We start from the raw sequence: 56,630 nt of genomic DNA on the forward strand, positions 1-56,630 counted from the left end.
CTGATCCCGGTACTCACCGACACCCCGTTGGTCAGTCTCCCGGAACTGATGCCCGAGGGGACCCACGTTCTCGCCTGCGCTCCAGAGAAGATCCGTACCCGCATCGACGACCTGATCACTACCGACGACGAGTTCCTCGCGGCAGGCTGGGAGGCCGCAGCGATGGGCGCGACCGGTCCCGTCGCAGCCGAGGGCCTCGACCTATCCGCCGGGTCCTACCGCTCCTGGGAGTCCCTCAAGGCCTCCACCCGCACCGTCGGATCACCGTGGTGGACGTTCGGACCCGCCGGGATGCTCGGTGACGCCACCGAGGCGGAGACACTCCCGCTCGAGTTCGCCGCCGGACCGACTCCCCGGGGTGACCTGAAGGAGATCGACGCCATGATGGCGCTGCTCCTCGAACACACCCGGGCGGGCGGACGTGCGGCGTTCATCGCGCCGGGCACCGGACCGATCAAACGCATGACCGAGAGGTTCCGGGAGAACGGGATCCCCACCCACGTGGCGACACCGGGCTGGGAGCCGTCCCCAGGCGAGGTCACGCTCTACCAAGCCCTGAGCCATGCCGGGCTCGTATTCCCGAAGGTCCGCAAACTGAAGGACGCGGCTGCACTCCCACTGGTCGTGATCACCGAGACCGACCTGACCGGTAACCGCGTCGGCGACATCGCCGGCGCGAAGCGGCGGCCCGCCAAGCGCCGGAACAAGGTTGATCCGCTGGCACTGAAACCCGGTGACCTCGTCGTTCATGAATCCCACGGCATCGGCCGTTTCGTGGAGATGACCGAACGGACGATCACCACCGGCGACGGCACATCGCGCCGGGAGTATCTCGTCATCGAGTACGCGCCGTCCAGACGCGGCGGCCCGTGCGATCAACTCTATGTCCCGATGGATTCTCTCGACCTGCTGTCTCGCTACGTCGGTGGGGAGAAGCCTGCCCTGTCGAAGATGGGGGGTTCGGACTGGAAGAACACCAAGAAGAAGGCCCGGTCCGCCGTCCGGGAGATCGCCGGCGAGCTCATCGAGCTGTACGCGAAGCGGCAGGGGTCCCCGGGGCACCCGTTCGCCCCGGACACCCCCTGGCAGCGGGAGATGGAGGACAACTTCCCCTACGTCGAGACCGAGGATCAGATGCTCGCGATCGACGCCGTGAAGGAGGACATGGAAAAGCCCGTGCCCATGGACCGGGTCGTTGTCGGCGACGTCGGATACGGCAAGACCGAAGTCGCCGTCAGAGCGGCGTTCAAGGCGGTCCAGGACGGACGCCAGGTCGCCGTCCTTGTGCCCACGACGCTGCTCGCCCAGCAGCACATGGCCACCTTCACTGAGCGGATGGACGGATTCCCCGTCACCGTCGAGTGCTTATCCCGTTTCACCTCCGGCGCCGACTCAAAGCGGATCCTCCGGGGGCTGAAGGACGGAACGATCGACGTCGTCATCGGCACCCACCGGTTGCTCCAGACGGGTGTGAGCTGGAAGAACCTCGGACTCGTCATCGTCGACGAGGAGCAACGTTTCGGTGTAGAGCACAAGGAACACATCAAGGCACTGCGCACCCACGTTGATGTCCTGACGATGTCGGCAACCCCGATCCCGAGGACCCTCGAGATGTCGATGGCAGGAATCCGGGAGATGTCGACGATCCTCACCCCGCCCGAGGACCGGCATCCGGTGCTCACCTACGTTGGCGCGCAGGAGGACAAGCAGATCGCCGCGGCGATCCGCCGCGAACTGCTGCGTGACGGCCAGGTGTTCTACGTGCACAACAAGGTCAAGACCATCGAGAAGCGCGCCGCGCAGCTGCGTGAGCTCATCCCGGAGGCCCGGGTCGTCGTCGCCCACGGACAGATGGCGGAGGAACAGCTCGAGCAGAGCGTCCAGGGATTCTGGGACCGCGAATACGACGTGCTGGTGTGCACCACCATCGTCGAAACCGGCCTCGACATCGCCAATGCCAACACCCTCATCGTCGAGAACTCCCACCACATGGGACTGAGCCAGCTGCACCAGCTGCGTGGCCGGGTGGGCCGCTCCAGGGAGCGTGGCTACGCGTACTTCCTCTACCCGAAGGGGCAGATGCTCACGGAGACCTCCTACGACCGGCTGGCCACTATCGCGCAGAACAACGACCTCGGGGCAGGCATGGCCGTCGCCATGAAAGACCTGGAGATGCGGGGTGCGGGCAACGTGCTGGGTGCGGAACAGTCCGGACACATCGCCGGCGTCGGATTCGACCTCTACGTCCGGCTCGTCGGTGAGGCCGTCGAGATGTACCGCGCCATCGCCGACGGCAAACCGCTGGACGCGACGGACAAGGCTCCGAAGGAGATCCGGGTCGATCTCCCCATCGACGCACACATCCCCGAGAACTACATCAACTCCGAGCGGCTGCGGCTCGAGGTCTACCGCAAACTCGCCCAGTCCCAGTCGGAGACGGACCTGCGGCTCGCGGTGGAGGAGATGGAGGACCGCTACGGCCCCATTCCCGTGGAGGTCGAGCGGCTGCTGTCGGTTGCTCGCCTGCGGCACCAGTGCCGCGCTGCGGGGATCACCGACATCGGGGTCCAGGGCACCAGGATCAAGGTGCACCCGGTCGACCTGCCGGACTCGAAGCAGGTCCGGCTGAAGCGCCTTTACCCGGGATCGACCTACCGGGCCGCGGCGAAGGCGATCCAGCTGAGCTTCCCGAAGGCGGGCAGAAAGGTCACCGACCCGCCGCTGCGCGATGTCGCCCTCATCCAGTGGTGTGCGGACTTCCTCAGTGCGATGTTCGATGCGCCGGCCATGGACGTCACCGGCGGGAAGGCCGATGCAGGCGAGCGGCGACCCGGGATCATCTCGATCGGGGGCTGAGCCGCGCCGCTACGATGTCTGCATGACGGTTCTCCTGCTCGATCCCGCATCCCCCACGCTGATTCCCGCCGAGGTGATCACCACCGCCGGCACGGCGGCGGACACCGTCGCGTTCAGTGACTCCGTTCCCGAATCGGTGCGGGAAATCATGCTGGGTCACGGACTGCGGACACGGCCCCCGGTGGAGGCGACGGTCTGGGTGGACACGGATCCCGGTTCACCGGAGACGCTGCGTCGACTCGCGGCGGGTGAGAGCTTCCGGGGTCCCGGGGCATCCGGGATCGCTGCGGCCAGGGCGGTGATGGCCAGGGCCCTCCGGATCGGGGAATGGGAGAGCAGTCAGGACCACGTCAGTCTGCTTCCGTATTTGTGGGAGGAGACCGAGGAATTCGATGGGGCGGCCCGGGCTCATGCGGACGGTACCGGTACCGCGACGGAACTCCGCGGGGAGCTGGCGGACGTGCTGCTGCAGGTGCTCTTTCACGCGGAGATCGCAGCGCGAAGGGGAGACTTCGACTTCGACGACGTCGCCGACTCCTTCACGTCCAAACTTCGCCGCAGGGCGCCCTATCTGTTCGACGGGACGACCACCATGGTGACGACCGGGCGGCAGGAGGAGATCTGGCAGGCGGCCAAGAACCGGGGCGGGTGACGTCGTCGGTCACGCCCCGGTTCCCGTGGTCAGTGAACGGTTACCGCGGCAGGCCGGAACTGAGTGCCGGGGCGTTTCCTGCGGGGGCCGCAAACCCGAGGATCTTGTCCAGGTGGAATTTGTCCGGGTTCAGGGCCTTGAGCAGTTTCACCAGGGACTCGAGGATCTTGGTGATCCCAGAGCTACCGAAACCATCGATCGCGGCGGTGTCGGTATCCTCCTTCTTCACCAGCTCGCACTTTTTGGCGCGCTTGGCCAGTTCCTTGGCCTGGTTCTCGGAGACCGGTTCGGTTGCGTCGGGCGAGCCATAGAGCTGCTGGATGATCGCGGTGTTCTTGTCATTGATCGCCTTACGTAGGCTGCTCTCGGTCATGTCCTTCTTCAGTATGCCCGCGTCGGTGAGGACGCTATCGACGTCTTCGCACGGGATCGCCGACGCCGCGATGTCCCCGAAGAGGAATCCGCGGAATTCTGTCTCGTTGGCGGACGCGGGTGTCGCCAGGCCTGCGGCCGCGATGCCGACCGTCGTCGCTATGGCGAAAAGGCGTTTGCTGAACATACTGCTCCTCATGAGGGCTATTCGGGGACGTGCTGCCACCCTATCCGAAAACCCCGCGTCGTTTCGGGGTATTCGGACAGTGAGGACTGTGGACCGTCAGTTGACCAGCTTGATGGCGGAGCTCAGCACCGGCAGCTGGCGAGACAAGTCCGAGCTGCCGATCGCTGCGAGCGCGTCGTCGATCGGGTCGGGCTTGACGAGTCCGCATTCCCGTGCCCGGCTCGTGATATCACCGGCGGTCTTGGCGGTGATGAGGTTTGCGGTTCCCTGGAGTCCCAGGGATTCGACGAGCCGGTCACCCGCAGTGGTCAGGTTGCCGGTGAGTTCACGTGCCGTGGTTGTCTCGGTGATCATGTTGGTGCTGCGGAGCAGAACCCCGAGATCGGAGCAGGACACCTCTGCGGCGGTGTTCGTCCCCAGGAGAAGTCCGATGGCGCCGAACGGGGCCGCGGATGCCGGGGTGGCAAACCCGGTGGCGATGACGGCGGTGGTGACGGCTGCGGTCAGGGTGCGTTTGAGGGACATGATTCTCCTGATTTCTCTCATGGTTCTCTTCGGTGGGGATTTCGTGTGGTACCCGGCGAACGGGGGTGGTTGAAACTGTAGCCCGAACCGTTACTGATGTGAAGGAAAGTGATCAGGGGGACTGGTGGGGCATGTGGTCTGGAGTGGTGGCGCTCCCGGCGAGTGCCATGGGTAGAATTCGCCGCTATGAGTTCCGCAGTCCGCCGTACCTTCGTTGCCGGCCTCACCTCGGTCCTGGCCGTGGTGATGGTCGTCGCATTCGTCGGCTGGATCCTGTCCTTCCTCGATGGCCCGAGTCCGATCAGGCAGCTGCAGCCTGTTCCCGACAATGTGCCCCCCGCGGTGGGGGAGGCAGTCCCGCAGATCGACGTGAATGCCCCAGGTAGGACCTCACTCAAGCTCGGTTTCTGGGCCGAGCCGCTTGCCGCGGACACGGGCATTCCCGTCGCTGCGGTACAGGCGTACGGTAACGCGGCCCTCATCGCCCAGGAAAGCTGGCCGAACTGTCACCTCTCCTGGAACACCCTCGCTGGAATCGGCCACGTCGAGACCCGCCACGGAACCTACTCCGGGAAACTCTTCGGAGGTTCCCGGATCGGCGGGAGCGGGGTCGTCGATCCCCCGATCATTGGCGTCCCCCTGGACGGCGGCCCCGGCCTCGCCCGGGTGCCGGACACCGACGGCGGCCAACTCGACGGCGACACCGAGTTTGACCGCGCGGTCGGCCCGATGCAGTTCATCCCCTCCTCCTGGCGGATCTATGGGCGTGACGCCGACGGGGACGGGGTCGCGGACCCCCAGCAGATCGATGATGCGGCCCTCGCGTCCGCGCGACTGCTCTGTGCACACGACCGTGACCTCGCCACCCCGGAAGGATGGACGCAGGCCATCCGGTCCTACAACAACTCCGCCGATTATCTGATCAAGGTCCGGGACGCTGCGGCGGCCTACGCGCTCCGCCAACCACCCGTGTGACATCCGTGTGCCGTCGTGCCGGGATGCGTGGTCCGGCGGCACGTCCGGAGATTTCATGGAACAATTGATGGTGAGCGTTCCGCATGGTCGCCGACCATCAGATTCCTCCAGGGCACATCTCCCTAAAACGCCCGGTTATTTCCGGTTGTGTGAGGTACCGCCCGGGTGGTGTGTTCCGGTTGAGGGCCTGTGCGGCGCCACGTAGAACGACAATCGAAGCATCACCCAAAAGGCATAGGAGGCCACTGTGGCTGAGATCATGCACGTATTCGCCCGCGAGATCATGGATTCCCGCGGCAACCCGACCGTCGAGTGTGAGGTCGTCCTCTCCGACGGCTCCGCAGGCAAGGCGGCTGTTCCCTCCGGTGCGTCCACCGGCGTCCACGAGGCACACGAGCTGCGTGACGGCGGCGACCGTTACCAGGGCAAGGGTGTCCTCAAGGCGGTTGAGGCCGTCAACGAAACCATCGTCGATGAGCTGGCAGGCATGGAAGCCGACGACCAGCGTGAGATCGATCAGGTCATGATCGACGCCGACGGCACCGCGAACAAGTCCAAGCTCGGCGCGAACGCCATCCTGGGCGTCTCCATGGCCGTTGCCCACGCCGCCGCGGATTCCGCCGGTCTCCCGCTCTTCCGCTACATCGGTGGCCCCAACGCCCACCTCCTCCCCGTCCCGATGATGAACATCGTCAACGGCGGTGCCCACGCCGACTCTGGCGTCGACTGCCAGGAATTCATGATCGCCCCCATCGGCGCCTCCAGCTTCGCCGAGGCGCTGCGCATGGGTGCGGAGGTCTACCACACACTCAAGGGGGTCATTAAGGAGAAGGGCCTGTCCACAGGCCTGGGTGACGAGGGTGGATTCGCGCCCTCCGTCGGCTCCACCGCTGAAGCCATCGACCTCATCGTCGAGGCCATCGAGAAGGCAGGCTTCACCCCGGGCGAGGACGTGGCTCTGGCGCTCGACGTCGCCGCCTCAGAGTTCTACAAGGACGGCAAGTACCACTTCGAGGGTGGCGAGCTCACCGCCGAGGAGATGAGCAAGGTCTACACCGAGCTCGTCGCCAAGTACCCGATCGTCTCCATCGAGGACCCGCTGGATGAGGACGACTGGGAGGGCTGGAAGGCCATCACCGCCGCGATCGGCGACAAGGTCCAGATCGTCGGCGACGACCTCTTCGTCACCAACCCGGAGCGCCTGCAGAAGGGTATCGACAACGATGTCGCCAACGCTCTGCTGGTGAAGGTGAACCAGATCGGTAGCCTCTCCGAGACCTTCGACGCCGTCGAGATGGCACACCGCAACGGCTACCGCTGCATGATGAGCCACCGTTCCGGCGAGACCGAGGACACCACCATCGCCGATCTCGCCGTCGCGCTGTCCTGCGGCCAGATCAAGTCTGGTGCCCCGGCCCGCTCCGAGCGTGTTGCCAAGTACAACCAGCTGCTCCGCATCGAGGAGCTGCTCGGTCCGGCCGCACGCTACGCCGGCCGCTCCGCGTTCCCGCGATTCAAGAAGTAACACCCGGCGCTGAAGCGCAGTAACAGGCCCGGATACCCCGCCGAAGGGGGTGTCCGGGCCTGTTCTCGTTCTGGGGCTCGCACCCGCGTGCTCCGGCGCGGTAGGATCGGTGGACAATGGTGAATCAAGCGCACATGCGGCGGAAACGGGTACCCGTGACCAACCGCAGAACGTCAGAGCGGCGGCCCGGCGGGCGGGCGGCCCTATCGCGCGCGCGCGAAACCCACGGCCGGTTCAGCGCACTTCAGGTCGCCATCCTGATCATCGTCCTCATCCTCGTACTCGTCATGCTCGCGGTCCCCGTGCGCAACTACTTCCAGCAGCGCGCGGAGATCGCCCGCATCAGTGCGTCCATCGCTGAACGCACCGAACGCCGCGACGCCTTCATCGACGAGATCGAGAAGTACCGCTCCGAGGCGTACATCCGGGAACAGGCCCGGCAGCGTCTCGGGGTCATCGAACCGGGGGAGACCCCCTTCCGGATCATCGATCCGGAAATCACCACCTCCACGGCCACCACCGGTGCTGAGGAGGACGCCACACCGACGGTGAGTGACCCCTGGTGGGAGGTACTGTGGAACTCGGTCGCCGACCAGGACGCCGAGGTCACTCTCCCCGGTACCGCCATGGAATCCGCACCGCTCGACGAGAACTCCAAGGGCAACCCACCGGCCGTCGTGCCCCCACCGCCGGATGGGCAATCCATCCCCGTTCCCGCACCCCCGGACTGACAAACCTGACCACCCCCGCAGCCCGGGGCGACAAGGAGAACACACCCATGACAGTCAACGATGCCGACATCGCCCGGGTGACCGAACAACTCGGCCGCGAACCCCGCGGAGTCATCGACATCGCCTACCGGTGCCCGGATGGCGCACCCGGTGTGATCATGACCACCCCCCGACTGCCCGACGGGACACCGTTCCCGACGCTGTACTACCTCACCGACCCCCGGCTCACCGCCGAGGCGTCACGGCTCGAGGTTGCCCACGTCATGAAGTGGATGAGCGATCGGCTCAAGGACGACATGACGCTCGCCGCCGATTATGATGCGGCTCACCGACACTATCTCGAACGGCGCAACGCCCTTGAGGACCTCGGCACCGACTTCTCCGGCGGCGGGATGCCGGAACGCGTCAAGTGCCTCCACGTCCTCATCGCCTACGCCCTAGCCGAAGGTGCGGGGCACTTTCGGCTCGGCGACGAGGCGGTGGCCCTGGCCGCCGAACACGCCGGGCTACGCGGCACCGCCATCCCCGCCACCTGGCCCACCTGCGCCGACCTCGGCATCGACATCGACCGGTTCGACTTCACTCACGCGGAGGTGCGGAAATGACCCGCCTCGCAGCAATTGACTGCGGAACCAACTCCATCCGGCTCCTCATCTGCGAGGTCGGCGGCGGGCAAACCCGCGAGATCCACCGGGCGATGGAGATCGTCCGGCTCGGCGAGGGCGTCGACGCCAACGGCGAGATCTCACCGGCGGCCCTCGAACGAACCCGCGCGGCCCTCGAACGCTACGTCGAGATCATGGAGATCGAACGCGTCGCCGATGTCCGCATGGTGGCGACGTCCGCCACCCGCGATGCCCACAACCGGGAGGACTTCTTCCGGATGACGCGCCAGCTCCTCGGACGGATCAAACCCGGGGCGGTCGCCGAGGTCATCACCGGCGAGGAGGAGGCCGCGCTCAGTTTCCGCGGTGCAGTCGCCGATCTGCCCCCGGAGACCGGCCCGTTCTGCGTCATTGACCTCGGGGGCGGTTCCACAGAGTTCGTCGTCGGCACCATCGACGACGGGATCCTAGGTAGCCACTCGGCGCAGATGGGCTGCGTCCGCGTGACCGAGAGGATCATGCGCTCGAACCCGGCCACCGACACCGAGATTGAGATCGCCCGCGAATACGTGGCGGAGCGCCTGGATCAGGTCCGGGCCATTGTCCCCGCAGACCGCACCCGTACCTTCGTGGGCTGCGCGGGAACGTTCACGACACTCTCCGCACTCGCCCTGGGGCTGGAGAGCTATGACGCCAGCGCGATCCACGGCTCCGTTCTCCGCTTCGACGCACTCAAGGTTCTCACGGACCACCTCATCGCCGAGACCTCCGAACAGCGGGCCACCAATCCGGTCATCCACCCGGGCCGCGCGGACGTCCTCGGCGGCGGGTCCGTCGTCGTCCAGGGAATCATCGACTTCGCCCGCGACGTCGCGGGAGCCGACTCCTTGGTGGTCTCCGAGAAAGACATCCTCGACGGCATCATCTCCGGTCTCGCCGATGAGCTGGATTAGGGGCGGTCGGGGAAGGAACGCCTCCACCGGTGCGTTAAACTGTGCCGGTACGCCCCTATAGCCCAATTGGCAGAGGCAGCGGACTTAAAATCCGCGCAGTGTGGGTTCGAGTCCCACTGGGGGCACCATGAGCAGGGAAAACACCCTAGATCGCCAGCGATAAGCGGTCGAGGTGTCCATAAAGTGTCCAGATAATGCGTGCCACAGGCCCGTGTTGCCTGGACACTTTTCGTTGACGCCACCGAAAACCGAGAGCGGCACGACGAGGAGCGGAACGGCCCGGAACCACCCACCCCAACAAATCTGAAGCCCGTACCACGGCCTGACTCCACCCCGGCCCGCTCACAGTCAAGAGATTTTTACAGGGTGCTTCAAACTTTCCGACCGATCGGGTGAAAAGAGGGTCGGAGGGAGAGAAGGGCTGACTGCGAGGAGGCCGGGGAAGAGTCAGGGCCCCGTACCAGGCGGAGATTATCGAGGGGCTCGGAAAAGCCCTTCAACGTCCTGCCGGGGCACGGTTTCCTAGATCTAGGAATAACTCGTGCCGGGGTGTCCTGGTCGTGGGGATCTTGCCGGAGGCGGGAATATCCCCTGCCGTCGTAGGGCAAGCCTCCCGGTGCCGGGGAGCTTCTACCCGCGGGTTCGTGGCGTCACGAAGATCCGCCTTTTACTAGCGGTAGTAAGAAGCGGCGCGGGGGTTTGTGACAGAAATGTCAGGAAGTCCGCTCGGTGGTGGGTGCGCAGGCTGCGGGCGGTTGTCCTGGGAGCACAGGAGAAGGCCCCCGGTGTGCTGGTTGGCACGACCCGGGGGCCTGTTCTCATCTCACGGATACCTGTGAGAGTGCTCCGGTCAGCGGACCCAGCTCGGGCTGTAGTCGTCGTCGACGGGGGCGTTATGCCCGATCTCCACGACCGGGAATGTCTCGTCGGGGATCTCGGAGAGCATCTTCCGGGTGACGTCCTCGTCGGCGCGCATCCGCTTGATCCACATGTCACGCCCAGCCGAGCTGATCTTGTGGCGCTTGATGGCGTCCTCGACGAACGCCACCCGTTCAGCGTCCTGTTCCTTGGCCTTGGCCTGCATCCCGTAGGCCGCGGCGGATTGCAGTTCAGTCAGGGTTCCACGATCGACACGCACCGTCAGACTGTGTGCATCGTCCTGGTCGGCCAGCAGACCACCGAGGGCCTCGATGGCCGCGTCCGGGGTGGTGTCGGTGTCGACGCCTGCCAGGGCACACAGCTGGTTCCACTGGTCCACGGTCAACTCGACGACAGTGTTCTCGTCGGTGCCGGTCGCCTCATCGTCCTGGTCGGCGGGGTCGATGTCCTGCGGGGCGGTGGACAGCATGTGCAGGGTGCGCCCGAAGGGCTTGGTCAGCTTCATGTGTGGCTCCTAGTTGTAGAGACTGATCTCGGCGTCCGCGTCAGCCTTGGCGGTGGACACCGCGTAGCCGACCGGAACACCACTGGCATGGACGGTGGCCTTACCGTCGGTTCCGACCTCGACGCGGGCACCGGCCGTGATCGCGGTCTGGGCGGTGACGGTCACCACCCTGGAGGATCCGCGGGCGATACCGACGAGCTCGTTGGCCTTGGCGTTGTACTTGATGACTCCGCAGATGTGCCCTCCGGGTGTCGCGGTGGTGATACTGATCTTGCCTTCGGCCCGGTCGCCACTGATCTCGGCGAACCGCTTACCGGTCACCGCGGTCGTGGCCCGGCAGGTGATGTCGGTTCCGGGGCTGTAGATGTCACGCATGGGGTTTGTGTACATGTAGGTGTCCTTTCAGGATCAGCCGGCCAGGCCGGTGAGTTTGCGGATAGCGCGCGGGGAGGTGACTCCCATGACCGGCATGCAGTAGGACTGCACCCACGTCTTGCGGTGTTCACGGTCATCCCACGTCTCGGTGGTGAGGTTCTGCTCGTAGTCGATGAACCCGACCTGCCCGGGGTCGACGAGGTAGCCGGTTCCACTGGCGACAGCGAGACTGGTTCTCATCGTCAGACCCGCGGACTCAAGCACCCGTGACAGGTCCGGGCCGTAGGCCGCGACGAGGTTGGCGCGCTGCCGGGGGTTGAGGATCAGCATCGAGTAGGTGGTGTTCAACCCGTCGAGGTCCGCTGCGAGCTGTGCCATAGCGAAGTCGGCGGTGGGGCGCTTACCGGTGGGTGTGAGCCCTTCGGTGGGGCCGTCGAACACGAGGGCTGACCAGTCGTTCGCGGCGACTTCTCCGTTGTCGTCGAGGGCTTTCAGGCCGGCTTCGAGGGTTTCGATGACCCGGGTGTCGAGCTTGCGGAGAATGGTGTTGGCCAGGGCGGTGACCTGAACATCGAAGTCGATGGACTGGTTGCGGCGCCGCGCTTCGTCGGTGACATCGAACTTGCCTCCGAAGTCCTGGACGCGGGCGAGTTCCTGTCCGGGCCGGTCGAAGTAGACGTGCGGGTACTCGTCACCGGGGTTGCGGTCCTCGACGTCGTTGGTCGTGAACAGGTGCTTTTCGGTGACCGGCGAGTAGATCACCGCGCCTCCGGTGACCGGGGCACCGATGGAACTGAACACGGTGTCGGCCAGCAGTTCGGGGCCGACGAGTTCGTTGATGCGTTCGGTGATGACCGTGGGGTGGTTGAGCGCCTGGTCGACGGTGATTGATCCGTTGCTGGCGAGATCAGTGTTTCCGGGGTAGAGCGGCATGCTAGTTGGCCTCCATCGGTTCGGTGGTCGTCTTGGTGTCGATGACCTGGCCCTCGGTGTCGTAGGTATCAGTGGTGATCGTCTTGGTGCGGGCCTCAAGGTTGTAGAGGGTGGTCTCTTCGGTGCCCATGACCCCCGGCTTCAGGTCCGGGGTCCTGTATCCGAGGTCCTCGAGGGCTGTGATGTAGCCGTCAGCGAAGGACAGCATGTCCGAGGAGGAATAGAACTTCGAGACCTCGGATCCCTTCGGGGCGCAGATACGTTTCCAGGCGTACAGCCACCCGTTCACGTCGTCGTGGACAGTCGGGTAGTTGTAGGGATTGGTTCGGTCGATGTTGCGCATGATTAGCGTTCCTTTCGGTGTTGGGGGCGGACCCAGCCGGTCGGCGGGCCCTGATGATCGGGGAGGCTAAGCCCCCGGAGTGTGTTCAGACCGGCCACCGCGGGCTGTTCGAGTCCGAGAAGCGCCACGGCCAGGATCACGAGACTGTGCCGGGTTCCTGATTCGTCGTGGTAGTCGGTGACGGCCTCGATGCTGCGCTCAGGGAACTGTGTCGGCATGCACTTAGCCAGGTTCTCGGGAACATCCACGAGGTCACCGATCAGGACGTCTCCGCTATCGGAGAGCCGTAGCCGGTCGACGAAGCCGCAGGCGGGTTGCCCGGGCTGGTCGTCGACGTGGCCGATCTTCACGCGCGGGATCCGGAAGAAGTCACTGTCCTGGAATGCCACGGCCGCGGCCAGGTCGTCACCGGTGATGGTGATCGGCCCGGTCGAGGCGCGCCATGTTCCCGCGCGGACGAGTTCAACGTTGGCGAAGGTGTAGCTGCCGTCAGGCTGCCTGGTTACGGCGACGCTCGGCACGGGCCTGGACTTCATCAGATGCCAGTAGCCACTGTCCCCCGTCTTTGTGCCCGGTGACCGTTCCGCGGCGTGCCAGTTCTGCTGCGCCGTGGGGCGTGATGCCGAGGATGTCGGCGGCTTTCTTCGTGTCGATGAACTCATACAGGTGAGTTTCGTCGGTGACGTTATTCCGGTGTGAGGTTGTGAGGATCGGGTCACGTTTCAGGGTTCGTTCGAGTTCGAACACCTCCTGGTTGGTGGTCACGCCCTCCCGGCCCTTGAACCTCCGGACCTCGTTGATCAGCAGACGGACGATTCGTGCGTGGCCCGGGGAGATGAGGAAGTAACCGGCGGGGATGTACTGGCTTGCGGGTTCGGTCATGGGTGCTCCAAGGTGTCTGCGATGGTGTTGATGAGGGTGGTGGCCTGTCCGGCGCGTAGTTCGAGAACGAGCCGGCCGTCGATGTGGATTCCGATGCGCTTGGGGTGCCGGGTTGCTGACCGTGAGGTGACGGCGATCGTGGCGTTGGACCACTTGTATCCGGTGATCCGGGACCGCGCCTTGATAAGCGGAGAAGTCACGCCGCGTCCTCCTTTCGGTCGGCCAGGGCGTAGGTGCCCTGATCGGGTTGACTGATGACTAGCCCTCGTTCCTCAAGGGCCTGGAGGACGTCAGGGACAGTGGCTTTCAGTGGCTTGGGAACCGACTTCATGACGATGCCGACGCCCACCGGAGTCTCCGATAAGGCATCGAGGACCATCCGCTCCCCCTCGCCTATACCTGCCAGGTCGGTAACATCGGGAACATCGGTAACAGTGCTGGTAGAGGCGCTGTTTTTTGTTACTTCTTTCGAGGGTGTTACCGGAACAGCGGAAACAGCGTGTCCGGGTGTTTCGGTAACAGATCCTGATCCGGTAACAGATTCCGTGCCTGTGACCTGCGGTGTTACCGATGTTTCCGTTGTTACGCATTCTGAGGAAGGGGCCGGGGGGAGGTAGCGGGCCCACGCCTCGAAAAACCCGTCCTGTTTGTCGTTTTTGTAGGTGACATACCCCTTAGCGGTCCTGCTGAACCCGTTTGCCTCCCGGTAGGTCACCGGCCGGATGTCGTAGTGGCGAAGCATCCGGGACAGTTCCCGGGGCGTCATCCCGTCGCGGTTGTTGTAGGCGGACCACCCCGACTCCTCAAGCTTGTTCAGCTCGGCCAGGAGATCACGGGTGGAGATCCGGTCCACTTTGGCGCGGGACGTGTCGGTGCCGTGGCCCATGATCTCCCGGATATCGAAGAGCAGCTCCTCCGGCCGGGTTGGTTCACGGCGGTTGCCGTCGAACACGAAGGATCGACATGCCGCACGCGCCGTGGCCGGCCAGTGCCCACCGGCTTCATCGGCAATCGCAACTAGGGGCTCCCAAACCTCGGCCGACCGATCCTGGACGCCCCTGGGAAGATCCGGACGGGCGGCTTCAAGTCGTTCCACGGCCCCGGCAGACCATGTTTCAAGCGCTTGACTGACCTCGCGGATCTGCTCTCGGGCTTCTCTGATCCGGTACGGCTCCACACGCTCTCCGGGGGCCTTCTTCTTCATATGAATCGTGATCGCCCGCGTGGTGATCGTGTCCGGCATATTGCCCACCAACCCGGCCAGGGCAACCGGGGCAAAAACGGTGAACCGCACGACTTCGAGGTTGGGCCCGTCACACCGCATCACCTGCGCACCCTTCTTGTACCCGGAATTAAGTAGCCCTCTGAGATCTTCGTTCTGCGTACTGTTCTTCTGGCTGAAGATCGCATCCACTTCGTCGAACAACAGCGTCAGCGGTGCAACCCCTGAAGCGTTGTCCTTGGAAATGCTCCGGTAGAGCGCCGCCGGGGAGATGTTCGGGGTGTACTGGGCGTCGTGGCAGACCCCGTTGAGCAGTTCGAGGACTCGCGTTTTCCCCGATCCCGGCACCGCCGAGGACAACACCAACCGGGGAGTCGCATCGAAGGCTTGGGACACCCAGGTGTGCGCTGCCCACAACGCCAGCGTCGGGCAACAGTGTTCAGTGGGGAAAATGGTGTACCGGTTGATCCACTCGGTGATCCCGTCGAGGACCGCGGCCAGGTCGACGGTGGCGTTATCACTCACGCGGCGTCACCTCCCACGGCGTGCAGGGCGCGCCCCGGGGTCGTGGTGACCATGCGGTTGTGGATCGCCAGGAGACGTTCCCGGTCGAGGCGCAGCTTCTCGGTCAGCGTCTCAATCGGCGCGGTAAACGCCATGTCCTCGGTGAGGGTATGGGCCTCGTGCCACACGAACCGGAAATGGTCCTCGGTGATGCGGGCGGCAAGCTCCCGGCTACGCCACGGCTCCGGCTGCGGGTTGTCCTCCGGGTTGGTGGGGCTGACCAGTTCATGCCAGAACCGGGCGAGAGCGGTGTTCGTCATCGCCCCGGAGGAAACCAGACGGGCGTTGATGTCTGCGGTCAGAAGCCGCTGAGTGGGGTGCCCGGCGGTGATGTTGGCCGCTGCGACCGTGGTGATCGCCTCGTGGATGGTGCGGGCCTGCCAGCAGTCACCGTAGTCATCGAGGTGCACGTAGCAGGCTTTGTCGCGTGCCGTGGTGCTGTTCATCCGCATCAGGCAACGCAGATAGTCCATGATGTGCTGCTTGCGCTCCTTCTCGAAGTCTCGCAACAGGTTTTCCTTTCTCCCCGCCCCGGCCGGCTGGGTGGAACCGACCGGGGCGGGTGGGTAGTGATTGGGCTAGTTGGTGTGACAGTTGCGTTCTCGATAGGAGGTGATTGCTTCACAAACGACGATCGGAACCGAGACGTAAGCGCCGCAGATCAACAAGGTCAGCAGTTCAGCCACGGTTCTCACCTCGCGCTCGCGGCAGGGTGTCGGGGAACATGTCGTACTCCGATAGCCGGAGGAATGCGCAGCTAGGGCAGACCTCAAGGGGCCGGGTCAACGTCGGAGACATGTTGGACTTCGGGGCGCGGGTCTCAATGAAGAAACCGCACAGGCACTCGATGCCGTCGTCGTAGTAGTCCAACGCGATGTGCTTGAACCGGTGGTTGGCGTCTTCATCTCGACGCCGGGCACTGGTAGTCTCGGTGGTGTTCCTTCGGTTTTCGAGTCCGCTGGGGATGTTGCCCGTGTTCGCAGTTGCCGCTGCTGCACGGGCTTTTTCCGTGTTTGGGGTCATGATTGGTCCTTGTCTCTAGTTGAAGTCGGCCAGGGCCTCGAGCTGACTGGTCTGCTCGTGGTCCCGGCGGAGAGTGCCGGCGACGATGATGTCCCTGGATGCGAACGCCGCGCGGGTGAGCATCAGAACCATCCCGGCAAGCTGCTCGTGAGTGATGCGGGTGTCGTCACCGAGGAGAATCCGGCCGTCGTCGTACAGGCGGAGCGTGCCGATGCCGGGAATCCCGGTGCACTGATAGCTGGGGTGTGTGTCCACGAGGGGACTCCTATCTGCGGTAGATGTCGAAGTTGACGTGCCAGGCGGATGCGGTGGCACCTTCAATGAGCTCGTCGGCGATTCCTCCGATGTCGTAGACCGTGGGGTCGATGATTCGGCTGAGGTCTCGGCACAGGTGTGCGTGGAGTCGCTGCTCGACGGATGTGGTGTAGCCCGGGGTGACGGCGGTGATGTCGAAACCGATAGGGCTGTCCGGGTCGAGAGGGGTACGCGACGTCTGCGTACCCTTCGTCTTCTGATTGGTGTCAGGGGTCCACGCGGAACGTGGATCCTTTTCCTGGTCGGTGGTGTCAGGGGTACGGAATATCTCTGCACCCTTTCCGGCCGGCGTGTCAGGGGTACGGATAGCATCCGCACCCTTTCCCACCCGGGTGTCATCGGAGGCCGTCGCGGCCTGGATCTCCTGCTTGTTCATGCCCCTGGTGTCGACATGAAGCGAAGCGGCGTACTCACGCCACGTAGCGATCGGCGCGGTCTTCTTCGGACGCTGCATCACGCTGCCTCCTTCGGGGCGTCAACTCCGAGGAGCTGGCGGAGTGGGGCGGTGGGGACGACGTAGCGGCCACCGATCTTGATGACCGGCGTCGGGAACTCGTTCCGCTTGATCGCGGCATATGCACTGGACTTGGAGATGCCGAGCACCGCGGCCGCTTCTTCGACCGTGATCGTAGGGCGGGAAACTGGGGACATGAGACTTCCTCTCGTTCAAAAACGCACAGAATCGGACTCCTGTGCTCCAAACGCGAACGTACACGATGCTCGGCTTTGCCGCAACGGATCGTGGTAATGTGCCCGTTATGGAACAGGGCGGAGACGGCAAGACCTCTGGGAAGCAAGCCCGGGACGAGTCGGCTAGGGCGTGGGCGCTGAAGTCCGCCGGCGTCTTCGGGGACGCGGTGAAGAAGCGCCGAGAAGACATACCGCTTACCGCGTCTGAGTTGGCGGACCGAACGCGCGCCCTCGGATATCCAATTACTCGCGCCGCTATCTCCAAGATTGAAAACAATCTTCGTAATGGGAAGCTTGATCTCGCAGAGGTAATTGTCCTATCGGCGGCTTTGGAAGTTCCTCCGGTAGCGATGATTTACACTGGGCTTCCGAATACCCTTCAAGATGTACTTCCTGATAGAGAGGTTCCCGCTTGGGACGCCCTAAGGTGGTTCACCGGTGAGGCTAATGGGCTTCCAGAAGGGTGGGATCCGCTATTTGATTTGGCTACTGGTGATGCGGGCGCCCTGGCCATGAGGTATGAATATAAGGCCCCACCGATCTATCAAAGACCCGAAAATGACGAGTATCGGTTAATCGAGCTCTGTCGGGAGTTTACCCGCGAATTGCATGCCGCCTATAAGAGCACTTCTGCCGCTTCATTTCTCCACAACACGGATCCTGAATGGTTTGAGAGATTTAAAGAAGTCGTTGACGCTGCTGATAAACGGCTTTCGAAAATTACGGATCAGCTCGAATTGCTGGGGGCCAACTTGGAGGAAGAACCGCTCCAGACTTTTGACGAAGATGAAGATGGCGAGGGGTAGGCCTCCTACGCCGCTCGGGTCATACGGCGAGATCAAAACCACCACCCTCGACACCGGCAAGATACAAGCAGACACCCGGCTACGGCTCTACAACGGCACAACAGTCCGTATCCGGGCCCGCGGCAAGTCCAAGACCGCAGCCGTCAACGCCCTCAAGGAAAAGTGCCAGCAGCGCCTGGGGGAGGGCAACACCACCACCATCACCGCCATGAGCACCGTAGAACTCCTATGCCAAAACTGGCTCACGAAAGTAACCGCCTCGGGGAAGATACGGCCGGCAACAATCGACCGATACCGAACCGCAGCCGAGAACCACATCATCCCCGCATTCGGAAACCTCCGACTAAACGAAGTCACCCCGGCGTTTCTCGATCAATGGATCAACGAACTAAGCCCCGGCATTCAAGGAAACGTCCGAACCGTTCTCAAAAAGTCATTCGGCACCGCAGTCATATACGGCGCACTATCGTCCAACCCCATGCAGGCCGTCGAACTCAACTCCCGAAACAAGAAAGAAAACACCGCACTCACACGAGAAGAGATTCCCCTCTTCCGCGCGCAGATAGCCAAGTCCAACAACCCAACACTCATCGACGTCGTAGACCTCTGTTTGTGCACCGGGCTACGCCTCGGAGAAGTCCTGGGGCTCCGCTGGCAAGACGTACACCTCGATGAACCGGCCCCGTGGCTGGAAGTCACCGGGACGATCGCGTACTCCTCCACACACGGGAACGACCGTCAGGCACACGGCAAGACCGCGAAGTCCGAACGGCACATAGAACTAGCGGAGACGGCCGTTGACCTCCTCAAGCGCCGCCGTACACAGCTCGGAGAGCACCTGGAACCCGTCTTCCCCAGCGGTGCGGGCACCTTCATGTGGGAGAACAACTTCAACGCGCTACTCCGGAAGTGGCGTGGCCCCCAGTTCGAGCACATCACCGTCCACAGTCTGCGGAAAACCGTCTCGACGCTCATCGCAGAGGAGCTATCGCCGTTCGCGGCGGCGCAGGTGCTCGGCCACGCTGACAGTCGGCTCACGGAAACCACCTACATCGCCAGTAGGGGAGAGAACGTCCCGGTCGCGGCCGTCATGGATGGTGTCCTAAAAGTGTCCAAATAATAGTGACGATAAGACCGCACTCGTTAGAACCCCGAAACCTCCTCGGAGCCGTGGCCTGCAACAACAGGACACAAACGAACATGTCAGAACCGCTAACCCCCTTACGTCACTCCCGCGCAGTGTGGGTTCGAGTCCCACTGGGGGCACCATGAGCAGGTGCAAAACTTGAGACGGAGGGCCACTCACGGCCGTGGTATCCAGAAGGTGTCCAGATGACAGGAATTTCAGGCTGTGTTGTCCGGACACCTTGTGTGTCTCCCCAGTCTGCCGGGACACGTCCCGGCAGACTGGGGAGATGCCCGGTTCCGCTGAACCATTCACCGATGGTCTTCGCAGTGGCCGCTTTGATGCGACCCTGCCCATCGACCGTGAGGCCCGTGATCTGCTGCGGGGAGTGTTCGGCGAATTCTCCGCTTCCCGCCCCTCCCTGGTCGTCAGGGGAACCACTCACGTCAGTCGGTACGGAAATACTCCGACTGGATCGAGGAAAGTTCTTGCGACGTGATGGTCCTCGGAACTGGACGCGATCTGTCTTTCGGTGGGAGACGGCGCTGGTTTTCATGGCCGACGACGGACTTGGAAGTGCGCCCTAGATAGACGGGATGACGTCAGGCCGTCGTGGTCAGCATGGACGGCATCTCAGTTGCATTGGACGAAGTGTCGATACCGCATCGTCGCTACACAGCCAGGCTGTGATTTTTCACACGACACCCCGAAATGGGGGTGGGTGAACAATTGGGGGTAGTCGAAAGAAGGACGTCTTGACCTCACCGAATGGTTGCGCTAGTCCCATTTGGCAAAGATTTTCGTTCGAGTCGGTGGTGTCTTGGCGTTGCCTTGCCGTTACTATCGTTTAGGTTAGCGTCGCCTAAAGATGATTGAGGTACGACATGGTTGTCTCATACCCCCACCCGGCCCTCCTGTGGTGCCACTCGGGTTCCGCGACGATCAGGGTCGGCACCTGGAAGTGCGAACTCCCCGCCGGCGAACTCTGCTTCGCCGCCGGCCCGTCCACGGTGTCCGGCGATGGCCTGGTCATCCCGATCGTCTTCCCGAACCTGGGTATTTCCGGTCCGTCCCGCCGCGTCCATCTCGGCGTGGAATGGGGCGATTTCATGGTCTACGAGTTCTCCCGCTCATTGGGCTACCTGCGCGGTGCGCGGACGCTCTCGCCGGAGATAGCGAGACTCTTCGATGATCCCGCGGCTCCGCCACCGGCCCCCGAGGCCGACGAGGCGAACGCCGTGGCACAGCGGCTCCGCGTCAACCCCGGCGACCAGACCTCGCTCGAGGAGTTCGCCGAACAGCACAGGGTATCTGCCCGGACGCTGCAGCGGCAGTTCCTCGCCTCCACCGGGCTCACGTTCTCCGAGTGGCGCACTGCCTACCGGGTCTCCTCCGCGGCTGAACTCCTCGCCCGTGACTTCTCCGTCGCGGTGGTGGCGAATCTCGTCGGTTTCGCCGCCACCTCATCGCTCACCCGCGCCTTCCGTCGGCACACCGGCTGTACGCCGTCTGCCTACACGCCTGGTTCCGTCGGGATGGCTCCGGCGGGAACTCCCCCCGAGATCCCCTCATCGAGCACCTGGCACCGGTCCACCGGCTCAGATGTCGTCCTGTGGGTCTACCGCGGGACCGCGACGTTGACCACTCCCGGTTACTGCCGTTTCCTCGGAAACGGGGACAGTGCGACGATTCCCGCGGGTACCAACACTCGCCTCGACATCGCCGCCGGGTCGATCGCGCTACCGATGAGCGCGGACATGGACTTGGACGTGACCCCTGAGCTCGCAGACGTCGTGGCCTGTTATCGGAGCGCCCTCGGAGTGGTCACCCGCGCGGACACAGCCTCGGCACCATCGGTCTTCACGTTCACCCAGAAGATGGACGAGGCGCGGAAACTCCTGCGCGCGGGCCTGCGTCCCAAGGATGTCTCCCGGACGGTCGGTTACCGGTCGACAGCTGCATTCTCCCGGGCGTTCAAGGGGATGCATGGTATCTCCCCGCGGGATTTCCAGAATGAACAGTTTGCTGAAATCGCGGCCCGATCAGCCGCCGAATAAAACAACTGGGCGGCGGTAGTCCCAGAGCCAGGGAACCGGCAGGTGTACCCGGTTCTCCGGCTTTACCTGTTCGTTGTACGCATCCGGGAACTTTACTGTCGGAGGAAGCGTTATACGGGATGTAAACCTCTTCACGACACATCGAGCACCCAAGAAAGGACCAGGGACGACGTGCGTAGTAGTAACCCTGTTCTCAGTTCACTGACGGGCAGTCGGAACCAGCCCCAGCAGAACCCCTACCAGACGGGCTACCCGCAGGCCGGCTACCAGGACCCGTATCTCGCCCAGCAGGGTGGTGCAGCCAGTGCGCAGCGCCCAATCACCGTGGATGACATCGTCACCAAGACGGGAATCATGCTGGGGATCATCGTCGCACTCGCGGTGGTCAACTTCTTCATCGGAACGATGGTCAATCCAGGCCTTGCTATTCTGCTCACCATCATCGGTGCGATCGGCGGGCTCATCACGGTTCTGATCTTCACGTTCGGCAAAAAGTACGGCTCTGCACCCCTCGCCCTCACCTACGCCGCCTTCGAGGGCCTGTTTGTCGGCGGAATCTCACTGATGTTCTCTGGTGTCCTCGTGGGTGGGGCCAACGCTGGAGCCCTCATCGGCCAGGCCGTGCTCGGCACAGTCGGTGTGTTCCTCGGCATGCTGTACGTCTACAAGTCCGGCGCCGTGAAGGTCACCCCGAAGTTCACCCGCATCCTCGTCGGCTGCATGGTCGGTGTCCTCATCCTCGCTCTGGGCAATCTGATGATGTCGATGTTCACCTCCTTCAACGTTCTCCGTGACGGCGGTCCGATCGCGATCATCTTCTCGCTGGTCTGCATCGTTCTCGCTGCGATGAGCTTCCTCGTCGACTTCGACTCCGCGGACAAGCTCGTTCGTGCGGGCGCCCCCGCGAACATGGCTTGGGGTGTCGCCCTCGGCCTCGCGGTCACCCTGGTCTGGCTCTACACCGAGATCCTGCGTCTGCTGAGCTACTTCAACAACCGCTGACCGGGTATCGCCCGGACCGGCCGGCAGACTGAGAACCCCGGTAGCTCTCGCAATTCCAGCGGGCGGCTACCGGGGCTCTTTCGTCTACGAGGGAGCGCATGCACGGACACGGAGCCTCGTGCATCTCGCTCCCTGGGAGATCCTCCGGCGAACGGAAAGAAACCCGGCGACCGGGTGAAAACTGGAACCGGTCGCCGGGTTGAGTCGGGGGAGAGGGGATGCGCCCTTACAGGGCGATGGTCTCCCCGTCGACGGTGATCTGGGTGAACGCCGGGCCCTGCGGAGTGTTGCGGGGCAGGCTCAGAACGACGTCCACGTCTAGGGTCGTCTCTTCCTTGCCGTCGACGCAAGTCGGCTCACACGTGTTTGTGATCCGAGTCGCGGTGCCGGTGGCCTGTTCCTCGTCCCACGTCAGCCAGACGATATCGGCGAGTCGGTCCTCGTTGCCGGAGCACGCGAGGTTCAGGACGCTCGGACGCTGGGTTGGGGAGCCGACACAGTTGATGACGCCGGGAAGAGCCTCGGGATCCGTGGCACTGCTCGTCGTGGTGGCCGTGGTCGACCCGGTCGACATCGACGCGGACGTGGATTCGTCATGCCGTGAACTGGTGGGCATGGCCGAGGACTCATCCATCTCGATGCTGGCCGGTGTGGACAGTTCCGAGGCAGTGACGACGCGTTCCTCGGTGGGAACCTCGTTGGGCGGCGAACACGCTGCGAGAGCCAGAGTAGCTGCGGCGACGGCCGCCAGGGTGCGAGTACGGGTGGTCATGATCGTTTCCGGGCCTTTCTTGTGGGGGCTGGTCTACTGGCTCTGGGAGCGCAGGGTCGCGTACTTCTCGGAGTTGTACGGCTCAGCGGAGACGACGGTGACGCTGATGACGCGACCGTTCGGGGCCGTGTACTCGCGGGTCTCGCCCTCACGGGCACCCAGGACGGCCTTGCCCAGTGGAGCCTGCTCCGAGTAGGTCTCCAGGTCCTTGTTGTCGCTCGCGGCCGCACGCGTACCGATCAGGAAGGTCTCCTTCTGGGACTCGTCGCCGTCGTAGTAGACGTGTACGACGGAACCGACGTGCGCGACGCCTTCCTCGACGGCTGCGCGCTCGGTGGTGGAGTTGGCCAGGATCTGGGAGATCTGCTGGATGCGGGCCTCTTCCTCGACCTGCATCTCGCGGGCAGCGTCGTAGCCGGCGTTCTCCTTGAGGTCACCCTCCTCGCGGCGCTCGTTGATCTCCGCAGCGACCACCGGCCGGTGGGCGATGAGCTCGTTGAGCTCAGCCTCAAGCTTCTTCTTGGTTTCCGGGGTGATGTACTGCTTCTGAATGTCAGCCATGGTGTCGGTGCCTTCCCAGTCTTCGTCGTCGTGATCGGATGATGGCGGGTGCGCACCAACCGACCGTCCCCGCGCCGATGGAATCATCGGTGCATGTGTCGTCGGCACGAGATGTTCCCGGACAGCTGACAGTGCCCCGGGTGCCCGCACAACGAAGACGCGGAAGCGTCCGGTGCGGCCCACGGGGCGTGACTGTGGTGCCTAACGCAAACACCCGGCGAACGGGATTCACGATTCTGGGAACAACGCCGGACACACGCGTGTCGTCAGGGCTGTTTCGCGATGGATTCTAACACACGAGCTGCCCCCGGGAGCCGGGTTTAGCGGGGTTCGGCCTCGGTGAGATACGCGGGCACCTTCTCGTGACAGCCGTACACCTTCCCGGCGACGGGGAGACCGCGGGTCGGAATCTCTACGGTGTAGCGTTCCGTGGAGTTCCCTCCTGGGGGGATGAGGAACTCCCGGCGTCCGACCTCGATCTTGTCGTAGTCCAGGGCCTGGACGATGCAGTAACTGTCGGTGTCGGTGTTTTTTCGCGTGACGTCGACGAACATCCGCAGTGTCGAGTCGTCCTCCGCCCGCTCGAAACCGGATGTGGTCGCGTTGACCGTCGCGGCCGCGGTCTTCTGGAAGTACTGGACGGTGACCACCACGGCGGCGATGAGGAAGAGGACGGATCCGATCGCGATGAGACGGCCCGAGAGATTGCCCCGGCTGCCGTCAGCGGTGACCGCGTAGCGGTCAGCTGGGAGGTGTTGGCGGGGGGACGGCTTCTCCACGGTGGCGGCTTCCTGTCTGTCTGTTCGTCCGATGCCGGTGGTGGCCGGGACCGATGCAGCCCATTCGGGTGCATGGAACCCATGATAGACGTGCCTCGGGTCGACGGTGCGGAGCGGTCAGGGGTTGTCTAGGATGGTCCCGGGACAACGTCGGTGTCGGGCGGGAACCTACCCGACGCACCGTAACCAGCCGCGAAAGAAGGACAACGACACTGTGAGTCAGCACCGCCTCCTGGCCATCCATGCGCACCCGGATGACGAAGCTAGTAAGGGGGCGGCCACGGTCGCCCGCTACTCCGCAGAGGGCGTCGAAACCATGGTCGTCACCTGTACCGGCGGTGAACGGGGCTCGATCCTCAACCCGGCCATGAACCGCCCAGGAGTCCTGGAGAACATGGACCAGATTCGCAGGGATGAGATGGCCGCCGCTGCCGAGGCACTCGGGTGCAGGCACACCTGGCTTGGGTACGTCGATTCCGGCCTGCCCGAGGGCGATCCCCTGCCGCCCCTTCCCGAGGGATGCTTCGCGCTCGCGGACAACGACCACGTGGTGCAGGATCTCGTCCGGGTGATCCGAGACTTCCGTCCGCAGGTCATCGTCACCTACGACGAGAACGGTGGCTACCCGCACCCCGATCACCTGAAGGTCCACGAGGTGTCGATGATCGCCTGGGACGCCGCGGGGGACAGGGACTACCACCCGGAGCTAGGGGAGCCGTACACCCCCCTGAAGCTGTACTACACGCACGGCTTCATCCGGCAGCGGATGAAGCTGTTCCACGACGAGCTCGTCGCCGCGGGTCGGCCGAGCCCGTTCGGCCCGATGCTCGAACGCTGGAACAAGGACCGGGCGGACATCATGGCGCGGGTGACCACCCAGGTCCCGTGCGCGGACTACTTCGACCGTCGGGACGATGCCCTCCGGGCGCATGCGACGCAAATCGACCCGGCGGGTATATTCTTCGCCACCCCGGTCGAGGTGCAGCGTAAGCTGTGGCCGACGGAAGAATTTGAACTCGCGCGAACCAGGGTGCGCGCCACCCTGCCGGAGACGGATCTGTTCGCGGGTATCGGGACAGAGGAGAACTAGATGGATATCCAGGGTGTCGCCGGTGTCATTCTCGCGCAGGCCGAGCGGTCGGGTCCGCTCGGCCCGGAGTTCGGCAAGGCCTCCCCGGTGGGGTTATTCGTCCTCGTCCTCCTCGGTGCGATCGTCCTCTATATCGGGTGGGCGCTGAGCCGCCGGGTCCGCAGCATGGCTCGACGACGGGAGTTCGCCGAGGCCCACGGAATTGACCCCTTCGATCAGGAGGCGATCGACAGGGCGATGGTCGAGGAGGGATTGAAGACCCCCAAGCGCCTCTGGTTCTGATGATTCATCCGGGAGTTGTTGAGGTGGCCGTGGGCTCCTCCCTACACTCCACCCCGTGACCCTCCTGAGGCCCACTCGCGACTAGAATCGACCCTGTGAAGCTCCTACCGCAACTGCTCTACCCGGTCTACGAGAACCGGCTGCGCCGCGAGATCCGCGGACGTCGGCGACCGAAGCATGTTGCGGTGATGTGCGACGGGAACCGGAGATGGGCCAGGGAAGCGGGATTCGCCGATGTCAGCCACGGTCACCGCGTCGGGGCGAAGAAGATCGGTGAGATGGTCCGCTGGTGTGATGAGACCGGCGTCGAACTCGTCACCGTCTATCTGCTATCTACGGAGAACCTCGGGCGGGCGGAGAACGAGCTGCAGCTACTGTTCGACATCATCGGCGACGTCGTCGATGAGCTGTCCGACCCGGAGACTAACTGCCGTATCCGGCTCGTTGGGCACCTCGACCTGCTCCCGGACGAGTTCGCCGAACGGCTGCGTGCGGCGGCACGGAAAACCGGGGACCACACTGGGGTAACCGTCAACGTCGCGGTCGGTTACGGCGGGCGCCAGGAGATCGTCGACGCCGTCCGGGATCTCGTCGCCGAGAAGGCTGAAGACGGTCTTTCCCCGGAACAGATTGTTCGCGAAATCGGGGTTGATTCAATCTCCCGTCACCTCTACACCTCCGGTCAGCCGGACCCCGATCTGGTCATTCGCACATCGGGGGAGCAGCGGCTCTCCGGATTCCTGCTGTGGCAGGCCGCCTACTCAGAGATCTGGTTCACCGACACCTACTGGCCGGCGTTCCGCAGGATCGACTTCCTGCGGGCGCTCCGCTCCTACGCCTTCCGGAGCCGACGCTTCGGAAAATAACCCGTTTCCTGGGAGGACCCACTGATGAGTACACCCGAGCTGACTGTGATCTTCGATTCCGTCTACGGTTCCACCGAGCACTACGCTCGGAGTTTCGCCGGGCGTTTCGGGGCAACCCCGGTCGCACTCGGGGATGCTCCTTCGTCCGTCGGGCAGCTCCCGGGGTTAGGTCCGGTCGTGGTGTTCTCCCCGAACTACGCGGGACAGATCAGCGGAGCGAAGTGGCTCCGGGACAATGCCCTCGGCGGACACCCGACCGCGCTGGTGGTCGTCGGGATGAGCGTGAGTTCCTGGGTCCGCGAGCGTGACGGTGCTGCCAAGGCACTCGGGGACAACGCCGACCGCATCACACGCTTCTATCTGCCGGGCAGGCTTATACATTCGAAGCTCAGCAGGATTCACAGGGGCACACTGTGGTCGCTCAACCAGATGCTGCGTCGCAAGTCCAACCGCACTGTGAACGAGGAGGAGATCGTCCGCCAGTACGGGCGCGACATCGACCGTGTCGATGACACCGAGCTCGACCCCGTAGAGCAGTGGGCCCGGGGGCACCTCGCCTGAACCGAGCGGCCGGTGTCTGCAGGTGAGCTAGATCTTCCGCATCCTGACCCGCTGCACAAGATGGTCTCGGCCCTTCACCAGCACCAGCGATGCCCGAACGCGGGTGGGCAGGATATTCTCCACCAGGTTCGGCAGGTTCACCGACTGCCAGATCTCCCGTGCAACCTGGCGGGACTCCTCGTCGTCGAGCTCGGCGAAGTGCGCAAAATGGGAACCCGGTTTACTGAACGACGTGGCACGCAGCGCCATGAACCGGTGGATGAACCACTCCTCAATGTCGTCGCTGTGCGCGTCGACGTAGACGGAGAAATCGAACAGATCGCTGACCATCAGGGTCGGGCCTGTCTGCAGGACGTTCAGTCCCTCCAGAATGAGGATGTCCGGCTGCCGGACCTCGATGGTCTCGCCCGGAACCCGGTCATAGAGTTCATGGGAATACACCGGCGCCTGACAGTCCGGGCTCCCCGCCTTCACGTCGGTGACGAAGCGCATCAGTGCCCGCTGGTCGTAGCTCTCCGGGAAGCCCTTCCTTGAGGACAGACCACGGCGTTTCAGTTCGGCGGTGGGGTAGAGGAAACCATCCGTGGTCACCAGATCCACGCGCGGATGGGATTCCCACCGCTGCAGCAGTACCTGCAGCAGGCGTGCGGTTGTGGACTTACCGACCGCGACGGAGCCCGCGACCCCGATGATGAACGGCACGTGCTCTGCCGGCTTGTCGACGAAGGTTGAGGTGGTGCTGATCAGCTTCTTCCGCGCCTTCACCCGGAGATGGATGAGGCGGGATAACGGCAGGTAGACGTCGGCGACCTCGTCGAGGTCGATGTTCTCACCGATGCCGCGTAGCTGGACGACCTCGTCGGCGGTCAGGACCTGCGGCATTGACTTGCGCAGATGCCGCCATTCGGTCCGGTCGAAGTCCAGGTACGGGCTGATCTCCCGTGGGCGTGCCATGGGTCCATTGTGCACATCCCGGGACCGTACCCCGACACGGGGGCCGGGATGTACCCGGGAACAGACCTCTCGGTCCACAATCCGGGCCGCGGGGGATAGACTGGCGTGGCATTTGAATATCCCGGGGCGTGGTCTTGTCCCGGGAGGTGCTGACACGAAGGGAAACCGGGCACACATGACCGAATCCAGCTCCACCCCGAACGCCGACTCACGATGGCTGCCGCTGGCTGAACTCGACCCCGCCGTCGACCAGGTTCTCCGCGATGAGCTCGCACGTCAGCGGGACACCCTCGAGATGATCGCGTCCGAGAACTTCGTCCCGCGCGGAGTCCTGCAGGCGCAGGGCTCCGTCCTGACGAACAAGTACGCGGAAGGCTACCCCGGACGCCGGTACTACGGCGGCTGCGAGCACGTCGACGTCGTCGAGGATCTCGCCCGTGACCGGGCCAAAGAGGTCTTCGGTGCCGAGTTCGCTAACGTCCAGCCGCACTCCGGCGCGCAGGCCAACGCCGCGGTCCTCATGGCCCTGGCCAACCCCGGCGACAAGATCATGGGTCTCTCACTGGCCCACGGTGGTCACCTCACCCACGGCATGAAGCTCAACTTCTCCGGCAAGCTCTACGAGGTCGCCGCCTACGGCGTCGAGGAGGACACGTTCCGCATCGACATGGACCGCGTCCGCGAGCAGGCCATCAAGGAGAAGCCGCAGGTCCTCATCGCCGGCTGGTCCGCCTACCCGCGGCACCAGGACTTCGCCGCGTTCCGGTCCATCGCCGATGAGGTCGGTGCGAAGCTCTGGGTCGACATGGCCCACTTCGCCGGTCTCGTCGCCGGTGGCGTGCACCCCTCACCGGTCCCGCACGCCGACGTCGTCTCCACCACCGTCCACAAGACCCTGGGCGGACCCCGTTCCGGCATGATCCTGGCGAAGCAGGAGTGGGCCAAGAAGCTCAACTCCTCCGTGTTCCCCGGACAGCAGGGCGGCCCGCTCATGCACGTCGTCGCCGCGAAGGCCGTCGCCATGAAGATCGCCGGCTCCGAGGAGTTCGCCGCCCGCCAGCAGCGCACCCTCGACGGCGCCCGCATCCTCGCTGAGCGCCTCACCGGCTCCGACTGCACCGCGGCCGGCGTCGACGTCCTCACCGGTGGAACCGACGTCCACCTCGTGCTCGCGGACCTCCGCAACAGTGAGCTCAACGGCCAGGAGGCCGAGGACTTGCTGCACCAGGTCGGCATCACCGTCAACCGCAACGCCGTGCCCTTCGACCCGCGCCCGCCGATGGTCACCTCCGGCCTGCGCATCGGCACCCCGGCGCTGGCCACCCGTGGCTTCGACGACGCCGCGTTCACCGAGGTCGCCGACATCATCGGCACCGCCCTGGCGAACGGAAAGAACGCCGACGTCGACGCGCTGCGTGCCCGCACCGCGAAGCTCGCCGAGTCCTACCCGCTGTACGAGGGCCTCGAAGAGTGGAAGATGCTCTGATCGCTCCCGTACCAGGGCCGGTCGAGCGCTGACCTCTTTCATCGGGTGCACCCCCGATGCCTCGGACGATGCTCCTCATCTGCTTCGATTAGATAGGTAGGGGGCCGAGCGTACCTTTAGATCAAGGTCGGATTGAGGTTCACCGACATAGCTGTAGGGCCCGAGTTACTGCTCGGGCCCTACAGCTATTACGCCGAAGTACTTAGCTCGGCTTGTTTTCTCGCACACCACGTCACTTGGAATCGGCGACATCGATCCGGGTCTGGTGTGTGATCGATAATCCAGAGTGCTTGCCGACAACTGCAAGAGAAAAAATACCACTGACTGCGTGCGGGGAGAGCTAGTCCGAAGCGATCGCGCCATCAATCTTCGTCGCCCGCGATGGAGATTTCATCGGAGCGAATCCGACCTGCGTAGTGCCAGGAGCATCGCTAGCATTCTCGATAACCGCACAAAATTTCGAGTTGACCACGACTTTGTCCGGGCATGCGGAAAAATAATCCAAGTAACTATTTCCGTCAGGCTAAAAGAACAGGAAGCAGGATCATCATGGCTTCATCCACCTCGCTCTATCAGGCTGTCTGGCAGACAGCAGACACCTACCTTCGCGGTGTCGTGCCCCGCCAGAACTACGGTGATTACATTCTCCCCTTCACCGTACTGCGCCGGATCGAGTGCCTGCTGGAACCAACCAAAGCGGATGTACTCCAAACGATCAAACACACCACGTTCCCGGAAAACATGTGGTCGGCTCTGATCCGCTCCGACCATGGCCTGTCCTTCTATAACACCTCGGAGCTGTCACTGGCTGTCATCGGCGGTAGTGATGATCATGTCAAGCAAGGCATGCTCACCTACCTCGATTCCTTCTCAGACAATGTCCGCAGTGTCTGGACCGCCTTCAAGTTCCCCGAGCTGCTTACCAAGCTCGAGGAGAACAACGTTCTGTGGGGTGTGGTCAAACACTTTGCTGGGATCGACCTCTCCGATGAGGCCCTCGGTGAGAATGCCATGGGCAACCTCTTCGAGAACCTCATGTACCGCTCCTTCAGTGAGAACGGGCAGGTCGCCGGCGAATTCTATACCCCACGTGATGCCATCCGCATGATGGTCGATGTCCTTCTGGCGAGCGATGATGATGGCCTCTACGGTCAGGCACCCGCGCGCACGGTCTACGATCCGGCAGCCGGCACCGGTGGCATGCTGCTGGTGGCGAAGCGGGCCATGGAGGAACTCAACCCGAACATCGAGGTGTCCGTCTATGGCCAGGAGATGATGGCAGAATCCCTGGCGCTGGGTAAATCCGATCTCATTGTCTCGGGTATATCTCCCGACGCCATCCGTGACGGTGACACCCTGGCCAACGATCGCTACGAGGGGGAACTCTACGACTACGTGCTCTCCAATCCGCCCTACGGCACCGACTGGAAACGCTCCAAGGACGCCGTCGAACGCGAAGCCAAGATCGATGGTTCTCGTTTCAGTCACGGCCTCCCCCCGAAGTCTGATGGGCAGATGCTCTTCCTGAGTCATGTTGTACACAAGCTCAAAGAAAAAGAACACGGCACCACAAAAGGTGGCCGAGCCGGTGTGGTCACCAACGGCTCACCGCTATTTACCGGCGGCCCACAATCCGGGCCCGATCAGATCCGCAACTGGCTGATCAACGGAAACCTCATCGACGCGATCATCGCACTACCCACGGACATGTTCTACAACACCGGCATCGCCACCTACGTGTGGATTCTGGACAAGAACAAAGAACCCAAGCGCAACGGCAAGATCCAGTTGATCGACGCCACCAGCGTGTGGTCGCCCATGCGCAAGGGCATGGGCAACAAACGCCGTGAATTCTCTGACCAGGATCGCGAGTTCATCCTCGGCCTCTACAGCGCCTTCGAGGAGGCTGATCCGGAGTATTCCAAGGTGGTAACGCCTGATGACCTTGGTTTTGTCGATGTGCCCATGTACCGAATCATGCACTATTCAGTGTCCGTCACCGATGACACTGTCGCTGCCGCCATGGATCACAAGCAGGCACTCACCGGACATGAAGCTGTGATTCGGACCTGCGCTGGTCTTGCGTGGAACGACCTCCCGACCCACCTGCGGAAGGAAGCCAAGGCAGCCGGATTGAAGATGGGTGTCGGTCTGATCGACCACATCATGACTGCACTCGCCATTGAAGACGAGCACGCCCCAGAGGCAATCGACCGCAAAGGCAACAAGGTCATCGATCCGGCCTCCAAGATCACCGAGCGTATCCCGCTGGTCGAGGATGTGGATGAGCACATGGTGCGGGAGGTGCTTCCCTTCGCACCTGACCTGGTCTGGGACATGTCTGAGTCCAAGGTGGGCTATGAGATCCCCATGACCAGGCTATTCTACAAACCGGAAGAGATTCCTTCGTTGGAGGAAATCGACGCGGAAATCGAGACCGTGCTTGAATCTATCCGTGCTCGCTTTCAGGAGGTAAAGGAGTGAGCGAGGCTGTAGGCAGAGTCGGTCTTGTGTCTGACCTTCTTCGAAGGGGAATTTCTCCTGAATATTCGGATGTCGGAATTCCAGTGGTCAACCAGAAATGTATTCGCTCGCAAGGAGTGCTGGATCTTGAATACGTGCGGATGCACGATGAATATAATCGAGAGTTGCCTGAGGAACTATTGATTCAACCTGGGGATATTTTAATTAATTCCACAGGAACTGGAACTTTGGGCCGTTCTTGCGTAGTTGAGGGGTTGGAGACAAGAATAACATGGGATAGTCATGTGACTCTTGTCAGGCCGGACAGAGAATATGTATGCTCTTCTTACTTGGCTTGGGTGATTTTCTCGGAAGAACAGAGATTTGTCGAATTGAGTGTGGGAAGTACAAATCAGGTCGAACTTTCCAGGCGTACGATTTTCAATATCCCATTTAAGATCCCAGCCTTGGAAACTCAACAGCGCATCGCTGACTACCTGGATCGGGAGACAGTCGAGATCGATGCTGCGGTTGCTGATCTGGATAGGTATGTGGGGCTGCTAGAGAAGCGGCGACACTGCATTGTTGAATCTTTACTGAGTGAGGCGCGGTCCCAGATGTGTCCGGTGGGATTGATTGCAAGCGTAACTCTCGGAAAGATGGTGTCTAATAGGAGAGTGCAAACTGACGATGTGGTACAAAACTATCTTCGCGCAGCCCATGTGCAGCCCGGGGGTCGACTGGATTTTTCTGTACCTCAAAAGAAGATGCCCTTCGCGGAACATGAATCACGCCGGTTAAATCTAGTCGCGGGTGATATTGTTGTTGTTGAAGGCGGGGCCGGGTTTGGCAGGAGTGCTTATCTCGACTCGGATTTGCCCAATTGGGGATTTCAGAACTCTATAAATAGAGTCCGGGTACTAGTTGATAAAGCGGACCCTAGATTTGTGAACTTTATGTTAATGAGGGCTCTTTTGGATGGATCTATCGGAATTGAAACCGACACCGCGACGATTCCTCATTTCACCGCCGAAAAGCTATCTCGTTTCCGTATTCCCTTCCCATCCCTGGAAACCCAGAAACGCATCGCTGACCACCTGGATCGGGAGACCGCCGAGATTGACTCCCTCATCGCCGAGTCCAGGAAACTCCGTGATCTTCTGCTCAAGCGTCGTTCCGTTCTTATTACTGAGGTCGTTACCGGCCGGAAGCAGGTGTAGTCATGGGTATCCAGTCCACAATGGAGCAGGCATTCGAGGAAGCCATTGTCAGCCACCTTGCCGCCCACGGGTGGCTCCACGACGTCGGTAGCAGCGCCGGGTGGGATAAGGCCCGTGCACTGTACGTCCCAGACGTGCTGTACTGGATTGAAACCCAGTACCCCGAGGAGTTCGCCAAAGCGGTACCTGGATCGTTGACGGGTGTACAGCGTGACGTCTATGTCGCAAAGCTCCTTGACCGATTGACGCAAGTGTTGGACAAGGCACCCATCCTCAACGCTCGGACGAAGAAAGTCCAGCAGGGTCTCCTCGGTACTCTGAGAAATGGTTTTTCTCACGCCCAGCGTGGCCAGATGAAGGCCACCTTTGGACCGATGGTGGCCTTTCCGCCCGAGAATCCGCTCTACACCGGTGCCATCGAGCAGGCGATGCACAACCGGCTGCGCGTACTGCGTCAGGTCCCTTTCGACGTAGCTGGTACCGACACTCTTGATCTGGTCTTGACCGTCAATGGTATTCCCGTGGCTACTTTGGAGTTGAAGACTGACAACACCCAGGCAGTGCGCGATGCCGTCAAGCAGTACAAGGTTGATCGGAAGCCGACGAAGAACCGCCCTCTGCTCAAGCCGGGCCGCGCGCTGGTGCATTTCGCGGTGTCCAACCAGGAGGTCTACATGACTACGGTGCTGGCTGGTCTGGATACCTTCTTCCTGCCCTTCAATCAGGGCAACGACGGTCATGCGGGCAATCCTGCGAACCCCATGGGCTCAGACACCGCGTATCTGTGGGAGGAGGTCTTCGAACCTGAGCTGTTCCTGCGTATTCTGCGTGACTACGCGCTATGGGAGCCGTCCTCCAAAGGCAACAAGGGACGGCTGGTGTTCCCTCGCTACCACCAGTTGCGGGCCACCGAGAAAGTCATTGGTGACATCGCCGAGCGCGGTGCTGGCGGTCGCTACCTGATCCAGCACTCCGCTGGCTCCGGTAAGACCAAGACCATCGCTTGGCTTGCGCACCGGGCCGGGCGCTTCATTGATTCCTCAGGTAAACCGGTGTTCGATTCAGTCATCGTCGTCACGGACCGCACCGTGCTCGACGACAACATCAAGGAAGGCCTGGACCTGCTGCGGGCCTCCGAGGGGCTGGTCGTCAACGTCGACAACAAACTCGGATCCAAGTCAAAGACACTCGAGGCGGCCCTGACCCAGGGTGGGCACATCATTTCCTGCACCATCCAGACTTTCCCTGCTCTGGCGAAAATGATGGAAAAATCACCTGCCCTGGCCGGGCGCAACTATTGCATCATCATGGACGAGGCGCACTCCTCCCAGCACGGTGAAGCGGCGACCCGGTTGCGTGAGATTCTCGTTGATGCGGAGATTCCTGACGGCGAGGACATCTCTGCCGATGATGTCCTGCTGGCCATGGATAAGGCGGTGGCCAACTCGCCGAACCTGAGCTTCATCGCACTCACGGCCACCCCGAAGCCGAAGACGTTGGCGGCGTACGGAGCTGAGGACCCGAACAACCCTGACCGCCGAGTAGCGTTCGATACGTACCAGATGAGTCAGGCCATCGAAGAGGGATTCATCCTCGACGTTTTGGCCAACTACTCCACCTATGCCATGTTTGCCCGTATCCGCGACGAACTCGGCCGTGAGGACACCGTCAATTTTGGTGAAGCGGTATCTGACATGGTGCGCTTTGTGCGCATGCACCCGACCTCGATTGCCCAGAAGGTCGAGGTGACTGTCGAGCACTTCCGTCGCAATGTCATGCATCACCTCAACGGGACCGCCAAGGCAATGGTGGTGGCGGCGGACCGGATGTCGGCTGCCACGTGGTCGCACAAGATGAACGAGTACATCGCCAAGCGGGGATACAAGGATATGACCACCCTGGTGGCGTTCTCCGGGTCACTGACCTACGGGGAAGGCGACGACGCCATGGAGATCACCGAAGCCTCGATGAATGGTGTGCGCGACACTGCTCTGCACTTCCGGGAGCACGACGAAGCCAAGGTGCTCATCGTCGCGAACAAGTTCCAGACTGGGTTCGATGAGCCGCGTCTCTGTGCCATGTATGTTGACCGCAAGCTTTCAGGTGTCCAGGCCGTGCAGACCCTGTCACGGTTGAATCGGGTGTTTCCGGACAAGCCGAAGCCGATGGTCGTCGACTTCATCAATGAGCCTTCGTCCATCCTCGAGGCCTTCACGCCCTACTACCGAGATGCCCACATTGAGGATGAGATCCCGGCGAATGCTCTGGCTGATCTGGGTGACATTCTCGATGCAGCCGCGTTCTACACCCCGGAGGAACTTGATACGCTCGCTGACGCCTACATTGCGCGCAAGGATGCCGAGACCCTGCAAGGGCTCGTGTCACCCATCCGGGACCGGTGGAACAAACACATGCGCGATGCCCGTATGAAGCACGACAAGGAAGCGTACGAGACCGGCAAGTCCTTTAGGGCTAACCTCATCAAGTACGCCCATGCGTGGGAGTTCCTCAGCCAGATCGTCGACTTCCAGGACGCCCTGCTGCACAAGAGAGCCATTGTGGCGGGCCTGCTGTCGAAGAACCTCAATCTCGAGCGCCAGGATGACGATGATGACTACACCGTCGGTATCGAGCTGGTCGGTGTGGCGGTGGAACCGGTTTCTGACGCCTCTGATCTTGGTCTGGCTAGTGAAGATACCGACGGTAAGCTCGAGCTACCGGGTTTTGATGGCCGCCCGGTGGGTGAGAACTCACCGGTTCAGGCTGCTTTTGACGAGGCGGTGGATCAGGTCAATCAGCTCATGGCGGCTCTAGGTCTCGAAGGCTCGTCAGAAGCGGCAGGATCGGCGATTCGTGCGAGCTACGGCATCCTTGTGGAGGACAAGACCGTGCAGGCACTTGCCAGGGAGAACGACCCTTCCCAGATTGCCGGTACAGACGCCTTCAAAAACAAGGGCTTCGGTGCCATCGTCCAGGCAGCCCGGGAGTCTCAGGAGGTCTTCGAGGCCATCACGGCTGACCCGGACAACCTCGACAAGTTCCTCGAGGTGCTGGCGCACATGATCGTGGCAGCCAAGGATGAGCAGGAATCTCAGTAGTCATCACGACGGGCGTCCCGTGCCAGACCACTGGCATGGGACGCCCTTGTGCTGCTAGTGGCAACGGTCACGATGTGATGGGAATGCAGTAGTCGGACTATTTCCAAGATGATGGCGAAATGACGCACTGATACCTACATAGACTGGATCGCATTCGATCGCTCAGGGGGAGGGGACGGCCGGAGAACCGGGCCGCTACGAATGGAGGCAAAGCAGTCTGCAAGGGTATGAACAAACGTCATCCCGTGTTCCGGAAAAGCTAGAGCATGGTAATTCCGGCTGGTTTTAAGCTTCGTCGGTCGGCTATCGAGTGCCGCCGGACCACACTTCCTCGTCACCACGAGGTGCCACCGCCGATTGGCTCTGGCGAACTCACCGGATTGGACAGTCGATCGTTCAGCAACACAGTCACTTCATCGGCCGGATGGCCGATCCGCCCGTGAGCGACGTGGAAAACCGCCCGCCCCACCGGGTGCAAACGGTGGGGCGGGCGGTTTCTTGTCCGGTTGTTGTCCGGGCGGGATCAGACCGCCGCGGTGAAGTGATTCGCCAGCAGTTGATTCACCACGGCCGCCTGCTCCACGTTGACGAGGTGGGCGGCCGGGCTCACGGACTCGAGACGGGCACCGGGGATCCCGTCGGCGAGGACCCGTACCACGTCCGGCGGGGTGGAGGGGTCGTCGGTGGCGGAGATGACCAGCGTCGGGGCGCTGATCTCACCCAGCCGGGGGCGGGAGTCGAACTCGGCGAGTGCCTCGCAGCACGCCGCGTAGCCCTCGTCCGGGCAGGCGGACACCATCGCCTCATAGTCAGCGAAGGCTCCGGCCTCACCGAACGTCGGTGTGAACCAGTTGTGTGCGACGGTGTCCGCCAGGGCCTTCGTCCCCTCCGCACGCACGGTGGCGGCCTTGTCCCGCCACGTCCGTTCTTCACCGAACTTCGCCGCGGTGGACACCAGCGTCAGGCTGGTTACCCGTTCCGGGGCGTCGAGGGCGATCTGCTGGGCGATTGCACCGCCGAGGGAGAGGCCGACGAAGTGGGCACGCCGGACCCGCAGATCGTCGAGGGTCGCCAGCACGTCCGCCGCGAGATCCGGCATCGAGTAGGGTCCGTCCGGCACCGGGGAGGCGCCGTGACCACGAAGATCCACGGCCACCAGCGGCCACTTCTCCGACAGCGGGCCGATCTGCTCGTCCCACATCGAACGGTCGGAACCGAGAGATCCGATGAGGACCACGGGGATGGCGTCCGCTGTTTCCCCGGTGAGTTTCACGTCGAGACGGATGGTGGATCGTCGGGTTGTATCGGTTTTCTCGGACATGGCTCGGTTCATCCTTCCCTTCACCCCGGCAGCTGCCGGGTAGTGTGGTTTCGTCATACTCGGAATACCGCCGAGTGTAGTGACGCGAGAGGCTCCCGGGGGAGGTGACGGACGTCAGTGGCGCCCGAAGATCCGGGAGAGGAATCCGGTCGCGGGTTCATCGGCGTGCCCCGGGCACCGCTCCGATTTCGGGACGTTGCGCATGACCTGGTCGACGTGTTGGCCGCATCCGGCCCAGGTGGTTTTTCCGCATTTGCGGCAGGTGACTGCTCTACACATGGTGTTCTCCTTAATTGGGTTCGTGGATTGTGTGGGGTGGGGATCGGGTGCTCAGGCGAGCATGAGGAAGAGTTTCTCCAGCTCCTCGGGGGTGAGATCACCGTCCTTCCGGGAGTCCTCGTCCCGGATGCAGCCCTTCATCGCTCCGGAGATGATGGCGTAGCCGGCGCGGTCCAGTGCGGAGCTCAGCGCCGCCAGCTGGGTGACGACGTCCCTGCAGGGAGCACCGGATTCGGCCGCCTCGATGACGGCGTTCAGTTGTCCGCGGGCGCGGCGCAGCCGGTTGAGTATGCGTTTCTTGTCCTCGGGCTGGAATTCGGTCATGGTTTTTCCCCTTCGTCGGGATGGTGTCCGGTGCTAGTGGCTGCCGTGCGGGTCAGTTCCGCCCGTGTTCGAGGACGGTGTCGGCACGGTGTCCCAGCCAGGCTTCGAGGGTGAGCATCCCTCCCGAGAGGGTGGCTGTGTCGTCGAAGCCGTGCTGCGTGAGGAGACGGTACGCGAGGTAGGAGCGCACGCCGGAGGCGCACAGGATCCGGAGGGGCCTTCCGTCCGCTGCGTCGCGGACCTCATCGATGCGGTCGCGTAGTTCGGTGTGTGCGATGGTCAGTGCTCCGGGGATCCGCACGGCATCGACCTCGGCCGCACCTCGGACGTCGAGGATCAGGCAGTCGCGCTGCACCTCGGGCAGGTCCTGCGGGTACCAGAGTCGCACCGTGCCGTCGGTGACGTTCGCGGCGATCATGCCGAGCATGTTCACGGGGTCCTTGGCCGCGCCGTAGGGCGGGGAGTACGCGAGATCGAGGTCGATGAGGTCGGCGGCGGTCATGCGGGCGCGCAGTGCGGTGGCGAGGACGTCGATCCGCTTGTCGACGCCGTCCGCCCCGTGTGCCTGCGCACCGAGGAGTGTGCCGTCCTCGGCGTGGACGTGCGCGAGGAGATGGACCTGCGTCGCGCCCGGGAAGTAGCCGGCGTGCTGCAGGGGGTGCAGGTGCACCGTGAAGTACGGTATCCCGGCCGCCTCGAGCGCCGAACGGTTGGCGCCGGTCATCGCGACGGTCGCCTCGCCGACACGCACGATGGCGGTGCCCAGCGGCTGCGGCGTCGGGCGGGATGTACCCGGCCGGAGGATGTCGTCGGCGACCAGCCTGCCCGCGCGGTTCGCCGGGCCGGCGAGAGCCACCGGGCGTCGGGCCCCGGTGACGGGATCGGTGTCGGCGACGGCGTCACCGACGGCCCACACGTCGTCCAGGTTGGTGCGTCCGTGTTCGTCGACGATGATCGCCCCGCGCTCGCAGGCGACCCCGGCTTCCCCGAACACGGCGGTGTCGGGGCGCACGCCGACCGACAGGACGATCAGGTCGGCACTCAGCCGGGTGCCGTCGGAGAGGACCACGGTGTCCGCGTCGTCCCCGGTTTCGACCCGCTCCGCGGCGACCCCCGTCCGGACGGTGACGCCGGTGCGTTCGAGTTCCGCGGTCACCGGGCCGGCGATCTCCCGCTCCACGGGCGGGAGGATGTGGTCGGCGAGTTCCACCAGGTCCACCCGGAGCCCCGCCAGCGCCAGCGCCTCGGCGGCCTCGACCCCGATGAAACCGGCGCCGAGGACGACCGCGTTCCGGTCGCCCGAGGTCACCCGGTCCCGCAGTGTCGTCGCATCGTCGACGGTGCGCAGCGTGGAGACCCTGGGGGAGTCGAGTCCCGGAACGGGCGGGAGGAAGGGCTTCGCACCGGGGGCGAGCACCAGTGCGTCGTAGGAGATCCGGATGTTCCCGTCGGGTGTATCGACGGAGAGGGTGCGGGTCGCGGCGTCGAGGCCGACGACATCGTGGTGGACGCGGACGTCGATGTCGAGTGCCGCGCGCAGGGACTCCGGGGTCTGGACGAGCAGTGCGCCCGGGTCGGTGATCTCCCCGCCCACGTAGTAGGGGAGTCCGCAGTTGGCGAAGGACGGGTGGGGGCCGCGTTCGAGGACGATGATCTCGGCGGATTCGTCCAGGCGGCGGGCGCGGGCGGCGCAGCTCATTCCGCCTGCGACACCTCCGACGATGACGAGTCTCATGGTGTGCTCCTGTTGGTGTCGGTGGTGGATGTACCGGTACGGCGAAATATACCCCCCGGGGTATATGGGTGGCAAGTGCCAGCCCCGTACCGGCGCCGCAGGAACGCGGGACGGCCCCCGCACCATTCCTTCCGGATGTGCGGGGGCCGTCCCCGTGAAAACCACCGTGTGGTCAGCGGTGGAACAGCCCAAGGAATGCGGGGAGTCCGGTGAGCCACGCGATCAGCGCGCCGAGGCCGAGTAACGCCAGGAATCCCGCCACCACCGCCCGGACAGTCAAATCCTGCACCAAATCCTGCACCGCCGCCGTTGATCCATCCGGCGTTCCGGGTTCGGGAACCCCCGGTCCGGGATCCACGTCGCCGGGTGTGCCGCCACCGAGGGAGAGCCCGACCTTGATCGGATCGTGGTCGGAGGCCCGGAACGGGTCGGGTGAGAAGAGATCTACCGCGTTGAAGTTCCGCCTCGAGTACTCGAACGCGGTGGACTCGTCGGCGTTGATGTCCCACACATCGGCACCCGTGGTCACCGCCATGCCCCGCTGGTTGGCCAGCACATGGTCGAGGGAACCCAGACGACCCCCGTACTGGTAGCTCGTCCCGGCATCGAAGTGCCGGCCGACGTTGGTGAATCCGGCGTCCTCGATGACCCGCACCGCGTCCTCGCGGGAATAGGAGTTGAGGTCCCCGATGATGAACTGCGGGAGATCACCCCAGTCCCTCTGGCCCGCGAGCCACCTGACCAGCGCCCGGGACTGCGCGGTACGCAACCTGGCGTTGTTGCCCTGACCGTCGCCGGTGTCCACGTCACCGCGGGCGACAGACCCCTTCGACTTGAAGTGGTTGACCACCGCCACGATGTGCGTGCCACCGTCCACCGGTGCGAACTCCTGGGCGAGGGGCTCCCGGGCGATGCCGGTGAAGGCGTCGTCCATGAGAATCCGGGACTCACCGACCGGGCGGACGCGCGCCGGATCGTAGATGAAGGCGGTGCGGATCACGTCACCGGTGCCCGGCCCACCCGGAACAGTCGCCGGAGAAGGTACCGCGGCCCAGTTCCCGCCCGCAGCGTTCAGTGCGTCAACCAGCTGATTGAGCGTGGCGTCGCGGTCGTGTCCGAACCGGGAACTGTCCTCGATCTCCTCCAACCCGAGAATGTCAGCGTCGAGGGTGTTGATCGCGGAGACGATCTTCACCCGCTGGTCCGCCAGTGCCTCCGGTGTGTACGCACCGCGGACCGTGCACCGGTCACCGGTCACCGGAGTACCGGCACGGTCCGTGACCGGAGCGCACCCCGGTTCGTCGCGGCCGAGATCGGTGAAGAAGTTGAGGACGTTGAAGCTCGCCAGGCTCGTGTCGCCGCCGACGGAATCCGGGCCACCGCGTTCGGCGTCCCGGCCGGAGGTCCATGAGACCGGCAGTGTGTCGGCCGGAGTCGTGCCGTCGACGGGCGTGGTCGGCTGCAGGGTCCAGGCCCCGAAGAAGTAGCCCAGTACCATCGGCCGGGAGAAGGCCACGTGATCCCCGGTGCGAAGGGGGCGGGTTTCCCCGTCGGCGCTGAGATACGGGAGTGGCACGTCGCGGGCCTCACTGTTGCGGAGGAAATCCCGGGAACTGCCGTCGTCGATCGTGAGCGGTCGACGCGCGTTGTCCCATTCGTACGCGACAGCGGCCGCGCCGGGCTCGACCACGTCGGTCGCCTGGAACAGCGGGGTCTCACCCGCGACGACGCCGAAACTGCCGTACCTGTTGAGGTTGTAGTTCTCGGTCACCGTGTGCGCACCCGCAGGCTGGAACAGCATGCCCTCGTGGGCCTCCCGCAGGGCGGGGTCCTCGGGGACCGTGTCGGTGATCGGAGTGACCGCTTCCGCGCAGTCGGATGTAGTCGCCGCGTCGACCGGAACGAATCGCCCCGCGACCTGTGTCTGTCCGTGGAACTCCGACACCTTTCCGGTGACGGCCACGCAGCTCCCGATGAGATCGGGGGAGGGCTCGGAACCCCGGCCGGTGTAGATGAAGACACCCGTGGACGCCGCATCCGCGCCGTGGAGCCGGCCGGTTCCGCCGGTCTGCAGCGCGAAACCACCTAGTCCGCCGTCTGGCCAGGTGGCGGTGATGATTCCGGTGGTGCGCACCTCCTCATCCACGAGCGGGGAGACGTCACCCACGCCCTGGATCTCCGCAATCGTCACCTCTCGGGGATCGGCGGGGCCGGGTGTTCCGGGATCCGGTTCGGGATCAGCGACCGTGGCGCCCATGGCTGCGCCGCCCGAGTACCTCGGGGAGGGGACGGTGGCGGTGAAATCCGTGGCATTGTCGTCGGTGTCCGCCCCGTCGTCACCGCGGATGGCCGCCAGAGTGTTGTCCAGAGGCTGTGCTGGGGTGCCCTCGGAGACCGCCGCGCCGCCGTAGCCGAGGATGTCCACGGCGGAACCGCCGGCAACTTCGGCGTTGAACGGGGTGGCGTCGGTGGCCAGGACCACCGCACCGGCCCTGCTACCCACCGCGAGCTGCGGTGCGTCGATGTCCGCCGTGAAGTCGACGGTGCCACCGGATCCCCGTGCCCCGCGGACCAGCAGATGGGAGCGCGGTGCGATAGTCCCCGTCAGCTCACTGATCTGTCCGGGGTTCGCCGCCGTGTTTTGCGCGGAGAGGTACTGCAGGGTCCACCCGTCGACACTGATGGGAGAACCGGTCGGGTTGTACAGCTCGATGAAGTCCGAGGTGAGCGCGGCACCCTTGTTTCCGCCTCCGCCATAGACCTGGCTGATGACGATGTTGTCGCCCTCGGGGGTGGCCGTGGCCGGGAGCAGCCCCGTTAGGATGGTTACTCCGACGGTGGCCAGTGCTGCCGCGGTGAGGGAGAATCGCCGTGTCATGTCGTCTCCCCCCGTCAGCGGACGTGCAGCCAGGTCAGTAGCAGGGCGATGAGGGCCACGATTCCGCCGCCGATGATATAGCCGAAGTTGCCCAGTCGGCTGGAGACCATGTCGACATCGGAGCTCAGTGCGGAGGTGCTGCCTGCTGCGGAGTGGTCGGGTGCCTGCGTTGGGCCATCCGTGACGGTGAGCGGCAGCTCGGCTACGGTCCCGGAGTCCGTTTCGATGTGGAGGATCAGGTTGTTGGAACCGCCCGGAACGGTCAGGGTCGCGGAGGCGCGGCCGGTCTCGTCGTTAGTCGGGACGATGGTGTTGTCCACCGGGACCGTCACCTTCTCGTCACCCAGGGTAACGGTGACGTTCTCGGCGACCGGCTCGCCGCCGGTGTAGGAGAGTGAGAACAGGTTGACCGTGATCTCGGAACCGGCCGTCACGGAGCCGTCGTCGGCGGCGCCGTCAAGGTGGACGCCGATGGAGGTCTGCTGATGACGGGGAGCGATGTTCGGGTTGGCGGCGAGGTAGCTGATGAACAGGTCGACGTCCATAAGACCGGTGTCGGTGAAGGTGTTTGATCCGGTCTGCGTGCCGAAGGCGGTGAAGCTGTCGCCCTCGTTGAGCAGGAACCTGTTGCCTGCGACGCGGTAGGTGGCTGCGGGATCGATCGGGGTGCCGTTGACCAGGACCCGGGTGATTCTGGATCCCTGTTCACCGGCCGGATCGTAGATATAGGTGACGTTGGATGAGAGCCCGAGCGCCAGACGCGGGCGGGACTGCCCCGGCTTCCACTGCTGTTCCAACAGCTCGATGAACTGTGCACCGGTTATGTCGACTGTGCCGATCGGGTTGCCGAAGGGCTGGACCTGGTATGCGTCAGCGAAGGTCACCTCGCCGGCCGCGAGGTCCGCCCGCACACCGCCTGCGTTCATGACACCGATGTCGGCTTTCAGCGCCGTCTTCGCGTTGATGGAATCGAGTGCCACGTCAGCGAGGAGGCTGTTCAGCGAGGACTCCACTCCCCGGTTGCCGCCGGTTTCGCCGTCCGCTGAGTCACGGCCGCGGAGGAAAGCACCGGGCACCGTGGCGACAACTCGCTGGCCCTCCTCGGCCGCGGCCTCCTCGGCTGCGGTGACGATTGCGTGGACCTCGGGGTCGGGGGTTTCGCCGCACTCCGTCCAGATGTCGTCGGCGGTGTGGTTGGAGGCGGTGACCGAGCTGATCTCACCGGTCGTAGGATCGATTACGATGTCGATGTCGGAGAGCAGCCGCCCGTATTCGCCGGGTTGGACGACGACGAGAGGCTGGCGGCCTTCGCGCGCGGGGCCGGTTTCGAGTGTCTCCCGATGGGTGTGTCCGGCGACGACGGCGTCGAACGCGTCGCTGAATCCGGAATCCACATGGACCCCCTCATGGACGAGCCCGACGATGACGTCAGCCTCGTCCGCCGCGGCGATCCGCTCGGCCTCGGCGTTCATCGCCGCGACGGGCTCATCGAACCGGAGCCCGACGACGCCGTCCGGATTGACGATGGAGGGAGTCTCGGCGGTCACTCCGCCGACGTAGGCGATCCGGATCCCGGATGCGGTGGTGATGATGTGGCTGGGTGCCGGTGCTGGATCGGCTCCGGTGATGTTCGCCGCGATGTACGGGAACTTCGCCTGGCCGGTGCCGTCGAAAGAGACTCGGGCGCTGACGTCCTCGACGCCGTTGTCGAACTCGTGGTTGCCGAGCGCGGAGACATCCAAGCCCATAGCGTTGAACGCGTCCAGGATCGGCTTATCGCGGAGAATCGAAGAGACGAAGGGAGACCCACCGATGAGGTCGCCGGCGGCGACGAAGTTCGTGTCGGGGTTGCGGCCCCGTTCAGCGTTGATATAGCAGGCCAGTGCGGCTGCGCCTGGGTCGACCAGGGCGCCACCGCGGCCGTGCACGGCGGAGATGTGGCCGTGGAAGTCACTGGTGGCGAGGATGTTGAGGGTGACTGGCGTCACCTCTTCTGCACCCGCGAGCGGTGCTGCCAGGCCGCTGAAGACCAGTGCGCCGACGGTCAGTGCGGAGAGGAAGGAGTGGCGGTAAATGGTCATTGCGGGATCGCTCCAAGGGGGACATAAAACGCGGATCACGGTCCCTCGCAGTTAATCAACGAATCACTCTCCTGGCGGGGAAATGGTTGATGTGCTGTTTTCTCCGCTTGGGGGTTCTTCGTTCGCTCCCCGTGAATTCATCCCGCCGTCACCCGGGCCAGCCCCGGAACGGGGGTGGGTGGTGCGGGTGCTACTCCTCGTCCGGGGTGTCACCGTTTTTCGCGGCGTCTCCGGCAGTGGCTTCGCGGGCGGCGGCGGCCGCACGTTCTTCGGCGAGTGTGGTCCGCGCCTTCCGCAGCCACTCCGGCTGATCGGCGAGAAGATCCTTGATCTCCCCGGTAGTCAGTGGCCGGTCCATGTCGTTGCGCTTCAGCGCAGCGACGGTGACCCCCAGTTTCCGGGCGACCTCGGGGCGGGGATGGGGGCCGGTTGCCCGGAGATCCGTCAACCACTGCGGGGGATTCTGCAGCAATTCGGCGAATTCCGCATGGGTGAGTGCGTTACGCTGGAACTCCTCTGGTGCCGCAGGTAGGTAGATGCCTAGTTTCTTGGCGGCGGTGAGTGGTTTCATCGCGGTGCTCGACGGCGGACGTACTTCAGGTTCTGTCATTGCTTCACGGTAACATTCCCGGCATGAATCTCCGTAGCTCCGAGCCTGCTCTGTCCATTAGTTTCGTCACGGGTACGGCGCCGGGTAAGTGGTTCGACAGGTTCGGGGAGCGGACCGGTCACCGGGAACCGGTGACCGGGGAGAGCATCGATCCGATGGCGGAGCTCATCGATGGTCAGGCGGACCTGGTTCTCGTCCGGCTTCCTGATCCCCGGATAGACGACACGTACCACCTCGTGCGTCTCTACGAGGAGGAACCCGGGATCGCTGTCCCCAAGGACAGTGAACTTTCCCTCGTGGACACGCTAGGCAGGGGCGATATCTCAGACCAGACGGTCTTCTATACCCCGGATGTCGACGGCCGCGTCGATGTCCGGGCGGTAGGGGAGGCGGTGGACGTCGTCGCGACGGGTGTGGGTGTCGTCCTCGCCCCGCGACCGTTGCTGAGGCGGCTCGGGTCCCGAAGGACCGAGAACCGCGGGTACCGTGACGGATCTCCGACGACGATCGCTCTCGTGTGGCGGGTGCTGGATGACTGCGATGTGATCCAGGACTTCGTCGGCGTCGCGAGGGGACGGACGGGGGCTAGCTCCAGAACTGCTCAACCGAAGCGGACGGCGTCGGAGAAGGCGGCGGCGAAGAAGGTGCGTCGGGCCGCCACCGAGGGTGTACCCCGGCGCAAACCCGTGGGACGCGGTGGGACCGGGGCGGCGCGCCGCCGCGGTCGCAGGTGAACCGTGCCCTGTTCAGGTGAACCTGAAAGATATTATCACATGGTTGTCTCGGGAGTATGACGGGCGTATATCAAAAGTGGCGTCATCTCCTCGGCGGTGTCATAGTGAGTGATGCACTGACCATCTACCTGCTTAGGACCTGATTCTCAATGACCAAGAAAACCCGTACCCGTATTCTCGCCGGTATCGCAGCACTGGGCATCTCTTTCAGTGTGGTCGCCTGCTCGCAAGAGGCCAAGAACGACCTGGACGCTGCCACCGACAAGGTTTCGGAGGCCGCTTCTGACGCCGGAGACGCCGTCAAGGAAGGTGTGGAGGAGGCCAAGGACGCAGCTGAAGATGCGGCAGCTGATGCCACGGGCGCAGCCGATGACGGTGCCAACAAAGTCAAGGGGGCAGCCGAGGAAGCCAAGGACGACGCAAAGGATGCGATGAACGACGCCGAGAACAAGACCGACGTCACCGATGCCGCAGGCAGGGCGGTCGCCGTCCCCACCCCGATCGTCGAGATGTACGAGTCAATGGGCGGCACCGCCGGTCACCTCGGCGAGCTGACCGACCTCAAGGAGAAGGACGGCCGTTACCTCGCCGCCTTCAACGAGGGTTACTACATCGCCTACTCTAAGGACACCGGTGCACAGCGTCTGAACGGAAAGATTGCCGAGACCTGGATGTCCGAGGGAGGCCTTGAGTCCGAGTTGGGTTTGCCCACCGCCTATGAGGTCGAGCGTAAGGACGGCAACGGCTGGACCCAGAACTTCGAGCACGGAGATATCATCTGGTCTCAGACCGACGGCGCCTGGGGTTCCACGATCGAGAAGAACTAGTTCGGACGCAGATACAGTTGTCCCGTCTGATGGCGGAGTGAATATCCGATGAGAGGATCCCCGGTGACGACCGGGGATTCTTTCATGTCCACGCAGGGGGCTTCCCGTCTGGGAGCAGCTGAAATGACGCCGGTTAGACGCTGTGTCTATCTCTCAGGTTGCCGTGTGGGGTCCCGCACAATATTCTTCAGGTATGTCTGAACGCGACTTCATCATCCGACCGCTGACCGAGGGCGACTATGACCAGGTCCGGCACATCTACGAACGTGGCCTTGACACCGGTCATGCCAGCTATGAACGTCATGCGTTGACGTGGGAGGAATTCAACGGTCGGAAGATCATGGAATGCGCTTTCGTGGCAGTCGAGCGTTCCGACAACGAGACGGTCCTGGGATGGGTTTCCGCGGCACCAATCTCACAGCGTGAGGTCTTCCACGGGGTCGTCGAGGATTCGATCTACATTGACCCGAAGGCGCAGGGGCGTGGTGTTGCCGGCGCACTGCTGGACACTCTCATAGAGAAGTGCATTGAACTGGAGAAGTGGGCCATTCACTCGTGGATCTTCCCGGAGAATACCGGTTCGACGAGGCTCCACCAGTCCCGCGGATTCGAGAAGGCGGGTACCCTGAGTCACCTCGCGAAGATGCCCTACGGCGAACTCGCGGGCCAATGGCGCGACACCATCATCTGGGAGAAGCTCCTGCCGAAGCCGGAAGCTTTCTGATTTCCTCTTTTCGTCCCTCATACGGACGTGAACTGTCCCCGATGGGGGTGCGGTCCACGTCGCCTGTCTGTTGTTGCGCCCTGGTGTGGTCTGGCCGTCACGCGACGCTCTCCTTCAGCTGTTCCTCGTGGACGAAGAACAGTACTGCTGCGGAAAGGACCGCAAGGGGAGTGAGAAGCGTGAATACTGGGGTTAGTGCGTCGCTGTAGACTATGTCGATGGCGACACGGACCGGGTCCGGTAGCGACTGCACAAGGCCCGGGGTCAGGTTGGCGCCGTTCCCCGAGATCTTTGCACCGGACTCCGCAGCGTCCTCACCGAGCAGGGACAGAGCGTGCGGGAGACGATCATCGAGCAGACCGGAGAGATTGCTGACGAAGACCCCGCCGACCAGGGCGGAACCGGTGGCACCGCCGATTTGCCGGAAGAAGTTGTTCGCTGCGGTCGCGGTTCCCACCACCGCGATGGGAAATGAGTTCTGGACGATCAGGACTCGGATCTGCATCGCAGATCCGAGTCCGAATCCGAGGACGAACAGGTAGCCGGCGACCTCAAGAAGCGGGGAATCATAAGAGAAGCCGGATAATAACCAGAGTGAGAGTCCCGTGATCGCCATTCCGACGACCGGATAGATCCGGTATCTGCCGGTTTGGGTAACCAGCGCTCCGACCGCGATCGACGTACCCATCAGGCCGACCATCATCGGCGCCATCATCAGGCCTGCTTCGGTCGGACTCATGGAATGGACCATCTGGCGATAGGTCGGCATGTACGCCAGCGAACCGAACATGAAGATCCCAGCGATGAGTCCGGCAGCGGTCGTCAGCCGGAAATTGTGATTGCTGAACAGCCACAAGGGGACCAGTGGATCCCGGGCCCTCCGCTCCACGACGACGAAGAGAATGGAAAACACTAGGACAGCGGTAAGCAGTCCGAGGATCGTCGGGGAGGTCCAGTCGTGTTGCCTGCCGCCCCAGGTGATGGTGAGGATGAAACTCGTCGTTGCCAGGGTCATCGTCGCGATCCCTGTCCAGTCGAGGCTTCCGCCCTGCGCATGGTTCGGCAGGGTGAGGAACAGTGCGATAGCCAGGAACGTTATCGCGCCCATCGGAATATTCAACCAGACGCTCCAGCGCCAGCCTGGTCCGTCGGTGAACCAGCCGCCGAGCACGGGGCCGAGTACGGATGACAATCCCAAGACTGATCCCATGACTCCGATGTACCTGCCGGGCTGCCTGGCTGAGACGATGTCGGCGGTGATCGCCTGGGAGAGGATCATGAGTCTGCCACCGGCGACACCCTGGATCGGTCGGGCCAGGATGATGACATTCATCGAGTCCGCGAATCCACCCAGTGCGGAACCCACCATGAATAGGAAGACCGCGAACATGAACAGGTATTTCCGCCCGAACTGGTCTCCCAGTTTCCCGAAGACCGGGAGCGAGATTGTCTGGCCGAGAAGAAAAGCGGTGATGACCCACGTCATGTGCTTGACGCCGCCTAATTCGCCGACGATAGTCGGGAGCGCGGTGGAGAAAATCATCTGACCGAGGGAACTCATCAGCATGGCCAGGACCAGCGCGGTAAAGACCAGCGACAGTCGTGACTGTTCCGCCCGGGTGGTTGGCGGCGCCTCTGGTGGGGTGGTGGTCAGAGTGCGGTCGACGCCTTATCGGCCTCCTTGGTGAGTAGCCGGGTCATGTCTTCGAGTGCGTCAGCGCACCGGGCATATAGGGCCTCCGAGGTTGGGTCGGCCCCCTCCATCCAGAGGTGGAATCCAAGTCGGATCGCGGTGGTCGACACTGCGACGATGGTCATCGCCTCGGTCTGCGAGCTGGATGACGGAAGTTGGCGTTCCTCCGGCCAGGCCTCCAGATAGGAGGTAACGGCATTGACCAGGCTCGCATGGATGTCGGGGTACCTGGCGGTCCGTTGGCGGGAGAGCCGGGGGTCCGTCTGACAGATCCGTTTCCGACGGCGCAGGAGCTCCCCGGCCTCGATGGCGTCCGACGCCGCCCTGCCACAGGTGTAGGGATGGAAGAGGTTGCTCATGGTGAAGGCGCACCCCATCACCGCGAGCGGGAGGTTCGGGTGGCAGGCCGAGGTGAACTCGGAGACTTCATCCTCGGTGAGGGGCCGGGGGTGTTCCCCGATGACGGCGGTCTCCATGGAGTCGACGTAGTTGAATAACGTGCGCCGGGAGATACCTGCGGCAGAGCAGATGCCCTCGACGGTCACCGCGTCGAAGCCGTGTTCCAGCACCAACCGTGTCGCGTGATCGTCGATCGCCGCCCGGGTGGACAGCCGCTCGGCCTCGCGTAGCGGGAGGTTGTCGGTGTGCGCGCGCCCGACCCTACGCCGAAAAATGCACAGAGTGCAAAAATGCATGTACTGAAACTAGGCGCCGCGGAGGGATGCAGCGGCAGTTGCCATCATCCAGGTCAGAGCATGTACAGAAACCCGGCAGACCCCCGCGGCACAGGAAGGCTGCGGGGGTCTGGGTCCCACCGTAAGTGATGGGTGAACTACGGGTACCTACTTCGTGTCGCGGTCCGTGTTGCACATCGCGAGCACGTCGAGGCGCTTGTCCAGCTCTTCCTCGGGGAGCTTGTCACCGTCGACGAAACCGAGGTCGATCACCGTCTGGCGGATGGTCTTGCCCTCCTTCAGCGCGGTCTTGGCGACCTTCGCGGCGTTCTCGTAACCGATCGCCGAATTCAGGGGCGTCACGATGGACGGGGACGACTCCGCCAGGGTCTTCATGCGCTCCTCGTTCGGCTCGATGCCGTCGACGAGACGTTCCGCGAACACGCGGGAGGTGTTGGCCAGCAGGCGTGCGGACTCAAGGACGTTGCGGGCCATGACCGGGATGAACACGTTCAGCTCGAACGCGCCCTGGGAGCCGCCGAAGGCGACCGCGGCATCGTTACCGATGACCTGTGCGGCGACCTGGGTCGCGGTCTCACACAGCACCGGATTGACCTTGCCGGGCATGATGGAGGAACCGGGCTGCAGGTCGGGCAGGTGGATCTCGCCGAGGCCGGTGAGCGGGCCGGAGCCCATCCAGCGGATATCGTTGGCGATCTTGTTCAGGGAGACGGCGATGGTGCGCATCGCACCGGAGAACTCGACCAGCGCGTCGCGGTTCGCCTGCGCCTCGAAGTGGTTAACGCACTCGCGCAGCTCCTCGACACCGGTCAGGTCCTTGAGCTCCACGGTGACCTTGGCGCCGAAGTCGGCCGGGGTGTTCAGGCCGGTGCCGACGGCGGTACCGCCGATGGGCAGTTCGCCCAGGCGGGGGAGAGTGGCCTCGACCCGCTCGATGCCGGCCTCGATCTGGCGGGCGTAGCCCGAGAACTCCTGGCCGAGGGTGACCGGGACGGCGTCCATCAGGTGGGTACGACCGGACTTGACGACGTTATTCCACTCCCGGGCCTTCTTCTCCAGGGACTCCTGCAGGACCTTCAGACCCGGAATGAGATCCTTGACCGCGGCTTCGGTCGCAGCGACATGGGTCGCGGTGGGGAAGGTGTCGTTCGAGGACTGGCCCATGTTGACGTGGTCGTTGGGGTGGACCTCGACGCCGTTCCTGCTCGCGATGGACGCGATGACCTCATTGGTATTCATGTTAGACGAGGTACCTGAGCCGGTCTGGAAGACATCGATGGGGAACTCGTCGTCGTGTTTGCCCTCGGCGATCTCCTTCGCCGCGGCGATGATGGCGTTGGCCTTCTCCTCGTCGAGCAGGCCACGGTCGAGATTCACCCGGGCGCAGGCCGCCTTCAGCAGACCCATCGCGCGGATCTGCGCGGACTCCAAGCCGCGGCCTGAGATCGGGAAGTTCTCGACCGCACGCTGGGTCTGGGCGCGCCACAGGGCTTTCGCTGGTACCTTAACCTCGCCCATGGTGTCATGTTCGATGCGGAATTCCTGCTCAGTCATGAATAACCAACCTCTTCATTGTGTGTGTGGATGTCACACCCCGATCGTGTCCGGAGCACACGGAAAGGCAGCCCGGGCACCACGCGGTGTAGCTGATCCAAGTATGGCCGAAAAAACCGAGTGCCGTCAGTTTCCCGTCACCCGGAACGATGCCCTGTGAAACAGATCGCAGCGTAATGCGGCACCCGGCGGGATCGTGTGCACACATTCGGGGGTGGCAGGCGGGCATCCGGATCGGCTCCGGCGTGTTCGTGCGCCTCCCGGAGAAGCTGCGAAGGCGCCCGTCCCGGTGACCGGGAGGGCGCCCTCAACGACCCGGGATGGTGCGACCCGGACACAGGTCTCGGTCTAGGAACCGTAGTCGACGACCGAGTACTCCTGGAGCTTGGCCAGCTGGTGTACCGACTCGATGTGGCGCACCGTGCCGGAGCGGGAGCGCATGACCAGCGAACGGGTTGTCGCGGACGACGCGCGGTAGGTCACACCGCGCAGCATGTCGCCCTTGGTCACACCGGTCGCAACGAAGTAGCAGTTGTCCGAGCGGACGAGATCGTCGGTGAACAGCACCCGATCGAGATCATGGCCGGCATCGAGCGCGCGCTGGCGCTCCTCGTCGCTGGTGGGGTGAAGCTTGCCCTGGATCTCACCGCCCATACACTTCATGGCGCAGGCGGTGATGATGCCCTCCGGGGTGCCTCCGATACCCATCATCAGGTCCACGGAGTTGGTGGTCTGTGCGGCGGCGACGGCACCGGCGACGTCACCGTCGCGGATGAGACGGATCTTCGCACCGGCTTCACGGATGTCCGCGATCAGTGACCGGTGCCGGGGGCGGTCCAGCACGACGACGGTCACATCGTGCACGGGAATACCCTTGCCCTTCGCCACGGCCTTTATGTTGTACTCGACGGGAGCGAGGATGTCGATCTTTCCGGCGGACTCAGGGCCGCAGGCGATCTTGTCCATGTAGAAGACCGCGGACGGGTCGTACATCGAACCGCGCTCTGCTGCCGCAAGCACCGAGATGGCGTTTGGACGGCCCTCCGCCATCAACGTCGTACCATCGACCGGGTCCACGGCGATGTCCACGGCGGCCCCTTCACCGGTGCCGACCTCCTCGCCGTTGAACAACATGGGGGCTTCGTCCTTCTCACCCTCACCGATGACGATGACACCACGCATGTTCACGGAGTTGATGAGCTTCCGCATCGCATCGACTGCCGCGCCGTCGCCCTCGTTCTTCTTACCGCGTCCCACCCACCGACCGGATGCCAGCGCGCCTGCCTCGGTGACGCGGACAAGTTCCATCGCGAGGTTGCGGTCCGGACGATCGGGTTTCTGGATGCTCATGATGTCAGTGCCTCCTGTAAGGCGCTCATGTGCGGCCTCCACCCCTCCGCTGTGGCCCGGGAAGTACCCGAGATAGCAGGCGGGACGGTATGTGACCGCTTGTTTGTAGTCGTTAGGTCATGTGGTGATCAGCTGCGGGCGCGCAGCCATATTCCTCCAGGAGGCGCACCCGGCGCATCTCCGCACGAGCTACATGCGCGGTACTGCGTCCGGGATCTGTCCGTGCGTCCGCTGCTTACCATTGTTGCACTTTCTGACCATCGTGGGGGGCAACGTGTACGGTCCAGATACCTGCCTTACCCCCGTCCCGTGGTACCCGGAGTCGCCCTCGGTACGGTCGGGAACCGCGACGGAGCACACGAACCGGGTTCTGACATACTGGTTCCCGTGGCCGAAAACAAACCCCGTATCTTCCAGGACAGCAGGGACATGGTGATGTCATTGCTGGTCATCGTCGTCATCATGGCGCTCGTCGTCACCTTCACCGGAATGTGTTCCCTCCGTAAGGACCCGGTGGAGAACGGGCCGGTCCGCGAGGTGGATGCGCAGAGTTTCCTCGATCTCCAGGCACGGGCCGTGACGTTCCCGGTCCGGCTGCCCGAGAGTCCAGAGGGTTGGGTGGCTAACTCCGCCCGCAGACACCCGGTCAACAACACACCCGCTCCACTCATCGGCTGGGTCACTGCGGAACGGGGGTATCTCCAGCTCTTGCAGACGGATCAGCCCGCGGAGGACGCCGTGGAGCAACTTGACGCGCATCCTCGCGAAGTCAACGGAACCCGTGAGGTCGACGGTCACGAGTTCACGGTCTGGACACCTTTCGAGGACACCGCCGACACCGTCTGGACGGCCACCGACGGTGACGTCACGCTCGTGTTCGCGGGAACCGCCGATGATGCGGAATTCCGCCAGCTGATTCACAACACCCTGATCGTCGAGCCGATCCTGAACTGAGCCGGAGCGAACCCGGAACTCGGTGTCACTCGGTGTCCGGGGTGTCCTCCGTCAGCACGTCGGACTCGTCGGACCGGAGGATGGCTTCGACCCTGTTCCGGGCGCCGTCGAGGTGCTCCTCGCAGCGCTTCGCGAGTGCCTCACCGCGCTCCCAGAAGTTCAGGGACTCGTCGAGTGGCATCTGGCCGTGTTCGAGGATCTTGACGATTTCGACCAACTCGTCCCGCGCGGCCTCGTAGCTGAGTTCTGAGACCGCCGGGAAGGCATTCTCCCCCGGTTGGCCGGTACCTACAGCGTCACTGTTCACGTCGTTTCTCTCCTGTCTCGATCTGGAGTGGGCTGATCTGGGTCAATCGGCGTAGCGTGTCGCCATGGTGGCCGCGGTGATAGCACCGTCAGTGACCCGAATCCGCAACTGACTCCCGGGCGGGGTTTGATCGATCGAGGTGACCACCTCGGGTTTGGCTCCTGCAGGCCCCACCTGCACGACAGCGTAGCCGCGAGCGAGGGTCGCGGAGGGCCCCAGGGTGGCTACCCTCGACCGGAGGGCTTGGATACGGGTCTCCTGCTGATCCAGGTCGTGGGTCACCTGGACGCGGAGGTGTCGGACGAACTGCGTGAGTTCCTCCGACCGCCGGGTGATCGGCAGCATCGGGTCGGCGAGCACAGGTCGACTCCGCAGATCCTGAAGAGCCTGCGACTGGTGCTGCACCCAGCCACGCAGTGCCTGGGCACTCCGCGCCCGCAACGATTGGATGAGTGCCCGTTGTTCGGCAACATCGGGGACGACCCGCTTCGCGGCGTCCGTGGGGGTGGCGGTGCGCAGATCCGCAACATTGTCGAGCACGGGGGCGTCCGGTTCATGCCCGATTGCACTGACCACTGGCGTCGATGCTGCGGCGACGGCCCGCTGCAGGGACTCCTCCGAGAAAGGCAGAAGATCCTCCACAGACCCGCCTCCGCGGGCGATGATGATGACGTCGACCTCCGGGTCGGCATCGAGGGTTCCCAAGGCCCGGATGATCTCGGGAGCCGCCGTCGCGCCCTGGACCGGCGTGTTGATGACCCGGAAACGAACCTCCGGCCACCGGTCCTTCGCGACCGACAGCACATCACGCTCAGCGGCGGAACCCCGCCCCGTGATCAGCCCGACGCAGTTCGGCAGATAAGGCAACCGCTTCTTCCGGCTCGGATCGAAGAGCCCCTCTGCGGCCAACGTCCGGCGCAACATCTCGATCCGGGCGAGCAATTCACCGATGCCCACCGGGCGGATCTCGGTCACCCACAAGGAGAAACTGCCCCGCCCCGGGTAGAACGCGGGCTTGCCATGGACGATCACTCGCTCCCCGTCACGCAGGGGAACTGGCGAATTACGGAGAAGCGACGTGTAACACGTGAGCTGCACGCTCGCGTCCGCCTCTGTGTCGCGGAGCGTTAGATACGACAGCTTCCAGGTCGGCTTCGCGTTGATTTGCGTGAGCTGACCTTCCACCCAAATCTGGCCGAGCCGTTCGATCCACGCCTTTACCTTGGCGTTCACTTCCCGGACGGGCCACGGACTATCGGCAGAGGGAGCTGCTGGACTCACAGGCGTGCTTCTCCTTGCAGGGACTCGGGATCGTGGGCTTCGGGAACCGCATTCTCGACCGGTTCCGAAACCTTGATTGTAGGCGTTTAGCCGGACCTTTGGTTACGCTGTAGCCCATGACGTCACCCGTTGCCACTGAAAAAAAGGTCCTGCTCGCCGCCCCGCGCGGTTACTGTGCCGGAGTCGACCGCGCGGTCGAAACCGTCGAGCGGGCCCTGGAGAAGTACGGCGCCCCGGTGTACGTGCGTAAGGAAATCGTGCATAACCGATATGTCGTGGACACCCTCGCAGAACGCGGTGCGATCTTCGTCGATGAGACCTTCCAAGTACCCGAGGGTGCGCACCTCGTATTCTCCGCGCACGGTGTCAGCCCCGCCGTGCACGCGGAGGCCAGGACGCTCGACCTCAAGACACTGGATGCCACCTGTCCGCTCGTCACCAAAGTCCACAATGAGGTGAAACGGTTCGCGAAGCAGGGATACCAGATTCTCCTCATCGGCCATGAGGGACACGAGGAAGTTGAGGGAACCGCCGGCGAGGCGCCGGAGGTCGTTCACCTTGTCGACGGCGTCGAGGGGGTCGACAAGCTCGACTTCGACGGCGGTGAGAAACTCATCTGGCTGTCTCAGACCACACTCTCCGTCGACGAGACCATGACCATCGTCAACTTGCTCAAGCAGAAATACCCCCAGCTCCAGGACCCCCCCTCCGATGACATCTGCTACGCGACCCAGAACCGTCAGGTTGCGGTCAAGGCCATCGCCGAGCAGTGCCAGCTGATGATCGTCGTCGGCTCCCAGAACTCCTCGAACTCCAAGCGCCTCGTCGAGGTCGCCCTCCAGGCCGGGACCGACGCCAGCTATCTCGTCGACTACGCCTCGCAGGTGGACACCGCGTGGTTCGAGGGCGTCAGCTGCGTCGGCGTGACCTCCGGTGCCTCGGTACCGGAGATCCTCGTCCGAGACGTCCTCGAGCTACTCGCGGAACACGGGTACACGAAGGTGGAGGAGGTCACCACCGCCGCGGAGAAGCTCGTCTTCGCCCTTCC

General features: G+C 63.6%; 57 protein-coding genes and 1 tRNA gene (2 of these 58 cut by a window edge). 26 read left to right on the forward strand and 32 right to left on the reverse strand.

Annotation, left to right across the window (positions count from 1 at the left end; genetic code table 11):
- Window positions 1-2,856: the 3' portion of a transcription-repair coupling factor gene (gene mfd, locus JDV76_RS03455; protein ID WP_198735491.1), read on the forward strand. It extends 828 nt beyond the left edge of the window; 2,856 of the gene's 3,684 nt are visible here — the last part of the coding sequence; the start codon falls outside the window, past its left edge; its stop codon occupies window positions 2,854-2,856.
- Window positions 2,857-2,878: 22 nt separating this feature from the next.
- Complete coding sequence (locus tag JDV76_RS03460) at window positions 2,879-3,508, forward strand: MazG nucleotide pyrophosphohydrolase domain-containing protein (protein WP_198735492.1); 630 nt, start codon at window positions 2,879-2,881, stop codon at window positions 3,506-3,508.
- A gap of 40 nt (window positions 3,509-3,548) precedes the next feature.
- Here the strand turns inward: JDV76_RS03460 and JDV76_RS03465 are convergent, their stop codons facing one another.
- Both JDV76_RS03465 and JDV76_RS03470 read right to left on the reverse strand, forming a co-directional pair.
- Entirely contained in the window at window positions 3,549-4,067 is a 519-nt protein-coding gene (locus tag JDV76_RS03465; protein WP_198735493.1) for a hypothetical protein, read from the reverse strand.
- A 96-nt stretch (window positions 4,068-4,163) separates the two neighbouring features.
- Window positions 4,164-4,592 (reverse strand): hypothetical protein, encoded by a 429-nt coding sequence (locus tag JDV76_RS03470; protein ID WP_198735494.1) that lies wholly within the window; start codon window positions 4,590-4,592, stop codon window positions 4,164-4,166.
- 186 nt (window positions 4,593-4,778) lie between these two features.
- On the opposite strand from JDV76_RS03470, the gene JDV76_RS03475 reads away from it, so the two are divergent.
- From JDV76_RS03475 to JDV76_RS03500, 6 genes are all read left to right on the forward strand, one after another.
- A complete protein-coding gene (locus JDV76_RS03475; protein WP_198735495.1) occupies window positions 4,779-5,567 on the forward strand; it encodes a lytic transglycosylase domain-containing protein in 789 nt (262 codons plus the stop codon).
- 247 nt (window positions 5,568-5,814) lie between these two features.
- Window positions 5,815-7,092 (forward strand): phosphopyruvate hydratase, encoded by a 1,278-nt coding sequence (gene eno / locus JDV76_RS03480; RefSeq protein WP_198735496.1) that lies wholly within the window; start codon window positions 5,815-5,817, stop codon window positions 7,090-7,092.
- Window positions 7,093-7,247: 155 nt separating this feature from the next.
- Window positions 7,248-7,823: a septum formation initiator family protein gene (locus JDV76_RS03485; protein ID WP_198735497.1), complete on the forward strand. Its 576-nt coding sequence runs from the start codon at window positions 7,248-7,250 to the stop codon at window positions 7,821-7,823.
- 47 nt (window positions 7,824-7,870) lie between these two features.
- On the forward strand, window positions 7,871-8,428 hold the full coding sequence (locus tag JDV76_RS03490; protein ID WP_198735498.1) for a DUF501 domain-containing protein: 558 nt from the start codon (window positions 7,871-7,873) through the stop codon (window positions 8,426-8,428).
- Window positions 8,425-9,381 (forward strand): Ppx/GppA phosphatase family protein, encoded by a 957-nt coding sequence (locus JDV76_RS03495; protein WP_198735499.1) that lies wholly within the window; start codon window positions 8,425-8,427, stop codon window positions 9,379-9,381. The genes JDV76_RS03490 and JDV76_RS03495 overlap by 4 nt, the downstream gene beginning before the upstream one ends.
- A gap of 51 nt (window positions 9,382-9,432) precedes the next feature.
- Window positions 9,433-9,509: transfer RNA gene (locus JDV76_RS03500), tRNA-Leu, on the forward strand.
- Window positions 9,510-10,231: 722 nt separating this feature from the next.
- Here the strand turns inward: JDV76_RS03500 and JDV76_RS03505 are convergent.
- The 13 genes from JDV76_RS03505 to JDV76_RS03565 form a co-directional block, all read right to left on the reverse strand.
- On the reverse strand, window positions 10,232-10,765 hold the full coding sequence (locus JDV76_RS03505; protein ID WP_198735500.1) for a hypothetical protein: 534 nt from the start codon (window positions 10,763-10,765) through the stop codon (window positions 10,232-10,234).
- A gap of 9 nt (window positions 10,766-10,774) precedes the next feature.
- Window positions 10,775-11,140, reverse strand: coding sequence for a capsid cement protein (locus JDV76_RS03510; RefSeq protein WP_198735501.1), 366 nt, complete (start codon window positions 11,138-11,140; stop codon window positions 10,775-10,777).
- Window positions 11,141-11,173: 33 nt separating this feature from the next.
- A complete protein-coding gene (locus JDV76_RS03515) occupies window positions 11,174-12,073 on the reverse strand; it encodes a major capsid protein (protein WP_198735502.1) in 900 nt (299 codons plus the stop codon).
- 1 nt (window position 12,074) lies between these two features.
- A complete protein-coding gene (locus tag JDV76_RS03520) occupies window positions 12,075-12,416 on the reverse strand; it encodes a hypothetical protein (protein WP_198735503.1) in 342 nt (113 codons plus the stop codon).
- Window positions 12,417-12,418: 2 nt separating this feature from the next.
- A complete protein-coding gene (locus JDV76_RS03525) occupies window positions 12,419-12,937 on the reverse strand; it encodes a hypothetical protein (RefSeq protein WP_198735504.1) in 519 nt (172 codons plus the stop codon).
- Window positions 12,906-13,298, reverse strand: a complete 393-nt coding sequence (locus tag JDV76_RS03530; RefSeq protein ID WP_198735505.1) for a helix-turn-helix domain-containing protein — start codon at window positions 13,296-13,298, stop codon at window positions 12,906-12,908. The genes JDV76_RS03525 and JDV76_RS03530 overlap by 32 nt, the downstream gene beginning before the upstream one ends.
- Window positions 13,295-13,498, reverse strand: a complete 204-nt coding sequence (locus JDV76_RS03535) for a hypothetical protein (RefSeq protein WP_198735506.1) — start codon at window positions 13,496-13,498, stop codon at window positions 13,295-13,297. The genes JDV76_RS03530 and JDV76_RS03535 overlap by 4 nt, the downstream gene beginning before the upstream one ends.
- Window positions 13,495-15,045, reverse strand: a complete 1,551-nt coding sequence (locus tag JDV76_RS12870; protein ID WP_198735507.1) for a DUF3631 domain-containing protein — start codon at window positions 15,043-15,045, stop codon at window positions 13,495-13,497. Before JDV76_RS12870 ends, JDV76_RS03535 begins: the two co-directional genes overlap by 4 nt.
- Window positions 15,042-15,593, reverse strand: coding sequence for a hypothetical protein (locus JDV76_RS03545; RefSeq protein WP_198735508.1), 552 nt, complete (start codon window positions 15,591-15,593; stop codon window positions 15,042-15,044). Before JDV76_RS03545 ends, JDV76_RS12870 begins: the two co-directional genes overlap by 4 nt.
- A gap of 169 nt (window positions 15,594-15,762) precedes the next feature.
- The gene (locus JDV76_RS03550) at window positions 15,763-16,107 is read right to left on the reverse strand and encodes a hypothetical protein (protein WP_198735509.1); all 345 of its coding nucleotides are present in this window, start codon (window positions 16,105-16,107) and stop codon (window positions 15,763-15,765) included.
- A 15-nt stretch (window positions 16,108-16,122) separates the two neighbouring features.
- Complete coding sequence (locus JDV76_RS03555) at window positions 16,123-16,362, reverse strand: hypothetical protein (RefSeq protein WP_198735510.1); 240 nt, start codon at window positions 16,360-16,362, stop codon at window positions 16,123-16,125.
- Between the two features lie 10 nt (window positions 16,363-16,372).
- A complete protein-coding gene (locus JDV76_RS03560) occupies window positions 16,373-16,879 on the reverse strand; it encodes a hypothetical protein (protein WP_198735511.1) in 507 nt (168 codons plus the stop codon).
- A complete protein-coding gene (locus tag JDV76_RS03565; RefSeq protein ID WP_198735512.1) occupies window positions 16,876-17,073 on the reverse strand; it encodes a helix-turn-helix transcriptional regulator in 198 nt (65 codons plus the stop codon). The genes JDV76_RS03560 and JDV76_RS03565 overlap by 4 nt, the downstream gene beginning before the upstream one ends.
- 107 nt (window positions 17,074-17,180) lie before the next feature.
- On the opposite strand from JDV76_RS03565, the gene JDV76_RS03570 reads away from it, so the two are divergent.
- From JDV76_RS03570 to JDV76_RS03590, 5 genes are all read left to right on the forward strand, one after another.
- Window positions 17,181-17,918, forward strand: a complete 738-nt coding sequence (locus tag JDV76_RS03570) for a helix-turn-helix domain-containing protein (protein WP_198735513.1) — start codon at window positions 17,181-17,183, stop codon at window positions 17,916-17,918.
- Window positions 17,899-19,038, forward strand: a complete 1,140-nt coding sequence (locus JDV76_RS03575; protein WP_198735514.1) for a tyrosine-type recombinase/integrase — start codon at window positions 17,899-17,901, stop codon at window positions 19,036-19,038. Before JDV76_RS03570 ends, JDV76_RS03575 begins: the two co-directional genes overlap by 20 nt.
- Window positions 19,039-19,333: 295 nt before the next feature.
- Complete coding sequence (locus tag JDV76_RS03580) at window positions 19,334-19,543, forward strand: hypothetical protein (protein WP_198735515.1); 210 nt, start codon at window positions 19,334-19,336, stop codon at window positions 19,541-19,543.
- Between the two features lie 385 nt (window positions 19,544-19,928).
- Window positions 19,929-21,101: a helix-turn-helix domain-containing protein gene (locus JDV76_RS03585; RefSeq protein ID WP_198735516.1), complete on the forward strand. Its 1,173-nt coding sequence runs from the start codon at window positions 19,929-19,931 to the stop codon at window positions 21,099-21,101.
- Between the two features lie 171 nt (window positions 21,102-21,272).
- Window positions 21,273-22,103 carry a Bax inhibitor-1/YccA family protein gene (locus tag JDV76_RS03590; RefSeq protein WP_198735517.1) on the forward strand — a complete coding sequence of 277 codons (831 nt, stop codon included), beginning with the start codon at window positions 21,273-21,275 and terminating at the stop codon, window positions 22,101-22,103.
- Window positions 22,104-22,329: 226 nt separating this feature from the next.
- Here JDV76_RS03590 and JDV76_RS03595 read toward each other — a convergent pair whose 3' ends face one another.
- The 3 genes from JDV76_RS03595 to JDV76_RS03605 all read right to left on the reverse strand — a co-directional run bounded on the left by JDV76_RS03595 (window position 22,330) and on the right by JDV76_RS03605 (window position 24,215).
- Window positions 22,330-22,875 carry a hypothetical protein gene (locus JDV76_RS03595; RefSeq protein WP_198735518.1) on the reverse strand — a complete coding sequence of 182 codons (546 nt, stop codon included), beginning with the start codon at window positions 22,873-22,875 and terminating at the stop codon, window positions 22,330-22,332.
- A 33-nt stretch (window positions 22,876-22,908) separates the two neighbouring features.
- On the reverse strand, window positions 22,909-23,436 hold the full coding sequence (greA, locus tag JDV76_RS03600) for a transcription elongation factor GreA (RefSeq protein ID WP_198735519.1): 528 nt from the start codon (window positions 23,434-23,436) through the stop codon (window positions 22,909-22,911).
- A gap of 320 nt (window positions 23,437-23,756) precedes the next feature.
- Complete coding sequence (locus JDV76_RS03605) at window positions 23,757-24,215, reverse strand: DUF4307 domain-containing protein (RefSeq protein ID WP_198735520.1); 459 nt, start codon at window positions 24,213-24,215, stop codon at window positions 23,757-23,759.
- A 214-nt stretch (window positions 24,216-24,429) separates the two neighbouring features.
- Between JDV76_RS03605 and mca the strand changes: the two genes are divergently transcribed.
- From mca to JDV76_RS03625, 4 genes are all read left to right on the forward strand, one after another.
- A complete protein-coding gene (gene mca / locus JDV76_RS03610; RefSeq protein ID WP_198735521.1) occupies window positions 24,430-25,305 on the forward strand; it encodes a mycothiol conjugate amidase Mca in 876 nt (291 codons plus the stop codon).
- The gene (locus JDV76_RS03615; protein ID WP_198735522.1) at window positions 25,306-25,587 is read left to right on the forward strand and encodes a hypothetical protein; all 282 of its coding nucleotides are present in this window, start codon (window positions 25,306-25,308) and stop codon (window positions 25,585-25,587) included. It abuts the gene before it with no gap.
- A 95-nt stretch (window positions 25,588-25,682) separates the two neighbouring features.
- Complete coding sequence (locus tag JDV76_RS03620; protein WP_198735523.1) at window positions 25,683-26,453, forward strand: isoprenyl transferase; 771 nt, start codon at window positions 25,683-25,685, stop codon at window positions 26,451-26,453.
- A 24-nt stretch (window positions 26,454-26,477) separates the two neighbouring features.
- Entirely contained in the window at window positions 26,478-27,014 is a 537-nt protein-coding gene (locus tag JDV76_RS03625; protein WP_198735524.1) for a flavodoxin domain-containing protein, read from the forward strand.
- Window positions 27,015-27,041: 27 nt separating this feature from the next.
- Here the strand turns inward: JDV76_RS03625 and coaA are convergent, their stop codons facing one another.
- Complete coding sequence (coaA, locus tag JDV76_RS03630; protein ID WP_198735525.1) at window positions 27,042-27,968, reverse strand: type I pantothenate kinase; 927 nt, start codon at window positions 27,966-27,968, stop codon at window positions 27,042-27,044.
- Between the two features lie 175 nt (window positions 27,969-28,143).
- Between coaA and glyA the strand changes: the two genes are divergently transcribed.
- The 4 genes from glyA to JDV76_RS03650 all read left to right on the forward strand — a co-directional run bounded on the left by glyA (window position 28,144) and on the right by JDV76_RS03650 (window position 36,235).
- On the forward strand, window positions 28,144-29,454 hold the full coding sequence (gene glyA, locus JDV76_RS03635) for a serine hydroxymethyltransferase (RefSeq protein ID WP_198735526.1): 1,311 nt from the start codon (window positions 28,144-28,146) through the stop codon (window positions 29,452-29,454).
- 549 nt (window positions 29,455-30,003) lie between these two features.
- Window positions 30,004-31,938, forward strand: a complete 1,935-nt coding sequence (locus tag JDV76_RS03640) for a type I restriction-modification system subunit M (RefSeq protein WP_198735527.1) — start codon at window positions 30,004-30,006, stop codon at window positions 31,936-31,938.
- A complete protein-coding gene (locus JDV76_RS03645; protein WP_198735528.1) occupies window positions 31,935-33,137 on the forward strand; it encodes a restriction endonuclease subunit S in 1,203 nt (400 codons plus the stop codon). Before JDV76_RS03640 ends, JDV76_RS03645 begins: the two co-directional genes overlap by 4 nt.
- A 20-nt stretch (window positions 33,138-33,157) precedes the next feature.
- Window positions 33,158-36,235: a type I restriction endonuclease subunit R gene (locus JDV76_RS03650; protein WP_198735797.1), complete on the forward strand. Its 3,078-nt coding sequence runs from the start codon at window positions 33,158-33,160 to the stop codon at window positions 36,233-36,235.
- Between the two features lie 523 nt (window positions 36,236-36,758).
- Here the strand turns inward: JDV76_RS03650 and pcaD are convergent.
- From pcaD to JDV76_RS03685, 7 genes are all read right to left on the reverse strand, one after another.
- Window positions 36,759-37,556: a 3-oxoadipate enol-lactonase gene (gene pcaD, locus JDV76_RS03655; RefSeq protein ID WP_198735529.1), complete on the reverse strand. Its 798-nt coding sequence runs from the start codon at window positions 37,554-37,556 to the stop codon at window positions 36,759-36,761.
- Between the two features lie 114 nt (window positions 37,557-37,670).
- Window positions 37,671-37,835, reverse strand: coding sequence for a hypothetical protein (locus JDV76_RS03660; protein ID WP_198735530.1), 165 nt, complete (start codon window positions 37,833-37,835; stop codon window positions 37,671-37,673).
- A 51-nt stretch (window positions 37,836-37,886) separates the two neighbouring features.
- Window positions 37,887-38,159, reverse strand: a complete 273-nt coding sequence (locus JDV76_RS03665; RefSeq protein WP_198735531.1) for a metal-sensitive transcriptional regulator — start codon at window positions 38,157-38,159, stop codon at window positions 37,887-37,889.
- Window positions 38,160-38,211: 52 nt separating this feature from the next.
- On the reverse strand, window positions 38,212-39,894 hold the full coding sequence (locus JDV76_RS03670) for an FAD-dependent oxidoreductase (RefSeq protein ID WP_198735532.1): 1,683 nt from the start codon (window positions 39,892-39,894) through the stop codon (window positions 38,212-38,214).
- 172 nt (window positions 39,895-40,066) lie between these two features.
- Window positions 40,067-42,772: an ExeM/NucH family extracellular endonuclease gene (locus tag JDV76_RS03675; protein ID WP_198735533.1), complete on the reverse strand. Its 2,706-nt coding sequence runs from the start codon at window positions 42,770-42,772 to the stop codon at window positions 40,067-40,069.
- 14 nt (window positions 42,773-42,786) lie between these two features.
- Window positions 42,787-44,853 (reverse strand): bifunctional metallophosphatase/5'-nucleotidase, encoded by a 2,067-nt coding sequence (locus tag JDV76_RS03680; RefSeq protein WP_198735534.1) that lies wholly within the window; start codon window positions 44,851-44,853, stop codon window positions 42,787-42,789.
- Between the two features lie 190 nt (window positions 44,854-45,043).
- The gene (locus tag JDV76_RS03685; protein WP_198735535.1) at window positions 45,044-45,463 is read right to left on the reverse strand and encodes a DUF5997 family protein; all 420 of its coding nucleotides are present in this window, start codon (window positions 45,461-45,463) and stop codon (window positions 45,044-45,046) included.
- Window positions 45,464-45,486: 23 nt separating this feature from the next.
- On the opposite strand from JDV76_RS03685, the gene JDV76_RS03690 reads away from it, so the two are divergent.
- The 3 genes from JDV76_RS03690 to JDV76_RS03700 all read left to right on the forward strand — a co-directional run bounded on the left by JDV76_RS03690 (window position 45,487) and on the right by JDV76_RS03700 (window position 47,748).
- Window positions 45,487-46,197 carry a type 2 periplasmic-binding domain-containing protein gene (locus tag JDV76_RS03690; protein WP_198735536.1) on the forward strand — a complete coding sequence of 237 codons (711 nt, stop codon included), beginning with the start codon at window positions 45,487-45,489 and terminating at the stop codon, window positions 46,195-46,197.
- 149 nt (window positions 46,198-46,346) lie between these two features.
- Window positions 46,347-47,024, forward strand: coding sequence for an LGFP repeat-containing protein (locus JDV76_RS03695; RefSeq protein ID WP_198735537.1), 678 nt, complete (start codon window positions 46,347-46,349; stop codon window positions 47,022-47,024).
- A 193-nt stretch (window positions 47,025-47,217) separates the two neighbouring features.
- A complete protein-coding gene (locus JDV76_RS03700; RefSeq protein ID WP_198735538.1) occupies window positions 47,218-47,748 on the forward strand; it encodes a GNAT family N-acetyltransferase in 531 nt (176 codons plus the stop codon).
- A gap of 97 nt (window positions 47,749-47,845) precedes the next feature.
- Here JDV76_RS03700 and JDV76_RS03705 read toward each other — a convergent pair whose 3' ends face one another.
- The 4 genes from JDV76_RS03705 to glpX form a co-directional block, all read right to left on the reverse strand.
- The gene (locus JDV76_RS03705) at window positions 47,846-49,402 is read right to left on the reverse strand and encodes an MDR family MFS transporter (RefSeq protein WP_198735798.1); all 1,557 of its coding nucleotides are present in this window, start codon (window positions 49,400-49,402) and stop codon (window positions 47,846-47,848) included.
- Window positions 49,399-50,136 (reverse strand): TetR family transcriptional regulator, encoded by a 738-nt coding sequence (locus JDV76_RS03710; protein WP_198735539.1) that lies wholly within the window; start codon window positions 50,134-50,136, stop codon window positions 49,399-49,401. The genes JDV76_RS03705 and JDV76_RS03710 overlap by 4 nt, the downstream gene beginning before the upstream one ends.
- A gap of 147 nt (window positions 50,137-50,283) precedes the next feature.
- The gene (locus tag JDV76_RS03715) at window positions 50,284-51,690 is read right to left on the reverse strand and encodes a class II fumarate hydratase (protein ID WP_198735540.1); all 1,407 of its coding nucleotides are present in this window, start codon (window positions 51,688-51,690) and stop codon (window positions 50,284-50,286) included.
- A 348-nt stretch (window positions 51,691-52,038) separates the two neighbouring features.
- Window positions 52,039-53,040 carry a class II fructose-bisphosphatase gene (gene glpX / locus JDV76_RS03720; protein ID WP_198735541.1) on the reverse strand — a complete coding sequence of 334 codons (1,002 nt, stop codon included), beginning with the start codon at window positions 53,038-53,040 and terminating at the stop codon, window positions 52,039-52,041.
- Window positions 53,041-53,427: 387 nt separating this feature from the next.
- On the opposite strand from glpX, the gene JDV76_RS12875 reads away from it, so the two are divergent.
- Window positions 53,428-53,994, forward strand: coding sequence for a DUF4245 family protein (locus JDV76_RS12875; protein ID WP_198735542.1), 567 nt, complete (start codon window positions 53,428-53,430; stop codon window positions 53,992-53,994).
- 25 nt (window positions 53,995-54,019) lie between these two features.
- On the opposite strand, the gene JDV76_RS03730 is transcribed toward JDV76_RS12875, so the two are convergent.
- Together JDV76_RS03730 and xseA are read right to left on the reverse strand one after the other, a co-directional pair.
- A complete protein-coding gene (locus JDV76_RS03730; RefSeq protein ID WP_198735543.1) occupies window positions 54,020-54,301 on the reverse strand; it encodes an exodeoxyribonuclease VII small subunit in 282 nt (93 codons plus the stop codon).
- 42 nt (window positions 54,302-54,343) lie between these two features.
- Window positions 54,344-55,582, reverse strand: a complete 1,239-nt coding sequence (gene xseA / locus JDV76_RS03735) for an exodeoxyribonuclease VII large subunit (protein ID WP_198735544.1) — start codon at window positions 55,580-55,582, stop codon at window positions 54,344-54,346.
- Between the two features lie 116 nt (window positions 55,583-55,698).
- On the opposite strand from xseA, the gene JDV76_RS03740 reads away from it, so the two are divergent.
- Window positions 55,699-56,630, forward strand: partial view of a 4-hydroxy-3-methylbut-2-enyl diphosphate reductase gene (locus tag JDV76_RS03740; protein WP_198735545.1) — the 5' portion only. It continues 40 nt past the right edge of the window; 932 of the gene's 972 nt are visible here — the first part of the coding sequence; the start codon lies at window positions 55,699-55,701; its stop codon lies beyond the right edge, outside the window.

This window comes from Corynebacterium marambiense, assembly GCF_016342275.1.
In the GTDB taxonomy this organism is placed as follows: Bacteria; Actinomycetota; Actinomycetes; order Mycobacteriales; family Mycobacteriaceae; genus Corynebacterium; species Corynebacterium marambiense.

Excerpts from the sequence above, each read along its gene's own strand:
- JDV76_RS03460 (WP_198735492.1), top strand. The coding sequence starts at position 2,879 with ATGACGGTTCTCCTGCTCGATCCCGCATCCCCCACGCTGATTCCCGCC.
- JDV76_RS03465 (WP_198735493.1), bottom strand. The coding sequence starts at position 4,067 with ATGTTCAGCAAACGCCTTTTCGCCATAGCGACGACGGTCGGCATCGCG.
- JDV76_RS03470 (WP_198735494.1), bottom strand. The coding sequence starts at position 4,592 with ATGTCCCTCAAACGCACCCTGACCGCAGCCGTCACCACCGCCGTCATC.
- JDV76_RS03475 (WP_198735495.1), top strand. The coding sequence starts at position 4,779 with ATGAGTTCCGCAGTCCGCCGTACCTTCGTTGCCGGCCTCACCTCGGTC.
- JDV76_RS03490 (WP_198735498.1), top strand. The coding sequence starts at position 7,871 with ATGACAGTCAACGATGCCGACATCGCCCGGGTGACCGAACAACTCGGC.
- JDV76_RS03495 (WP_198735499.1), top strand. The coding sequence starts at position 8,425 with ATGACCCGCCTCGCAGCAATTGACTGCGGAACCAACTCCATCCGGCTC.
- JDV76_RS03505 (WP_198735500.1), bottom strand. The coding sequence starts at position 10,765 with ATGAAGCTGACCAAGCCCTTCGGGCGCACCCTGCACATGCTGTCCACC.
- JDV76_RS03510 (WP_198735501.1), bottom strand. The coding sequence starts at position 11,140 with ATGCGTGACATCTACAGCCCCGGAACCGACATCACCTGCCGGGCCACG.
- JDV76_RS03515 (WP_198735502.1), bottom strand. The coding sequence starts at position 12,073 with ATGCCGCTCTACCCCGGAAACACTGATCTCGCCAGCAACGGATCAATC.
- JDV76_RS03520 (WP_198735503.1), bottom strand. The coding sequence starts at position 12,416 with ATGCGCAACATCGACCGAACCAATCCCTACAACTACCCGACTGTCCAC.
- JDV76_RS03530 (WP_198735505.1), bottom strand. The coding sequence starts at position 13,298 with ATGACCGAACCCGCAAGCCAGTACATCCCCGCCGGTTACTTCCTCATC.
- JDV76_RS03550 (WP_198735509.1), bottom strand. The coding sequence starts at position 16,107 with ATGACCCCAAACACGGAAAAAGCCCGTGCAGCAGCGGCAACTGCGAAC.
- JDV76_RS03565 (WP_198735512.1), bottom strand. The coding sequence starts at position 17,073 with ATGTCCCCAGTTTCCCGCCCTACGATCACGGTCGAAGAAGCGGCCGCG.
- JDV76_RS03570 (WP_198735513.1), top strand. The coding sequence starts at position 17,181 with ATGGAACAGGGCGGAGACGGCAAGACCTCTGGGAAGCAAGCCCGGGAC.
- JDV76_RS03575 (WP_198735514.1), top strand. The coding sequence starts at position 17,899 with ATGAAGATGGCGAGGGGTAGGCCTCCTACGCCGCTCGGGTCATACGGC.
- JDV76_RS03580 (WP_198735515.1), top strand. The coding sequence starts at position 19,334 with ATGCCCGGTTCCGCTGAACCATTCACCGATGGTCTTCGCAGTGGCCGC.
- JDV76_RS03585 (WP_198735516.1), top strand. The coding sequence starts at position 19,929 with ATGGTTGTCTCATACCCCCACCCGGCCCTCCTGTGGTGCCACTCGGGT.
- JDV76_RS03595 (WP_198735518.1), bottom strand. The coding sequence starts at position 22,875 with ATGACCACCCGTACTCGCACCCTGGCGGCCGTCGCCGCAGCTACTCTG.
- greA (WP_198735519.1), bottom strand. The coding sequence starts at position 23,436 with ATGGCTGACATTCAGAAGCAGTACATCACCCCGGAAACCAAGAAGAAG.
- JDV76_RS03615 (WP_198735522.1), top strand. The coding sequence starts at position 25,306 with ATGGATATCCAGGGTGTCGCCGGTGTCATTCTCGCGCAGGCCGAGCGG.
- JDV76_RS03625 (WP_198735524.1), top strand. The coding sequence starts at position 26,478 with ATGAGTACACCCGAGCTGACTGTGATCTTCGATTCCGTCTACGGTTCC.
- coaA (WP_198735525.1), bottom strand. The coding sequence starts at position 27,968 with ATGGCACGCCCACGGGAGATCAGCCCGTACCTGGACTTCGACCGGACC.
- glyA (WP_198735526.1), top strand. The coding sequence starts at position 28,144 with ATGACCGAATCCAGCTCCACCCCGAACGCCGACTCACGATGGCTGCCG.
- JDV76_RS03640 (WP_198735527.1), top strand. The coding sequence starts at position 30,004 with ATGGCTTCATCCACCTCGCTCTATCAGGCTGTCTGGCAGACAGCAGAC.
- JDV76_RS03650 (WP_198735797.1), top strand. The coding sequence starts at position 33,158 with ATGGAGCAGGCATTCGAGGAAGCCATTGTCAGCCACCTTGCCGCCCAC.
- pcaD (WP_198735529.1), bottom strand. The coding sequence starts at position 37,556 with ATGTCCGAGAAAACCGATACAACCCGACGATCCACCATCCGTCTCGAC.
- JDV76_RS03660 (WP_198735530.1), bottom strand. The coding sequence starts at position 37,835 with ATGTGTAGAGCAGTCACCTGCCGCAAATGCGGAAAAACCACCTGGGCC.
- JDV76_RS03665 (WP_198735531.1), bottom strand. The coding sequence starts at position 38,159 with ATGACCGAATTCCAGCCCGAGGACAAGAAACGCATACTCAACCGGCTG.
- JDV76_RS03670 (WP_198735532.1), bottom strand. The coding sequence starts at position 39,894 with ATGAGACTCGTCATCGTCGGAGGTGTCGCAGGCGGAATGAGCTGCGCC.
- JDV76_RS03675 (WP_198735533.1), bottom strand. The coding sequence starts at position 42,772 with ATGACACGGCGATTCTCCCTCACCGCGGCAGCACTGGCCACCGTCGGA.
- JDV76_RS03680 (WP_198735534.1), bottom strand. The coding sequence starts at position 44,853 with ATGACCATTTACCGCCACTCCTTCCTCTCCGCACTGACCGTCGGCGCA.
- JDV76_RS03685 (WP_198735535.1), bottom strand. The coding sequence starts at position 45,463 with ATGACAGAACCTGAAGTACGTCCGCCGTCGAGCACCGCGATGAAACCA.
- JDV76_RS03690 (WP_198735536.1), top strand. The coding sequence starts at position 45,487 with ATGAATCTCCGTAGCTCCGAGCCTGCTCTGTCCATTAGTTTCGTCACG.
- JDV76_RS03695 (WP_198735537.1), top strand. The coding sequence starts at position 46,347 with ATGACCAAGAAAACCCGTACCCGTATTCTCGCCGGTATCGCAGCACTG.
- JDV76_RS03700 (WP_198735538.1), top strand. The coding sequence starts at position 47,218 with ATGTCTGAACGCGACTTCATCATCCGACCGCTGACCGAGGGCGACTAT.
- JDV76_RS03710 (WP_198735539.1), bottom strand. The coding sequence starts at position 50,136 with ATGCATTTTTGCACTCTGTGCATTTTTCGGCGTAGGGTCGGGCGCGCG.
- JDV76_RS03715 (WP_198735540.1), bottom strand. The coding sequence starts at position 51,690 with ATGACTGAGCAGGAATTCCGCATCGAACATGACACCATGGGCGAGGTT.
- glpX (WP_198735541.1), bottom strand. The coding sequence starts at position 53,040 with ATGAGCATCCAGAAACCCGATCGTCCGGACCGCAACCTCGCGATGGAA.